The sequence below is a fragment of the Nocardia gamkensis NBRC 108242 genome, assembly GCF_001612985.1.
Taxonomy (GTDB): domain Bacteria; phylum Actinomycetota; class Actinomycetes; order Mycobacteriales; family Mycobacteriaceae; genus Nocardia; species Nocardia gamkensis.
The window spans coordinates 1-55755 of the sequence record NZ_BDBM01000047.1 but is presented as its reverse complement, the minus strand read 5'-3'; the positions used below and the strand labels follow the sequence as shown (position 1 = coordinate 55755).

At 67.0% G+C, this 55755-nt stretch carries 60 protein-coding genes (1 of these 60 only partly in view); 32 read left to right on the top strand and 28 right to left on the bottom strand.

Annotated elements, in window-relative coordinates:
* From NG1_RS28325 to NG1_RS28310, 4 genes are all read left to right on the top strand, one after another.
* On the top strand, positions 1-160 hold the final stretch of the coding sequence (locus tag NG1_RS28325; protein WP_245660093.1) for a DUF1707 SHOCT-like domain-containing protein. The gene continues 932 nt to the left of window position 1, outside the view; 160 of the gene's 1092 nt are visible here — the last part of the coding sequence; its start codon lies off the left edge, out of view; its stop codon occupies positions 158-160.
* 3 nt (positions 161-163) lie between these two features.
* Positions 164-961 (top strand): DUF1707 SHOCT-like domain-containing protein, encoded by a 798-nt coding sequence (locus NG1_RS28320; RefSeq protein WP_062975812.1) that lies wholly within the window; start codon positions 164-166, stop codon positions 959-961.
* Positions 962-1074: 113 nt separating this feature from the next.
* On the top strand, positions 1075-1632 hold the full coding sequence (locus tag NG1_RS28315) for a PadR family transcriptional regulator (protein ID WP_040871180.1): 558 nt from the start codon (positions 1075-1077) through the stop codon (positions 1630-1632).
* Positions 1625-2725, top strand: a complete 1101-nt coding sequence (locus NG1_RS28310) for an inositol-3-phosphate synthase (RefSeq protein ID WP_040871179.1) — start codon at positions 1625-1627, stop codon at positions 2723-2725. The genes NG1_RS28315 and NG1_RS28310 overlap by 8 nt, the downstream gene beginning before the upstream one ends.
* Positions 2726-2793: 68 nt before the next feature.
* Here NG1_RS28310 and NG1_RS28305 read toward each other — a convergent pair whose 3' ends face one another.
* From NG1_RS28305 to NG1_RS28280, 6 genes are all read right to left on the bottom strand, one after another.
* On the bottom strand, positions 2794-3219 hold the full coding sequence (locus NG1_RS28305) for a GyrI-like domain-containing protein (RefSeq protein ID WP_040871177.1): 426 nt from the start codon (positions 3217-3219) through the stop codon (positions 2794-2796).
* A 9-nt stretch (positions 3220-3228) separates the two neighbouring features.
* Entirely contained in the window at positions 3229-3687 is a 459-nt protein-coding gene (locus tag NG1_RS28300; RefSeq protein ID WP_040871176.1) for a GyrI-like domain-containing protein, read from the bottom strand.
* 250 nt (positions 3688-3937) lie between these two features.
* Positions 3938-6214 carry a transglycosylase domain-containing protein gene (locus tag NG1_RS28295; RefSeq protein ID WP_062975810.1) on the bottom strand — a complete coding sequence of 759 codons (2277 nt, stop codon included), beginning with the start codon at positions 6212-6214 and terminating at the stop codon, positions 3938-3940.
* A gap of 427 nt (positions 6215-6641) precedes the next feature.
* Positions 6642-7535, bottom strand: coding sequence for a carbohydrate ABC transporter permease (locus NG1_RS28290; RefSeq protein WP_174315517.1), 894 nt, complete (start codon positions 7533-7535; stop codon positions 6642-6644).
* Positions 7535-8563, bottom strand: coding sequence for a carbohydrate ABC transporter permease (locus NG1_RS28285; protein ID WP_083864128.1), 1029 nt, complete (start codon positions 8561-8563; stop codon positions 7535-7537). Before NG1_RS28285 ends, NG1_RS28290 begins: the two co-directional genes overlap by 1 nt.
* 44 nt (positions 8564-8607) lie before the next feature.
* Positions 8608-9909 (bottom strand): ABC transporter substrate-binding protein, encoded by a 1302-nt coding sequence (locus NG1_RS28280; protein ID WP_062975824.1) that lies wholly within the window; start codon positions 9907-9909, stop codon positions 8608-8610.
* 122 nt (positions 9910-10031) lie between these two features.
* Between NG1_RS28280 and NG1_RS28275 the strand changes: the two genes are divergently transcribed.
* Together NG1_RS28275 and NG1_RS28270 are read left to right on the top strand one after the other, a co-directional pair.
* Positions 10032-10877, top strand: coding sequence for a DUF2786 domain-containing protein (locus tag NG1_RS28275; RefSeq protein WP_245660092.1), 846 nt, complete (start codon positions 10032-10034; stop codon positions 10875-10877).
* A gap of 115 nt (positions 10878-10992) precedes the next feature.
* Positions 10993-11505 carry a TIGR04338 family metallohydrolase gene (locus NG1_RS28270; RefSeq protein ID WP_062975808.1) on the top strand — a complete coding sequence of 171 codons (513 nt, stop codon included), beginning with the start codon at positions 10993-10995 and terminating at the stop codon, positions 11503-11505.
* 86 nt (positions 11506-11591) lie between these two features.
* Here NG1_RS28270 and NG1_RS28265 read toward each other — a convergent pair whose 3' ends face one another.
* On the bottom strand, positions 11592-12575 hold the full coding sequence (locus NG1_RS28265; RefSeq protein WP_062975806.1) for an o-succinylbenzoate synthase: 984 nt from the start codon (positions 12573-12575) through the stop codon (positions 11592-11594).
* A 105-nt stretch (positions 12576-12680) separates the two neighbouring features.
* On the opposite strand from NG1_RS28265, the gene NG1_RS28260 reads away from it, so the two are divergent.
* Together NG1_RS28260 and NG1_RS28255 are read left to right on the top strand one after the other, a co-directional pair.
* Entirely contained in the window at positions 12681-13091 is a 411-nt protein-coding gene (locus NG1_RS28260; RefSeq protein WP_062975804.1) for a hypothetical protein, read from the top strand.
* Positions 13092-13135: 44 nt separating this feature from the next.
* Positions 13136-13474, top strand: a complete 339-nt coding sequence (locus NG1_RS28255) for a hypothetical protein (RefSeq protein ID WP_062975802.1) — start codon at positions 13136-13138, stop codon at positions 13472-13474.
* A 74-nt stretch (positions 13475-13548) separates the two neighbouring features.
* On the opposite strand, the gene NG1_RS28250 is transcribed toward NG1_RS28255, so the two are convergent.
* Entirely contained in the window at positions 13549-14718 is a 1170-nt protein-coding gene (locus tag NG1_RS28250) for a thiolase family protein (RefSeq protein WP_062975800.1), read from the bottom strand.
* Positions 14719-14817: 99 nt separating this feature from the next.
* Here NG1_RS28250 and NG1_RS28245 point away from each other — a divergent pair, with 99 nt between their 5' ends.
* The gene (locus NG1_RS28245) at positions 14818-15348 is read left to right on the top strand and encodes a winged helix-turn-helix transcriptional regulator (protein WP_174315516.1); all 531 of its coding nucleotides are present in this window, start codon (positions 14818-14820) and stop codon (positions 15346-15348) included.
* 119 nt (positions 15349-15467) lie between these two features.
* On the opposite strand, the gene NG1_RS28240 is transcribed toward NG1_RS28245, so the two are convergent.
* The 3 genes from NG1_RS28240 to NG1_RS28230 all read right to left on the bottom strand — a co-directional run bounded on the left by NG1_RS28240 (position 15468) and on the right by NG1_RS28230 (position 19015).
* Entirely contained in the window at positions 15468-16550 is a 1083-nt protein-coding gene (locus tag NG1_RS28240; protein ID WP_062975818.1) for an ABC transporter ATP-binding protein, read from the bottom strand.
* 91 nt (positions 16551-16641) lie between these two features.
* On the bottom strand, positions 16642-17628 hold the full coding sequence (locus NG1_RS28235; protein WP_062975798.1) for a phosphotriesterase family protein: 987 nt from the start codon (positions 17626-17628) through the stop codon (positions 16642-16644).
* A 127-nt stretch (positions 17629-17755) separates the two neighbouring features.
* On the bottom strand, positions 17756-19015 hold the full coding sequence (locus tag NG1_RS28230; RefSeq protein WP_063910461.1) for a PucR family transcriptional regulator: 1260 nt from the start codon (positions 19013-19015) through the stop codon (positions 17756-17758).
* Between the two features lie 152 nt (positions 19016-19167).
* Here NG1_RS28230 and NG1_RS28225 point away from each other — a divergent pair, with 152 nt between their 5' ends.
* The 6 genes from NG1_RS28225 (at position 19168) to NG1_RS28200 (ending at position 24414) form a co-directional block, all read left to right on the top strand.
* A complete protein-coding gene (locus tag NG1_RS28225; RefSeq protein ID WP_062975794.1) occupies positions 19168-19962 on the top strand; it encodes an LLM class F420-dependent oxidoreductase in 795 nt (264 codons plus the stop codon).
* Positions 19963-20112: 150 nt separating this feature from the next.
* The gene (locus NG1_RS28220) at positions 20113-21909 is read left to right on the top strand and encodes an ABC transporter substrate-binding protein/permease (RefSeq protein ID WP_062975792.1); all 1797 of its coding nucleotides are present in this window, start codon (positions 20113-20115) and stop codon (positions 21907-21909) included.
* Positions 21910-22635, top strand: coding sequence for an amino acid ABC transporter ATP-binding protein (locus NG1_RS28215; RefSeq protein WP_062975790.1), 726 nt, complete (start codon positions 21910-21912; stop codon positions 22633-22635).
* 108 nt (positions 22636-22743) lie between these two features.
* Positions 22744-23040, top strand: a complete 297-nt coding sequence (locus tag NG1_RS28210) for a hypothetical protein (RefSeq protein ID WP_040871160.1) — start codon at positions 22744-22746, stop codon at positions 23038-23040.
* A 32-nt stretch (positions 23041-23072) separates the two neighbouring features.
* Positions 23073-23912: an alpha/beta fold hydrolase gene (locus tag NG1_RS28205; protein WP_062975788.1), complete on the top strand. Its 840-nt coding sequence runs from the start codon at positions 23073-23075 to the stop codon at positions 23910-23912.
* A 97-nt stretch (positions 23913-24009) separates the two neighbouring features.
* Positions 24010-24414 carry a nitroreductase family deazaflavin-dependent oxidoreductase gene (locus NG1_RS28200; protein WP_040871157.1) on the top strand — a complete coding sequence of 135 codons (405 nt, stop codon included), beginning with the start codon at positions 24010-24012 and terminating at the stop codon, positions 24412-24414.
* 24 nt (positions 24415-24438) lie between these two features.
* On the opposite strand, the gene NG1_RS28195 is transcribed toward NG1_RS28200, so the two are convergent.
* The 5 genes from NG1_RS28195 to NG1_RS28175 all read right to left on the bottom strand — a co-directional run bounded on the left by NG1_RS28195 (position 24439) and on the right by NG1_RS28175 (position 30050).
* Positions 24439-24681 (bottom strand): hypothetical protein, encoded by a 243-nt coding sequence (locus NG1_RS28195; RefSeq protein WP_062975786.1) that lies wholly within the window; start codon positions 24679-24681, stop codon positions 24439-24441.
* Positions 24682-24900: 219 nt separating this feature from the next.
* Positions 24901-26157, bottom strand: a complete 1257-nt coding sequence (locus NG1_RS28190; protein ID WP_062975784.1) for a CHAT domain-containing protein — start codon at positions 26155-26157, stop codon at positions 24901-24903.
* Complete coding sequence (locus NG1_RS28185; RefSeq protein WP_062975782.1) at positions 26154-27680, bottom strand: tetratricopeptide repeat protein; 1527 nt, start codon at positions 27678-27680, stop codon at positions 26154-26156. Before NG1_RS28185 ends, NG1_RS28190 begins: the two co-directional genes overlap by 4 nt.
* Before the next feature lies 1 nt (position 27681).
* Positions 27682-28701, bottom strand: a complete 1020-nt coding sequence (locus tag NG1_RS28180) for a hypothetical protein (RefSeq protein ID WP_062975780.1) — start codon at positions 28699-28701, stop codon at positions 27682-27684.
* Positions 28701-30050, bottom strand: a complete 1350-nt coding sequence (locus NG1_RS28175; protein WP_062975778.1) for a hypothetical protein — start codon at positions 30048-30050, stop codon at positions 28701-28703. The genes NG1_RS28180 and NG1_RS28175 overlap by 1 nt, the downstream gene beginning before the upstream one ends.
* A 483-nt stretch (positions 30051-30533) precedes the next feature.
* Here NG1_RS28175 and NG1_RS28170 point away from each other — a divergent pair, with 483 nt between their 5' ends.
* From NG1_RS28170 to NG1_RS28135, 7 genes are all read left to right on the top strand, one after another.
* Positions 30534-31307, top strand: coding sequence for an SGNH/GDSL hydrolase family protein (locus NG1_RS28170; protein ID WP_245660095.1), 774 nt, complete (start codon positions 30534-30536; stop codon positions 31305-31307).
* Between the two features lie 275 nt (positions 31308-31582).
* A complete protein-coding gene (locus tag NG1_RS28165) occupies positions 31583-32056 on the top strand; it encodes a Het-E N-terminal domain-containing protein (protein WP_063910460.1) in 474 nt (157 codons plus the stop codon).
* 50 nt (positions 32057-32106) lie between these two features.
* Entirely contained in the window at positions 32107-34407 is a 2301-nt protein-coding gene (locus tag NG1_RS37050; protein WP_157114274.1) for a tetratricopeptide repeat protein, read from the top strand.
* 260 nt (positions 34408-34667) lie between these two features.
* Positions 34668-35327, top strand: coding sequence for a LuxR C-terminal-related transcriptional regulator (locus NG1_RS28150; RefSeq protein ID WP_062975772.1), 660 nt, complete (start codon positions 34668-34670; stop codon positions 35325-35327).
* Between the two features lie 174 nt (positions 35328-35501).
* Positions 35502-36509 (top strand): sensor histidine kinase, encoded by a 1008-nt coding sequence (locus NG1_RS28145; RefSeq protein WP_062975769.1) that lies wholly within the window; start codon positions 35502-35504, stop codon positions 36507-36509.
* The gene (locus NG1_RS28140; protein ID WP_062975767.1) at positions 36506-37558 is read left to right on the top strand and encodes a DUF8320 family protein; all 1053 of its coding nucleotides are present in this window, start codon (positions 36506-36508) and stop codon (positions 37556-37558) included. The genes NG1_RS28145 and NG1_RS28140 overlap by 4 nt, the downstream gene beginning before the upstream one ends.
* A gap of 165 nt (positions 37559-37723) precedes the next feature.
* The gene (locus tag NG1_RS28135) at positions 37724-38329 is read left to right on the top strand and encodes a DUF8020 domain-containing protein (protein ID WP_062975765.1); all 606 of its coding nucleotides are present in this window, start codon (positions 37724-37726) and stop codon (positions 38327-38329) included.
* 48 nt (positions 38330-38377) lie between these two features.
* On the opposite strand, the gene NG1_RS28130 is transcribed toward NG1_RS28135, so the two are convergent.
* From NG1_RS28130 to NG1_RS28120, 3 genes are all read right to left on the bottom strand, one after another.
* The gene (locus tag NG1_RS28130) at positions 38378-38779 is read right to left on the bottom strand and encodes a pentapeptide repeat-containing protein (protein ID WP_062975764.1); all 402 of its coding nucleotides are present in this window, start codon (positions 38777-38779) and stop codon (positions 38378-38380) included.
* A gap of 110 nt (positions 38780-38889) precedes the next feature.
* The gene (locus tag NG1_RS28125; protein WP_062975762.1) at positions 38890-39621 is read right to left on the bottom strand and encodes a MerR family transcriptional regulator; all 732 of its coding nucleotides are present in this window, start codon (positions 39619-39621) and stop codon (positions 38890-38892) included.
* Between the two features lie 40 nt (positions 39622-39661).
* Positions 39662-41041, bottom strand: a complete 1380-nt coding sequence (locus NG1_RS28120) for a serine hydrolase domain-containing protein (protein ID WP_062975760.1) — start codon at positions 41039-41041, stop codon at positions 39662-39664.
* A gap of 151 nt (positions 41042-41192) precedes the next feature.
* Here NG1_RS28120 and NG1_RS28115 point away from each other — a divergent pair, with 151 nt between their 5' ends.
* Positions 41193-41702, top strand: coding sequence for a VOC family protein (locus NG1_RS28115; protein ID WP_245660094.1), 510 nt, complete (start codon positions 41193-41195; stop codon positions 41700-41702).
* A complete protein-coding gene (locus NG1_RS28110) occupies positions 41695-42501 on the top strand; it encodes a MerR family transcriptional regulator (RefSeq protein WP_157114273.1) in 807 nt (268 codons plus the stop codon). Before NG1_RS28115 ends, NG1_RS28110 begins: the two co-directional genes overlap by 8 nt.
* 31 nt (positions 42502-42532) lie before the next feature.
* Here NG1_RS28110 and NG1_RS28105 read toward each other — a convergent pair whose 3' ends face one another.
* Positions 42533-42820, bottom strand: a complete 288-nt coding sequence (locus NG1_RS28105) for a putative quinol monooxygenase (RefSeq protein WP_062975753.1) — start codon at positions 42818-42820, stop codon at positions 42533-42535.
* 163 nt (positions 42821-42983) lie between these two features.
* A complete protein-coding gene (locus NG1_RS37045; protein WP_157114272.1) occupies positions 42984-43154 on the bottom strand; it encodes a hypothetical protein in 171 nt (56 codons plus the stop codon).
* On the opposite strand from NG1_RS37045, the gene NG1_RS39115 reads away from it, so the two are divergent.
* Both NG1_RS39115 and NG1_RS28100 read left to right on the top strand, forming a co-directional pair.
* Positions 43154-43492, top strand: coding sequence for a DUF3658 domain-containing protein (locus tag NG1_RS39115; protein ID WP_168434282.1), 339 nt, complete (start codon positions 43154-43156; stop codon positions 43490-43492). The two genes, NG1_RS37045 and NG1_RS39115, sit on opposite strands and share 1 nt — an antisense overlap.
* Positions 43465-44259, top strand: a complete 795-nt coding sequence (locus NG1_RS28100; protein WP_245660091.1) for an AAA family ATPase — start codon at positions 43465-43467, stop codon at positions 44257-44259. The genes NG1_RS39115 and NG1_RS28100 overlap by 28 nt, the downstream gene beginning before the upstream one ends.
* Positions 44260-44395: 136 nt before the next feature.
* Here the strand turns inward: NG1_RS28100 and NG1_RS28095 are convergent, their stop codons facing one another.
* The 3 genes from NG1_RS28095 to NG1_RS28085 all read right to left on the bottom strand — a co-directional run bounded on the left by NG1_RS28095 (position 44396) and on the right by NG1_RS28085 (position 45672).
* Positions 44396-44944 carry a hypothetical protein gene (locus NG1_RS28095; RefSeq protein WP_157114271.1) on the bottom strand — a complete coding sequence of 183 codons (549 nt, stop codon included), beginning with the start codon at positions 44942-44944 and terminating at the stop codon, positions 44396-44398.
* A gap of 88 nt (positions 44945-45032) precedes the next feature.
* Positions 45033-45269 carry a hypothetical protein gene (locus tag NG1_RS28090; protein ID WP_062975749.1) on the bottom strand — a complete coding sequence of 79 codons (237 nt, stop codon included), beginning with the start codon at positions 45267-45269 and terminating at the stop codon, positions 45033-45035.
* Positions 45259-45672, bottom strand: coding sequence for a DNA-directed RNA polymerase subunit beta (locus NG1_RS28085; protein ID WP_245660090.1), 414 nt, complete (start codon positions 45670-45672; stop codon positions 45259-45261). Before NG1_RS28085 ends, NG1_RS28090 begins: the two co-directional genes overlap by 11 nt.
* A gap of 326 nt (positions 45673-45998) precedes the next feature.
* Here NG1_RS28085 and NG1_RS28080 point away from each other — a divergent pair, with 326 nt between their 5' ends.
* The 3 genes from NG1_RS28080 to NG1_RS28070 all read left to right on the top strand — a co-directional run bounded on the left by NG1_RS28080 (position 45999) and on the right by NG1_RS28070 (position 47363).
* Positions 45999-46883, top strand: a complete 885-nt coding sequence (locus NG1_RS28080; protein ID WP_063910459.1) for a DUF5753 domain-containing protein — start codon at positions 45999-46001, stop codon at positions 46881-46883.
* Positions 46880-47083, top strand: coding sequence for a DUF397 domain-containing protein (locus NG1_RS28075; protein WP_062975745.1), 204 nt, complete (start codon positions 46880-46882; stop codon positions 47081-47083). Before NG1_RS28080 ends, NG1_RS28075 begins: the two co-directional genes overlap by 4 nt.
* 76 nt (positions 47084-47159) lie before the next feature.
* Complete coding sequence (locus NG1_RS28070) at positions 47160-47363, top strand: DUF397 domain-containing protein (RefSeq protein ID WP_062975743.1); 204 nt, start codon at positions 47160-47162, stop codon at positions 47361-47363.
* A gap of 108 nt (positions 47364-47471) precedes the next feature.
* Here NG1_RS28070 and NG1_RS28065 read toward each other — a convergent pair whose 3' ends face one another.
* Both NG1_RS28065 and NG1_RS28060 read right to left on the bottom strand, forming a co-directional pair.
* Positions 47472-48377, bottom strand: a complete 906-nt coding sequence (locus NG1_RS28065) for a nucleotidyl transferase AbiEii/AbiGii toxin family protein (RefSeq protein WP_062975742.1) — start codon at positions 48375-48377, stop codon at positions 47472-47474.
* 17 nt (positions 48378-48394) lie between these two features.
* Positions 48395-49306, bottom strand: coding sequence for a type IV toxin-antitoxin system AbiEi family antitoxin domain-containing protein (locus tag NG1_RS28060; RefSeq protein WP_084499249.1), 912 nt, complete (start codon positions 49304-49306; stop codon positions 48395-48397).
* A gap of 303 nt (positions 49307-49609) precedes the next feature.
* Here NG1_RS28060 and NG1_RS28055 point away from each other — a divergent pair, with 303 nt between their 5' ends.
* The 3 genes from NG1_RS28055 (at position 49610) to NG1_RS28045 (ending at position 53336) form a co-directional block, all read left to right on the top strand.
* Positions 49610-50137, top strand: coding sequence for a lipoprotein LpqH (locus NG1_RS28055; RefSeq protein ID WP_062975740.1), 528 nt, complete (start codon positions 49610-49612; stop codon positions 50135-50137).
* A gap of 99 nt (positions 50138-50236) precedes the next feature.
* On the top strand, positions 50237-51037 hold the full coding sequence (locus NG1_RS28050; protein ID WP_062975738.1) for a hypothetical protein: 801 nt from the start codon (positions 50237-50239) through the stop codon (positions 51035-51037).
* A gap of 232 nt (positions 51038-51269) precedes the next feature.
* Complete coding sequence (locus NG1_RS28045; RefSeq protein ID WP_062975736.1) at positions 51270-53336, top strand: PhoX family protein; 2067 nt, start codon at positions 51270-51272, stop codon at positions 53334-53336.
* A 105-nt stretch (positions 53337-53441) separates the two neighbouring features.
* Here NG1_RS28045 and NG1_RS28040 read toward each other — a convergent pair whose 3' ends face one another.
* Positions 53442-54179 carry a glycoside hydrolase family 25 protein gene (locus NG1_RS28040; RefSeq protein WP_040871128.1) on the bottom strand — a complete coding sequence of 246 codons (738 nt, stop codon included), beginning with the start codon at positions 54177-54179 and terminating at the stop codon, positions 53442-53444.
* 74 nt (positions 54180-54253) lie between these two features.
* On the bottom strand, positions 54254-55591 hold the full coding sequence (gene ggh / locus NG1_RS28035; RefSeq protein WP_040871126.1) for a glucosylglycerate hydrolase: 1338 nt from the start codon (positions 55589-55591) through the stop codon (positions 54254-54256).
* Between the last annotated feature and the right edge of the window lie 164 nt (positions 55592-55755).

Genomic DNA, 55755 nt, shown 5'->3' with positions numbered 1-55755 from the left:
CGGCGGCGCTGTGTCGCATTTCATGGTGCAAGCGAACGGCAACCGGGGCTCCGCCGAACCAACCGTCACTGTTCATGTGAACAACCCGGCCAGGGAGAACGGCTACTTCACGCTGACCCCGGCGGGCGAGATCCGCCTCGTCCGGCCGTTCGAGGGATAGGCGATGGCGACGACCCGATACAGCGGCATCCGCGCCCGCGACACCGACCGCGCCGATGTCTGCGGCCTGCTCGACGCCGCGCTGGCCGATGGCCAGCTCACCGCGAGCGAGCACGCCGCGCGGACCGCGGAGGCGATGCGAGCCAAATCCTTCGGCGAACTCGACGCGCTGATCGGGGATCTACAGATTCCGGGAGAACTCGCGAACGCCCCGGTGGTCCGCGTCGACCGCAGGCGGCCGCGGCGCTGGCTGGCGCCGGTCTACACCATCGCTGCCGCCCTGGTCGCCGGTGCGATGGTGGGAGCGATCAGTCGTTGCGGCATCGATCTGCCCGGGTCGTCGGAGAAGGTCCCCGATATGACCACCGGTGCAGGCCTGGCCTACTTTCTCGCGGAGTACCGGACCGAATTCGGCGACCTGATCGCCGACGAGGTCACGCTGTACCCGAAGTACGCCATCGTGGACCGGCAGCAGCCCGGCAACGAAGCCCAGACCGGCGACTACCGCTACGACGGCGACTTCGGCACCTCGCGGACCTCCGAGCGCAGGACGGGGACGCGCACCTTCGACCTCGCCGCCATCGACGTGCCCGCCATCGCCCGGCTGCTGGCCGGCGCGCGGCAGACGGTGCGGTGCCCGGACGGCGAGATCAGCCACGTCGGCTTGGGGTTCGACACACCCGACGCGGCCGATCGCGGTCCCGTGGCGAATATCTACGTGAAGTGCAAGGGCGGCGCGACCGGGTACGCGAAGGTCACCTTCGCGGGCGAGCCGATCACGATCTTCCCCGGCTCTCGCTGAAGCAACGCAACGCCCGTACCTGGTGGCGGTCTGTGCACAGATGTATCGCTCCGATATAGTGGAAAGTCGCATCCATCGGTTAGGTCTGTACAACAGTCAGGGGGTGAAGCCCGGTGCTCGAGCTGGCAATCCTCGGGCTGCTCCTCGAAGCGCCCATGCACGGCTACGAACTGCGCAAGCGGTTGACCGGCCTGCTCGGGGCGTTTCGTGCCTTCTCCTACGGATCCCTTTACCCGACGCTGCGCCGCATGCAGGCCGACGGGTTGATCGCCGAGGAGATCCCCGCGGGCGCGACGACTCGCCGTGCGCGACGGGTCTACCAACTGACTCCGGCCGGGCGGGAGCGGTTCAGCGAGTTGCTCGCCGACACCGGACCGCAGAACTACACCGACGACGGCTTCGGCGTTCATCTGGCCTTCTTCAGCCGCACCCCCGCGGAAGCGCGGATGCGGATCCTGGAGGGCAGGCGGCGTCAGGTCGAGGAGCGCCGAGAGGGGCTCCGGGAGGCGATCAAGAAGGCCAGCGGTTCGCTGGATCGCTACACCCGGCAGCTCCATCAACTCGGACTCGAATCAAGCGAGCGCGAAGTGCGCTGGCTCAACGAGTTGATTGCGGCGGAGCAATCGACGAAGGCGGCACCACAGAAAGAGGGAAATACCGGCCATGAGTGACATCGAGAAGGCTGACAACGCCACAGAGGTTCGCGTCGCCATCGTAGGTGTGGGAAACTGCGCCTCTTCGCTGGTCCAGGGCGTGCAGTACTACCGGGACGCGGACGAGTCCGCGACCGTTCCCGGTCTGATGCACGTGCGGTTCGGGCCCTACCACGTCCGCGACGTCAAGTTCGTCGCCGCGTTCGACGTGGACGCGAAGAAGGTCGGCTTCGACCTGGCCGAGGCCATCTTCGCCAGCGAGAACAACACCATCAAGATCTCCGACGTGCCGCCCAGCGACGTCGTCGTGCAGCGCGGCCCGACCCTCGACGGCATCGGCAAGTACTACGCGGAGACCATCGAGCTGTCCGAGGCCGAGCCGGTCGACGTGGTGCGGGTGCTGAAGGACAACAACGTCGACGTGCTGGTGTCCTACCTGCCGGTGGGTTCGGAGGAAGCCGACAAGTTCTACGCGCAGTGCGCGATCGACGCGGGTGTCGCGTTCGTCAACGCGCTGCCGGTGTTCATCGCCTCCGACCCGGTCTGGGCGGAGAAGTTCACGAAGGCCGGTGTCCCGATCGTCGGTGACGACATCAAGAGCCAGGTCGGCGCGACCATCACCCACCGCGTGATGGCCAAGCTGTTCGAGGACCGCGGCGTGCAGCTCGACCGCACCATGCAGCTCAACGTCGGCGGCAACATGGACTTCAAGAACATGCTCGAGCGTGAGCGCCTGGAGTCGAAGAAGATCTCCAAGACCCAGGCCGTCACCAGCAACCTCAAGAAGGAGCTCGGCGCCAACGACGTGCACATCGGCCCGTCCGATCACGTGGGCTGGCTCGACGACCGCAAGTGGGCCTACGTCCGCCTGGAGGGCCGCGCCTTCGGTGACGTGCCGCTGAACCTGGAGTACAAGCTCGAGGTGTGGGACTCGCCGAACTCCGCAGGCATCATCATCGACGCGGTGCGCGCGGCGAAGATCGCCAAGGACCGCGGCATCGGCGGACCGGTCATCCCGGCCTCGGCCTACCTGATGAAGTCCCCGCCGCAGCAGCTGGCCGACGACATCGCGCGCACCCAGCTGGAAGCCTTCATCATCGGCGCGGAGTAATTCGGCGGACCGACGCAAGCCGGCCGGAGGCAATGCCTCCGGCCGGCTGCGTTGGTACGACGTCCGCGCTAGTCCAGGGAGACGTAGACCTCCACCGACGCCGGGCCGGTGTAGCGCTCCACCTCGGCGGTGTGCGAGCGCGTGATGGTTCCCGCGTTCTCGGCCTTGGCCACCTGCGCCCAGGCGGTGCGCAGCAGGTCGTAGGGCTTGTCGGCGACGACGAATTTGGCGTAGCGGCCCTGCGGGACGATGGTGAGCACATCGCCGGGGTCCAACTCGTCCATCCCGCCGATCTCGTAGCCGAGCACCGCGACGGCGTGATCGTTCTGGCCGATGTAGGCGGCCACCCGCGGCACGGTCTTCTCCCGCGCCAGATACCGGTCCCACGTGAAGTTCACCAGGTCGAGGTCACGTGCGGTCACCTCACGGCCGGCCAGCGGCACGGTCAGGCCGGCGACCATGCTCTGCGGCAAAGTGACGATCTCGAAGTCCACTGTCTGTTCCTACCCGTTGCCCTGATCGTCTGCCAATGCCACGAAGACTTCCACCGTTCGCGCGTCCGGATAGTGTTCCCAGTCGCCGGTATAGGCGCGTAGGAGCCGCCCCGCGGCCTCCGCGTCCCAGACCGCTCGCCAGATGCTCACAATGGTGTCGCCGAGATTGTCGCCGCTGGCGATGAACCGGGCGAAGCGCCCGGCGGGCACCCGGGCGAGCACGTCGCCGGGCTGCAGGTCGGCCAAGCTGTGGCAGCGGTAGCCGACGATATGGGTCAGGTACGAATTGATCTCCGGCGCGTGGTCGACGTACGCCGTGGTGGGCGGTCCGGGCAGCTTGCGGGCCAGGTTGCGCTTCCACGCCTCTTCGACTTTCGCGCGGCGCGGCCCCTCGACCGCGAGCGCGGGGCTGCGAAGCACTGTTCCCGCCACCAGCGTCTCGGGTTGGTCAACGACATTGAAATCCACCGGCGTAGCCCCTATGTCTCGTCTGTCTTCAATTGGCGTCGCTCCCGGTGCCCTCCATGGTGCGCAGGCTACCGCCTCCGGGCCCGCCGCTCGCGCCGCGCTGTCGTCGCTCGAGCGCATATCCTTCCGCATCGTTTCCGCGGTTTCGGCGTCGGCCCGTTCCGACGCACTCGCTGTTCGCTCTCACTCTGGCAAACGATGCTGCCATGTCATGCGTTCCGCCGGGCCACGGAAGGTCACAGCATCATCGCTATCCAGGAACCGGAATGCTCAGGCCCGGGAAAATCTCCACCTCCCTGGGCGGTTGCGGGCTGGACGGGATGATCACGGCGGGTTCGCGCTGCGGTGACTGCTGCGGCGGATTGAGGATGTCGTAGGGGCCGCCCGAGGGAGGCTTGTTCTGATTCGGCCGGTCCGGGGCCTGCGTCCCCGGGAACTGTTCGATGGGCGTGCCGTCGAGCGCGTCGTCCATCACCTGTTTCCAGATGTCGGCTGGTAGGCCGGAGCCGTAGATATCGGCGCCGCGCGCGGTGCGGATCGGCTGGGACTGCTCGGTTCCGATCCATACCGCCGTGGACAGCGACGGGGTGAACCCGATCATCCACGCGTCCTTGTTCAGATCGCTCGTACCGAGTTGCGTGGTACCGGTTTTGGCGGCCGAGGGACGGTTGTTCTTCAGCGCGTGCCCATTGGAGTAGGCCGCGATCGGGAGCATCGCCGCGGTGGTGTTCTCCGCGATCTTGCGGGGGATGCTCTGCTTGCCCTCCGGCAGTTGTTCACCGACCTGCTGGTCCGGGCCGCGATCCAGGAGCACCCGCCCGTCACCGCTCACCACGCGCTGTACGAAATAGGGCCGGTGATAGACGCCCGACGCGCCGATCGTGGCGTAGGCCGAGGCCATGTCGATGGGCCGGACCGAATACTGCCCGAGGACGATCCCGTTCAGCGGTCGCCCGCCGTCCTCGGTGAGGGTCTTGCCCGGCACGCCCGGCAGTTCCTCGGGGATGCCTGCCGCGTGCGCCGCGTCCGCGATCGCCTGCGGGCCGTCGAACATCGACATGGTCAACCGGTAGAAGCTGGTGTTCAGCGAGCGCTTCAGCGCCTCCGCCATGGTGCACTTGCCGCATGATTCGCCGTCCACGTTCGTGATCCGGGTACCGCGGTCGGTCACGGGGGAGCTGTCCAGCACGCGGGAAAGCGGGATGCTCTGCTGCTGCGCGGCGATCGCCGCGAAGACCTTGAACGCCGACCCGGTCTGCAACGGCGCCTGGGCGAAATCGAAGCCGATACCGTCGTAGCCGCCGAAGTACGCGCGCACCGCGCCGGAGCGCGGATCGATCGACACCACCGCGGCGCGCAGTTCCGGTGGCTGCGCACCGAGCCGGTCGCGCACCGCGCCCAGCACCGCCTGCTGCGCCCTGGTGTCGATGGTGGTGGTGATCTGCAACGCGCCCTTGTTCAAGTCGCGCTCACTGATGCCGGAGTCGCGCAGTTCGCGCACCACCTGGTTGCGGATCAGGCCCTCGGGGCCGCGGGTCACATTGTCGTCCGGGATCTGGGTGAGCGGGATGATCGGCGGAAAGACGGTCGCGTCGCGATCGCCCGGCGCCAGCGCGCCCATCTCCACCATTCCGTCGAGCACGTAGCGCCAGCGCGCTTTGAGGTCCGCGAGGTGGGTTTCCGGGTCGAGGATCGATGGCGTCCGGATCAGCGCCGCGACTACCGCGCCCTCCGCGAGGGTCAGCTGGTCGACCTGTTTGTCGAAGTAGACTTTGGCCGCCGCGGCGATGCCGTAGGACCCGCGGCCGTAGTAGATGGTGTTGAGGTACGCGGCGAGGATGTCGTCTTTACTCCACTGCCGCGCCATCTTCGCCGCGATGATCAGTTCGCGCATCTTGCGGGTGACGGTGCGCTCTGAGCCGAGGAACGCGTTCTTGACGTACTGCTGGGTGATCGTGGAGCCGCCACCCGCGTTGTCCTTGCCGAGCAGGTTGTCCCGTGCGGCACGCAGGAAACCGGAAGTCGAATAACCGGGATTGGTGTAGAAATTGCGGTCCTCCGCCGACAGCACCGCGTCGCGTACCGGCCGCGGCACATCGGACAACGGAACTGGCGTCCGGTTTCCGTCCGGCGGAACGATTTTCGCGAGCACGGTGCTGCTGTCGGAGGCGAAGATGGTCGCGATCTGATTCGACTGCACCGCATTCGGATCCGGGATCTCGGCGCTCCAGTACGCCAGGACCGACAGCAGCGCGGGCACCACGCCGAAGAGGATGAACAAGGCCAGCAGCAGGCGACGGATACGTTCGGCTCTGCTGCGCGGCGGCCGATCCGGCTGCGCCGGACGCGGGGTGGGCGGCCGTGATTTCCGGCGGGCCGCCGCGCGTTCGCGACGCTCGCGTGCGTTCCGCTTCGCCGCATCCGGCCGCTGCGTCCAGCCCGCGATCGAGGCATACGGTGCGGCCGGGGGAGCCCCCTTGGCGCCGCGTCCACGTCCTCGCGGTTTGCGGAACGAGCTCACGATCATCTCCTCCCGGAGCGCCGGACGAACTCACCTACACGAACGAACGGAAAAGAGCGTCGAAAGCCAGAGTTTACCGTGTTCCCGCACAAGCGGCTTTCCACTTTCCGTTCGACCGGAACGCCCCGAACTCGACCCCATTCTCCGTCCGCGGAGTCCGGTGGCCGCCGACTTCCGGCAGCATGGTGCTCGCTCGAGGCAACCGAACCCGGGCGACTCCCTGTTGTCGAGCGTGGCGCGACTGCGGATTGTTCGGCAACAGAATCAGCACAACTCCCGGTTCCGAGCGAAGCGAGACCGAGCATGTTCCGTTCGCGGCCCGGCTCGTGTTCGAGCGGCCGCCGCGTCCGCGACGAAGTCGCCAGCGGCGGTCGCTCGAACACGAGCCATAAAGGGGCCGCGAACACGCAGCGACGAAGTCGCTGCCAAAGATTCAGCTCTTCACGCCGCCCGCGGTCAGGCCGGAGATGATGCGGCGCTGGAAGAGCAGGACCATGACGACCAGCGGGATGGTGACGATGGTGCCTGCCGCCATGATCGCCGCGTACGGCTGGACCAGCGGGTTGTTGCCGGAGAAGCGGGCGATCGCGACGGTGACCGGTTCGGTCTTGTCGCTGGAAAGCAAACGCGCGAGCAGGTATTCGTTGACCGCGGCGATGAACGCGAGGATCGCGGTGGTGAACACGGCGGGAGCGGCCAAGGGCAGCATCACCAGGCGGAACGCCTGCAACTTGGTGGCGCCATCGATCCGGGCGGCTTCTTCGAGTTCCCACGGCAGTTCGGCGAAGAAGGACGCGAGGATGTAGACCGTCATCGGCAGCACGAACGAGATGTTCGGGATGATCATCGCCTGGTATTCGCCGATCCAACCGAGGTTGGTGAACAGCTGGAACAGCGGGGTCACCAGCACGACCACCGGGAACATCGAGGCGCTGAGGATCAGGCCGGACACCACGTACTTGCCGTGGAAGGTGAGCCGCGCCAGCGCGTACGCGGCGAGCACGCCGATCACCAGCGCGATCGCCGTCGTGATGGAGCCGATCACGATGCTGTTGACCAGCGCCTTGCCGAAATTGTTGCCGCGGCTGGTGTCGAACGCGTTGCGGAAGTTCTCCAGCGTGACGTGCGTCGGCCACGGAGTGTTGTCGAAGGTGTAGTCGGGGTCGCGGAACGCGGTGACCGCCATCCAGTAGAACGGCGCGAGACCCCAGACCAGCACGATCAGCGCGCCGAGGTACAGGCGTACCGAACCGAGTCGTCGGGTCCACGGAACCGGCCGCGCGGCGGACTTGTCGGTCGCCGGTTTTTGCGCCGTCTGCACGGACATCAGTGCGCCTCCCGCTGTTCTTCCTGGGTGCGAACCGCGTTCGCGCCGAGGATCTTCACCAGCACGAACGCCACGGCGAAGATCAAAAGGAAGGTGATCGTGGACAACGCGGCCGCGCTGTTGGGGCCTTGCCGGACCTGATCGACCACCAGGATCGACACCGTGCGGGTGGACGGGTTGCCCAGCGTCATGATCGCGGGCAGGTCGTACATCCGCAGGGCGTCCATGGTCCGGAACAGCACCGCGACCAGCAGGGCGGGCTTCAGCAGGGGCAGGGTGATCTGGGTGAACCGCTGCCAGGCCGAGGCGCCGTCGACGCGAGCCGCCTCGTATACGTCGGCCGGAATCACTTGCAGTCCGGCCAGCAGCAGCAGCGCCATGAACGGCGTGGTCTTCCAGACGTCGGCCGCGATCACCGCGAACCGGGCGGGCCATGCGTCGGAGGTCCACAGGATGTGCGTGCCGAGCACGCGGTTCACCACGCCGTCGTACTGGAACATGAACTCCCACAACCGCGCGGTGACGGCGGTGGGGATGGCCCACGGAATCAGCACGGCCGCGCGCAGCAGCGCCCTGCCGCGGAAGGTCTTGCCCATCACCATGGCCATGCCGAGGCCGAGCGTCGCTTCCAGCGCGACGGTGACGACCGTGAAGAACAGGGTGACCCCGATGGCCACCCAGAATTGCGAGCCGAGGTTGCCGGTCGGGCAGGCCACCGTCTCGCCGGTGGCGACCTGGCACTGCTGCAGCAGCCAGTGCGTGTAGTTCGCGAACCCGGCGTTGCCGCCCTCGACGAACATGCCGGTCGCCGGGTCGAGGCCGGGGTCCTTCTGGAAGGACATCCACAGCGCCCGGATCACGGGATACCCGATGACGACCGCCAGCGCGATCAGCACGGGCGTGACGAACACCCAGGCTTTCCCGGATCGTCGCAATTCCAGGGCCGTCCTGGCGGCGAAGCCGCGCCCGGCCGGAACGACCTCGTCGTCTTTCGGCACGCTAGTCGCCGTTCCCGAAGGATCCGACACCGTTTCTCTCCTGCGGGTTCGTCGGGTCCGTTGCGCTCAACCGCTCACGATCCGGCGGTTTCGATGCCCTTTTGCATCCCGGTGATCGCGTCGTCGACGGACTTGGTTCCGTTCAACGCAGCATAAGCGTTGTCCTGGATGGCCTTGCTCACCGCGGGATAAAAGGGTGTCACCGGGCGCGGCACCGCGCTGGAGATGGAGTCCTTGAGCGCGGGCAGGTACGGCATCTTCGCGATCAGCGCCGGGTCGTCGTACATGGACGCGCGCACCGAGGGCAGCGCACCCGCGGCGACGATGTGCTGCGCGTCCTCGCTGATCAGGAAGCGCAGGAAGTCCAGCGCGGTGGCCTTGTTCTTGGAGTACGCGCTGATCGCCGCGTTGTAGCCGCCGAGGGTGGAGGCGCCGACGCCGTTCTCTCCGGGCAGCGGGGCCACCGCGAACTTGTCCTTCACGGCGGAGGCCTCGCCACCGACATCACCGAAGGTGGACGGCCACGAACGCAGGAACATCAGCTTGCCCTGCGCGAAGGCGTTGCTGGACTCGGGCTCCTTGAAGGTGATGGCCTCTTTGGGGATGTCACCGTTGTTGTACGCGTCGACCAGGACCTTCAGTCCGGCGCGGGACTGCGCGCTGTTCACCGTGGGGGTCTTGCCGTCGGCGCCGACGAAGCTGCCGCCATAGGCGTTGATCACCTCGGCCGCGTTCACGGTCAGGCCCTCGTAGGGCGCGAACTGGCCCGCGTAGCAACCGATGTTCTGCTGGCGCGCGATGGGGCACTGGGCGAGCAGTTCGTTCCAGGTCTTGGGCGGGTTCGCCACCAGGTCCTTGCGGTAGAACAGCAGGCCGCCGTTGGTGTTGCGGGGCGCGGCGTAGAGCGTGTTGTTGTAGGTGGCGCTGGCGACCGGCGGGGAGAGCAGCGCGCTGGTGTCGATAGTGAAGGAGTCCTTCAGCGGCTGGATCCAGCCCTTGGCGGCGAACTCGGCGGTCCACGGCACGTCCAAGGCGACCACGTCGTAGTTGGACTGCTTGGACCGCATGTGCTCGACCAGGTCGTCGTACTGCTGCGAGGCGTCGTTCGACTGTTCCTTGAACGTCACCGGCTCGTCCGGGTGCGCGGCGTTCCAGCGCTCGATCAGCTGCTTGACCGCGCCGGTCTCGGTGGTGTCCTTGCCCTCGACGTAGGTGATAGGACCGCGACCGGTGAGGTTCTGGCTGGTCGGACTGCCGCCGCTGTCGCTGGAGCAGGCGCTGGTGAACGTCGCGGTCAGCAGCCCGACCGAGGCGACCGCCACCGCGGCTCGCGGCACCAGCGACGAACGTAGGGACGACACCTTCTTCACAGCCATCGCAAACACTCCAGGATCATTCGTGAGCGGCAGCACACCCTGCCGGTGCACAAGGCAAGATACATGGTGTCGATCCGGAGTGCGGGACAGTGGCGGTAAGTCTCTCGCTAGGCTGGGGCGCGATGACTTCGCCGAACGCGGTTCCCGATCGGATGCTCACGCGCATCGGTGGGCTGCTGCGCAAGGCCGAGGCCACCGACAACGAGCACGAGGCCGAAGCGTTTCTCGCTGCGGCTCAGCGCCTGGCCACGAAGTCGTCCATCGACCTCGCGGTGGCGCGGGCGCACATCGCGGGACGCGAGCGCAGGCCCACGCCGGTGCAGCGGGTCATCCCGATCGGTGAGCCGGGCAAGCGCGGGTTGCGGACCTATGTCCAGTTGTTCGTCGCGATCGCGGCGGCGAACGACGTGCGCTGCGATGTCGCCCGTACCTCGACGCAGGTCTACGCGTATGGATTCGACTCCGACATCGATACCTGCGAGGCGCTCTACGCCAGCCTGCTCGTGCAGATGGTGCGCGCGTCCGATCAGTACATCAAGTCGGGCGCCTACAAATCGGCCACCGTCGAGAAGATCGTGGTGGAGAAGCGATGGGGTCGTCCGGTCCGGCGCCGGGTGCAGGCGCCGGTCGCGGGTGTGACAGCACGGCTGAACTTCCAGATGGCGTTCGCCGCGCGGATCGGGCGGCGGCTGACGGAGGTGAAGGCCGAGGTCGAAGCGGAGGTGTTGCCACGGGAAGCCGAGGCCACCGGCACGGCGCTGGCATTGCGCGCCAAAGAGATCGAGCTCACGGACTTCTACGCCAAGACGTCGGAGGCGCGCGGCACCTGGCGCGGGCCGCAGGCGTCGGCGGGGCATTCGGCGGCGGCGCGGGCGGCGGGGGATCGCGCGGGCCGCGCCGCGCGGCTCGGTACCTCGCCCGAACTCCCGGCTGCCCGGCGGAAGTTGAGCTCCCCCGAGGGCGGTTGACCAGCGTGCACGACATCGGGCGTGCGGGCGGGCGTGGCCACGCGCGATCGTCGGAGGCATCGGCGGGTTTCGGCAACCGGCTGGTGCCCGCTGTCGCGCGATCGGCTGAGCGACCATGACGGTGCGCGACAGCCAGCGCGCCAAGGTATACGACGCCGAGCAGTTGGTACGCGGGGTGTTCGATCGCGCCGACGAGCACGGTGCGCGCACCGTCGAACTCTACGGTTCGCAGCTCACCTTGCCGATCGAGCGACGCTTCGCCTCGGTGGAATCCGTGCAGAGCTATGCGGACAAGGTGCTGGCCCTCGATTGGATACGGGCGCGGTGGGACCGGGCCGCCGTGGCGGTGCGCGTCCGCTCGCGGGCCGGGACCACCGCCGCGCATTACGAGGCGGCCGGGAACGTGTTAGCGGTTCCGCTGCACACCGGCGGCACCGCCTGGGCGCTGCGGGAACTGGTGATCCTGCACGAACTGGCGCATCACCTGGAGTCGGCCCCGGCGTCGGTGGCCGCGCACGGTCCGGAGTTCTGTGATCGCTATGTGGAACTGGTCGACGGCGTTATCGGTCCTGAGGCGGCGTTGCTCCTGCGGACGACAATGCTCGGCTGCGGGGTACGGATCGGGTAAGGCCACCGTTCAGCGGAAGACCACTCGGCGGGTGTGTCGCGGTGCTCGAAGGCGCGACGCGCGAAGTGGCAGTGGTTTTCGCGCGGTCATGTGGGCGGGGCCTGCTGGACCAGGGCGCTGACGCGGGCCAGCCGCTCCTGCCACCACGCGGTGCGGTCGGCATCGGGATGGCGATGGCTTTCCATCAGATGCGGGTCCGGCTCGGGTGGGGTGCGCAGGACGGGGAGATAACCGTCCGAGGCGCGCAGCGCGCCAGGCGTCACATCGCCGGTGAGCAGGCTCAAAGTGCCGAGACCACAGGCGAAGTCGAGTTCCGGCAGCGCGCCGGCCAGCGCCAGTTGCGCGGCCAGGCCGACGCTGGTCTCGAGCGCGGAGGAGACCACACACGGCAGTCCCGCGGCCTCCGCCACTTGCAGGGCGCGCCGGACGCCGCCGAGCGGCGTGCATTTGAGGACGGCGATGTCGGCGGCCCCGGCGACCGCGACCCGCAGCGGGTCTTCGGCGCGGCGGATGGATTCGTCGGCGGCGATGCGGACGTCGACGCGGCGTCGCACCGCGGCGAGTTCCTCGATCGTCCGGCAGGGCTGTTCGACATATTCCAAGCCCCCCGCGGCCTTATCGATCCGCTGGATGTGGCGCACGGCGGTGTCGACATCCCAGACCGCGTTCGCGTCGACCCGGATCGCGCCGTTGCGGCCGAGCGCGTCGCGTACCGCCTCCACCCTCGCCAGATCCTCGGCGAGCGAGTCGGGGTGGTCGGCGACCTTCACCTTGGCGGTGCGGCAGCCGGACCGGCCCACGATCGCGTGCGCCTGCTCCGGGGCCACGGCGGGCACGGTGCAATTGATCGGAATGCGATCGCGCACCGGCTCGGGCCAGCCCGTCGTGACCTGTTCCAGTGCGGTGGCCAGCCAGGCGGCGGCCTCGCGGTCGTCGTATTCGGGGAACGGACAGAACTCGCCCCACCCGCGCGGTCCGTGGATCAGCATTCCCTCGCGCACCGTGATGCCACGGAAACGGGTGCGCATCGGAATGGCGTAGACGATGTTCTGCGCTGCGGAGTCGATCATCGCCGCCCAGCTTATTCGGCCGCCGGCGCGGACCGGGGATTGCGCACGCGGACTCGAGTAGTTTCCCGGAGTCGCCCGGACGACCGACGCGGGATCGTTGGCGTCATGATCCAGACCGGTATCCCGCAGCCCTGGCCGCCCTACGGCATGCCGCAGGGGCCCGCACGTCCGCCCGCCGAGCAGCGGGCGGTGCGGACCTGGGACGTCGTGCTCGCCGTCGTGCTGTACTGCGTCGCGGCGGTCCTCGGCCTCGCCGCGGCCTACTTCACCGTCTTCTTCGCCTTCGCCACCGATCCGTGCGGGCCGGACAACTGCCGCACCGACTACCTGGGCTGGGCCTTCGTGGTGTCCTGGGGCGGTACCGCGTTCGCGATCGTCGGCGTGACCGGGATGCTCATTCTGGCCGCGGTGAAGCGCTGGTACATGTGGTACTGGCCGGTGCTGGCGATCGTGCTGATCGTCGCTTCGTTCGGCGGCGGCCTCGCCCTGGCGTCGCAGGTCTACCCGGGAAACTGAACCGCCGAGATGCCGGGTGGCGGTGCGCCGGTCATGCTGAAGGCATGGCGTGGCATTTCCGGCGGCGAACGGCCGATGCGCTGCGCGTCGCGCTGGGCTCGGTGATCGTGCTCGGATTCGGCTGGCTGATGGCGTCTTTCGTCCCGCTCTACGATGTGCTCGCGCGCGACGGCGAGGCCGGGAGTGGAGCGGGGTATCTCCCGTGGGCGCAAGTGATCGCCTGGACAGGCATCGTGGCATCGGTGCTCGCGGCGGTGTTCTCGGCGCTGGAGAGAGTGCGCGACGGCAGGCCGATCGCGTGGACGCCGCTCATCGCGATCCCGTTGATTCTCGAGTCCTGGTTGGTCGGTTTCCTGATCGCGGCAGTACTCGTTTCGTACTGATCGGCCGCGGCCGAACGCCCGCCACCGGCGTGCGTGTTCGCGCGACGAACACGCACCGCCGGCGGCGCGGCTGATTACAACCTTTCGACGATGGTGGCGTTGGCCAAACCGCCCGCCTCACACATGGTTTGCAGGCCGTAGCGGGCGCCGCGGTCCTGCATGGCGTGCACCAGCGTGGTCATCAGGCGCGTGCCGGACGCGCCGAGCGGATGGCCGATGGCGATCGCGCCGCCGTTGACGTTGACCTTCGCCAGGTCCGCGCCGGTGTCGTGCGCCCAGGCCAGCACCACCGGCGAGAAGGCCTCGTTGATCTCGACCAGATCGATGTCCGACAGCTGCAAACCGGCGCGCTGCAACACTTTCCGGGTCGCCGGGATCACCGCGGTGAGCATCAGCAGCGGGTCGTCACCGGCCACCGCGAAGCTGTGCAGCCGGGCGAGCGGTTTCAACCCGAGCTCTTTCGCGCGCTCGCTGGTCATGATGAGCACCGCCGCGCTGCCGTCGCTGACCTGGCTCGCGGACGCCGCCGTGATGGCCCAGCCGATCTGCGGGAAACGGGCGGCCATGGCCGGGTCGTAGTAGGCGGGCCGGAGTGCGCCCAGCGTCTCCAACGTGCTGCCGACCCGGATGCCCTCGTCGGTGGTGAGGCCGTTGATCGGCGCCAGTTCCCGGGCGAACAGGCCGTTCTTCGTGGCGAGCGCGGCCTTGTCGTGACTGGCGAGCGCGAACTCGTCCAGCTGCGTGCGGGTGAGTCCCCACTTCGCCGCGATCAGCTCGGCGCTGATGCCCTGCGACACCAGGCCGTCGGGGTAGCGCTCGGCGAAGCCGACGCCGGAGATATCGTCCGAACCGACCAGATTGGCGCCCATGGGGATTCGCCCCATCGACTCCACGCCCGCGGCGACCACGATGTCGTAGGCGCCCGCGATCACGCCTTGCGCGGCGAAGTGGATCGCCTGCTGGCTGCTGCCGCACTGCCGGTCGACGGTGGTCGCGGGGACGGATTCGGGATATCCGGCGGCCAGCGCTGCGCGCCTGGTCATGTTCGCGCCCTGCTCGCCGAACTGGGTGACGACGCCGCCGATCACGTCGTCGATGAGTGCGGGATCGATGCCGCTGCGGTCCACCACCTCGCGCAGGCTGTGGGCCAGCAGGTCCACCGCGTTGACATTGTGCAGTGCGCCGTTCGGCTTGCCTTTGCCGATCGGGGTGCGTACCGCTTCGACAATCACCGCGTCTCTCATGGTGCTTCCTTCCGGACCGAGAGCCGGGCCGCCATGCCTGGCTCTATCAACACATAGTCAGAGTACCTCTGGCGATAGTTGAGGCAAGTCAGCTTCGGTATGATGTTCGTCATGGCAGCAGTGATGGAAGGACCGTTGGCCGATCTCAGCGCGTGGAAGGCCGACGAATGCTCGATCGCGAAGGCGATGGACCTCATCGGCACCCGCTCGGCGGTGCTCATCCTGCGCGAGGCGTACTACGGGACGCGGCGGTTCGACGGGTTCGCCAGCCGGGTCGGCATCACCGACGCGGCGGCCGCCGCCCAGTTGCGCAAGCTCACCGAGGCGGGCTTGCTGGCGAAACGGCCGTATCGAGAGGAAGGCAAGCGCACCCGGCACGAATACGTGCTCACCCGGATGGGCCGGGATCTGCTGCCCGCCGTGCTGGCGCTCATGCAGTGGGGGGACGCCTACTTACAACCGGGACCGGCCCCGCTGCTCCTGGTCGAGGAGGCCACCGGCGATCCGGTGCGGGTACAGGTGCGCAGCGAATCCGGCCGCGAGATCGAACTCGAGGAACTGGGCGTGCGGCTCAACGACGAATACGCCCGGCGGCGGCGCGAACGCCGTCGATCGGACGCGACGGACTGACCGCGCCGGGCCCGCTCCCGGCGACCGTATTCCGCGGCGCGCCTGGATCGCTGCCCGCCTGACGCGGGCTGCCGGTCCTATTGGGCGCAGCGCTCGGTCGGACCTTCTGGGCGCAGTGCTCAGTTGAGCCTGCGCCCGTCGATGTCGAAAAAGTAGATGTGCTCGGCATCGGTGGCCAGCCGCAGGCGGGTGCCCTTCGCGGGCGGGTTGCGCCAATCCGCGCGCGCCACAATGGTTTCCCCGGCGCCGTCGGTCGCGCCCTCGGCGCTGGTGCGGCCGTAGATGTAGGCGTCGGAGCCGAGTTCCTCCACCACGTCCACTTCCATCTCGATGCCGGAGCCGTCGCCCAGCTCGAAGTGCTCCGGCCGGATGCCGACGGTCACGGTGGCCCCGGCAGCGTCCGCCACCGAGCGCGGCAACGCGAGCGTGTGCCCGCCCAGTTGGACCCGGCCGTCGGCGACCGGAAGCGTGAACAGGTTCATGGCCGGTGAACCCATGAATCCCGCGACGAACACGTTGGCCGGATCGCGGTAGAGGTCGCGCGGCGTGGCGCACTGTTGCAGCAGGCCGTCCTTCAGCACGGCGACCCGGTCGCCCATGGTCATCGCCTCGACCTGGTCGTGCGTGACGTACACCGTGGTGGTGGCGAGCCTGCGCTGCAACTGCGCGATCTGGGTGCGGGTCTGCACCCGCAGCTTTGCGTCCAGGTTGGACAGCGGCTCGTCCATCAGGAATACCTGCGGCTGGCGCACGATCGCGCGGCCCATCGCGACCCGCTGGCGCTGGCCGCCGGACAGCGCTTTCGGCTTGCGATCCAGGAAGGGCTCCAGGTCCAGCAGCTTGGCCGCCTCCAGCACCCGCTTCTGCTTCTCCGCCTTGGCGACCTTGGCCAGTTTCAGCGCGAAGCCCATGTTCTCGGCCACGGTCATGTGCGGGTAGAGCGCGTAGTTCTGGAACACCATGGCGATATCGCGTTCCTTCGGCTCGGCGTGCGTCACGTCGTTGTCGCCGATCAGGATGCGGCCGCCGTTGACGTCCTCCAGCCCGGCGAGCATGCGCAGCGAGGTCGACTTCCCGCAGCCGGAGGGGCCGACCAGGACCAAGAACTCACCGTCCTCGATCTCCAGATTCAGCCGATCCACCGCTGGTGTGGTGGACCCGGGGTAGAGCCGCGTCGCGTTGTCGAAGGTCACCGTGGCCATGACGAATTCACATCCCATCCCGGCAGGAACGTGCCGGACGATCCGAGTAAGGGTGCGGCGATCCTATCGGGCCGGTCGGCGATGAGCCATGTCAGCGTGTGCGTGCCTCGAAGAACGCGCGCGGAACGTCGACGAGCATCGCGCCGATCTGCTCCTTGGTGACGCCGCGATCGAGCACGTAGGGGAAGACGTCCTCGAACAGGTGGGTGTAGTGCCACTGCGGCAGGGCGGCCATGGCGGCCGGCTCGATCCAGTCGAGGTAACAGCTGGCGTCCTGGGACAGCACCATCCGGTCGGTGTAGCCGCGGCGCACCATTTCGATCAGCGTGTCCGCGCGGGCTTCGAAGGTGGTGTCGAGGTTGATGCCGAAGCGGTCCATGCCGAGGACGAAGCCGGAGTCGGCCAGGTAGGCGAGGTGATCGCAGTCGGTGGTGTCGCCGCTGTGGCCGAGCACGATGCGGCGGGGGTCGACGCCTTCCTCGTCGCACATCACGCGCTTCACGTCCAGCCCGCTGCGTGACTCGGGATGGGTGTGCACCGTGATCGGGACGCCGGTCGCGAGATGGGCCCGGGCGACCGCGCGCATCACCCGCTCCACACCCGGGGTGAGACCTTGCCGGTCGATCGCGCACTTGAGCATGCCCGCCTTCACCCCGGTGCCCGCGATGCCGTCGCGGATGTCGCCGATGAACATGTCGACCATCGGGTCGGGGACCTGCGCGCCGACGATGTCGTTCAACGCGGGCCCGCGGTAGTGGAAGAAGAACGGGAGATCGCCGTAGGTGTAGATACCGGTGGCGACCACCAGGTTCAGCGGCACTTGCTCGGCGATCCGCTGGATGCGCGGGATGTAGCGGCCCAGCCCGACCACCGTGGGATCGACGATCGTGCGCACACCGGCGTCGTAGGCGACTCGCAGCCTGCGCACCGCGTCGGCGATGCGTTCGTCCTCGGAGCCCCATTCGGCCGGATAGTTCTGCTGCATGTCCCCGGTGAGCACGAAGACGTGCTCGTGCATCAATGTCACTCCGATATCGGCGGTATCGATCGTCCCGCACACCGTTTCCAGCGTTGACATGGCGGTTTCTCCTCAGCTCAGCTGCGCATCCGGGGGAATGCTACGAACCGGGATGTGAGACGGGCCATATTCGCCGACACCGAAACTTCGTACAACTTTCGTGCGGTGCGCACATAGAGCGGCCGGCTCAGAGCGCCGGGTTCGGTCGCAGCACCGCCGGTCCGAGCCAGCGCGCGGCCTGCAACGCCAGGTGCAGGTGCAGCGTGCGGTCGGGATCGTCGAAGACGTGGCCGATCAGCTCGACGGCCTGCCCCACCCGGTACTGGACGGTGTTGCGATGGACCGCCAACTCCTGTGCGGCCGCGGCGTAACTGCGGTTGTTGGCGAGGAAGACGCGCAGCGTTTCGCGCAGCCAGAGATTGCGCTGGTTGTCGGTGGCGAGCTCACCGAGGCAGTCGGCCACGTATCGGCGAAGTTCCTCGATGTCACCACTCAGCAGGGCGATGGCCGCCACCTGTTCGTGCGACACCGCCCGGGGCGCGCCGTCTCCGGCGAGCAGCACGAGTTCGCGTACCCGGTCGGCTCGGCGCAGGCTGCGACGGAATCCCTCGACTCCGCCGCCGCGCCCCCCGATCGCCACCCGCACCGGCAACGACAGGGCCGACAGCGCGCGCTGGATGGCGTCGATATCGATCGTCAGGTCGCGGGAGACGGAGAACCACATCCGGATCTCGCGTTCGTCGGTCGGCACCAGCAACGCCCGCCGCGGGTTGCCCAACAGCGGCACCAGCGCCGCGCGAACGGCGTCGAGGACGTCCATCGCGGCCCGCGCCGAGAGCTGCGGCTCGGTCCAGGCGTTCACCGCGACGTGGTGGCCGGTCAGGGGATAGCGCAGCACTTGTTCGGCTCGGCCGATGTCGTCTGCCGAGCCGTCCAGTACCCGGGCCACCCACTCCTGACGCAGGCCGCCGCGGCTGCCCACCCACCGGTCGCGTTCCTGTTCGTAGGCGACGCCGACGTGCTCGCACACCCGGTCGATGTACACGGCGGTGCGATTGACGATCCGGATGATGGCCGCCGCACTGTCCGGACCGCCCAGTTCCACGGCGTAGCGCATCGCGACATCGAGGAACCCGGCATGTCCCACCCGGTAGGCGCGGATCAGCGCGGACAGCGGGACGTCGCGCTGGGCGAGCGTGCGCGCGTACACGAGCGCCCGCGCCGGGGCGTGCACCTCGTGCTCGGCGGCGTCGTTCTGCACGAAGTCCAGCACCGACATCAGGTTGTCGGTGGTGCCCGCTTCGAACAGGCCGCGCAGCCTGGTGTCCGAGTCGAGCGCCGCGACCTGCGCGCGCATGGACGCCGACAGCTCGGCGATCAACCGGTCACGATCACGCAGGATCGTCGAGACGACCGAGCGGACCACATCGTCGTCGCCGTCGGTCACACCCGGCACCTCCTCCGCCCGCTCGCCATCGCGTCCCCAACCTAGCTCGCGCCGGGCGTGTCGGCGCGCGCCGTGGACCGGTGGCTGCCTGCGGGACGGCGACCGCGCCGGTAGCCTCGGGCGGGGGCCTGCCGAGCGACGAGGAGAGTGCCATGAGTCGTCCAGTTCGTATCGGAGTGCAGCTACAGCCGCAGCACGCGCCGGAGTACCGACTCATCCGCGATGCCGTGTTGCGCTGCGAGGACGCGGGTGTCGACATCGTGTTCAACTGGGACCACTTCTATCCCCTCACCGGCGATCCCGACGGCGCGCACTTCGAGTGCTGGACGATGCTGGGCGCGTTCGCCGAGCAGACCGAGCGGGTGGAGATCGGCGCGCTGGTCACCGGCGGCGGCTACCGCAATCCGGACCTGCTGGCCGATATGGCGCGCACCGTCGACCACATCAGCGGTGGCCGGCTCATTCTCGGCCTCGGCGCGGGCTGGTTCCAGAAGGACTACGACGAGTACGGCTACGAGTTCGGCACCCCGGGCAGCAGGCTGGAGCTGCTGAAGGAGACCCTGGCCCGGATCAGCGCCCGGCTGCCGAAACTGAATCCGCGCCCGACCCGCGACCTGCCGATCCTGATCGGCGGCGGTGGCGAGAAGAAGACCTTGCGGCTGGTCGCGCAGTACGCCGACATGTGGCACACCTTCGCCGACCTGGACGTGCTCGCACCCAAGAACAAGGTGCTCGCCGAGCATTGCGCCGCCGTCGGCACCGACCAGGCGCGCATCGAGCGCTCGGTGCAGTGGCCGGGGCTGGAGAAGGCGGCCGCCTTCGTCGACGCGGGCGTGACGACCTTCACCATCGGGGTCAGCGGCCCGGACTACGATCTGGGCGCGGTCGCCGCCGCCGTCCGATGGCGTGACGAGGTCAATCCGGAACCGGTCAGCGGCCTGGCCTGAGGACGGATTGCCTGCCGGCTGTCGGGTCGCCGCGCGGCGTTCGGATCAGCGTGATCGAAATCTCGGCGGCTACCCCGGCATCGGCTTCCCATGCCGGCGACCCTGGGGTAGCTGTGGAATAGCAGATTTTCGCGGCTAGGGTTGTCCGTCATGGCTGTTGTGCCCGCTGTGCGGTCTCGTGCGTTGATCGCCGTGTTATTGCTTGCCGTCGGTCTCAGTGCGACGGCGTGCGGTTCCGGCTCCGACGACGCGGCCACGGAGCGCAATCTCTGCGCGCCGCCCGGCGTGGCCGCGGCCTCCGCCGCGCCGACCAACCTGGCCTCCTCGGCCGCCGCGGGCAGTGACCGCTACACCACCGCGAACACCGTGCCGCTGAACTCCATCGACGTCTCGAAGCTCGGTTTGATCACGCCCGGCAAGCTCAGCGTGGGCACGCTCTCGGACGCACCGCCGAGCATCTGCGTCGACCGGCAGGGCACGTTCACCGGCTTCGACAACGAACTGTTGAAGGCGATCGGCGCCAAGCTCGGCCTCCAGGTGGAGTTCTCCGGCACCGAGTTCGCCGGGTTGCTCGCCCAGGTGTCCGGCGGCCGTTTCGACGTGGGCTCGTCCAACATCACCACCACCGACGCGCGCCGCCGGCTGGTCGGCTTCACCAACGGCTACGACTTCGGCTACTTCTCCCTGGTGGCGCCGAACGGCGGTGCCATCAAAGGGTTTTCCGACCTGAACCGGAGCACTCGGATCGCCGTGGTGCAGGGCACCGTGCAGGACGAGTTCGTGGTGAACCAGCTGCACCTGGACCCGGTGAAGTTCCCCGACTACAACACCGCCTACGCCAACCTGAAATCCGGCCAGGTGGACGCATGGGTCGCTCCGTCCGCGCAAGCGGAGGGCGCGATCGCGCCGGGTGATGGAATATCGGTCTCGCAGAACACCTTCAGCCTGGACAACTTCGTCGGGTACGCGGTCGCCAAGAACAACCAGCCGCTGATCGACGCGCTCAACAGCGGCTTGGACGCCGTGATCGCGGACGGCACCTATGCCGAGCTCTACACCGACTGGGTGCCCAGGCAGCTGCCCCCCGGTTGGAAGCCCGGCTCCAAAGCCGCGCCCGCGCCGCAGCTGCCGGACTTCGCCGCGTTGGCCGCGGGTAAGCAAACGAATGAGACGCAGCAGAGCACGCCGAAATCCACCGTGCAGCAGTTGAAGGACACGTTCTTCGACTGGTCGCTGTACCGCAAGGCCTTCCCCGACCTGCTCGAGACGGGTCTGCCCAATACCCTGATCCTCGCGGTGGTCTCGGGTGCGCTCGGCACTGTCCTCGGCATGCTGCTCGCGGTCGCCGGGATCTCGCGGACCCGCTGGCTGCGCTGGCCCGCCCGGGTGTACACCGACATCTTCCGTGGTCTGCCCGCCGTGGTGATCATCCTGCTGATCGGGCTCGGCGTCGGCCCGGTGGCGCGCAACCTCACCGGCAACAACCCCTACTGGCTCGGCGCCGTCGCGCTGGCGTTGCTCGCCTCGGCCTACATCGGCGAGATCTTCCGCTCCGGTATCCAGTCGGTCGAGGCCGGGCAGCTGGAGGCGGCCCGCGCGATCGGGTTCGGCTACCGCCAAGCGATGACGCTGGTGGTGATCCCGCAAGGCGTGCGCCGGGTGCTGCCCGCGCTGATGAACCAGTTCATCGCCCTGATCAAGGACTCGTCGCTGATCTACTTCCTCGGCCTGCTCGCCACTCAACGCGAGTTGTTCGCGGTCGGCCGCGACCTCAACGCGCAGACCGGGAACCTCTCGCCGCTGGTGGCCGCGGGCCTGGTCTATCTGATCCTCACCATCCCGCTCACCCACCTGGTCAACTACATCGACCGCCGGATGCGGACCGGCAGGCCCGACCGGCCGATCGACCAAGTCGAGGCGGCCACGATCACGGAAGGGCGCGGATAGATGAGTGCCTCCCTCACCGGTACCGGACTGCATCTGACGCTCGGGCACAACCATGTGCTGCGCGGGATCGACATCCACGTGGACGCGGGTAAGACCGCCACCGTCATCGGGCCGTCCGGGTCGGGCAAGTCGACGCTGCTGCGGGTGCTGAACCGGCTCTACGAGCCGGATCAGGGCGACGTGCTGCTGGACGGCAAGTCCGTGCTCACCGAGAACCCCGATCGCTTGCGCCAGCGCATCGGCATGGTGTTCCAGCAGTTCAACCTCTTCCCGCACAAGACGGTCGCGGAGAACGTCGCGCTCGGGCCGCGCAAGCTGCGCGGCCTGTCCAAGGACCAGGCGCGGGCGCTGGCCATCGAACAGCTGGAGATCGTCGGCCTCGCCGACAAGGCCGATACCCGCCCCGCCAACCTGTCCGGCGGGCAACAGCAGCGCGTCGCCATCGCGCGGGCGCTGGCGATGCGACCGGAACTCATGTTCTTCGACGAGGCCACCTCGGCGCTGGACCCCGAACTGGTGAAGGGCGTGCTCGCCCTGATGGCCGACCTCGCCTCCGGCGGCATGTCGATGGTCGTGGTGACCCACGAGATGGGCTTCGCCCGCAGCGTGTCCGACACCGTGGTGTTCATGGACCAAGGGCAGGTCGTGGAGACCGGCACGCCCGACGCCTTGTTCGACGACGCGCAGACGCCGCGATTGCAGAGATTCCTCGCGCAGGTGCTCTGAGTCGGCACGCCGTGCCAGCACACGCGAGGCAATCTCTATTGATGCGCACCTGCTAATGTATTGGTCATCACGATTCCAGCTATCCGTGCCAGGAAAGAGGGAAATTCGATGACCACAGCACACGCGCAGCACACCGGCCACGACCATGTGCACGGCCCGGACTGCGGGCACACCGCGTTCCAGCACGGCGATCACATCGACTACGCCCACGATGGTCATCTGCATCGCGAACACCAGGGGCACTACGACGAATGCGAGCGGTCCGGGCACACCGAGTGTGGCGATCATCCGCATCAGCACGGTCCCAACTGCGGCCACGAGGCCGTCCAGCACGGGGACCACGTCGACTACGTGCACGACGGCCACCGCCACGCCGTCCACGACGGTCACTTCGACGAGCACTGACCGCGTCGGTGCCCGGTTCTAGAGTCGGGCAGGTGATCGAAGAACTCGAGATTCGCACCGCAGCGGGAACCTTCGACGTACTGGCCGCCGGCTCTCCCGGCGACCGGGAGGTGCTGCTGCTGCACGGATTTCCGCAGGGCGCGCGCGAGTGGGAGTTCCAGCTCGGGGTGCTGGGCGGAGGCGGGTGCCACGCCGTAGCACCCGACCAGCGCGGATATTCGCCGGGTGTGCGGCCGGAGCGAGCCGCCGAATACCGGCTCGAGGAGTTGGTCGGCGACGTGGTGGCCATCGCCGACGCGCTGGGCTGGGAGCGCTTCGACCTGATCGGGCACGACTGCGGCGCGCTGGTCGGGTGGGCGGTGGCGGCGGAGCTGCCGCAGCGGGTTCGCACGTTCGGCGCGGTGTCGCAGCCGCATCCCGCCGCGCTCCAGCAGGCGATGGCCGAGGACGAGGACCAAGCGCAGCGATCGCACCACCTGATCACGCTGCGACAGCCGCGCACCGCGGAGCGGACCTTGCTCGCCGACGACTGCGCCGCACTGCGCCGGATCTTCGAGTGGAAGATCCCGGAGGAACGTGTGGAGGAGTACGTGCGCAGGCTGGCGCAGCCGGGCGCGCTCACCGCAGCGCTGAACTGGTATCGCGCCATGGATTCGGCGGGTCCGATCGGCCCTGCGAGCGTGCCCACCCTGTACGTGTGGGGCACCGAGGACGCCACCATCGGGTCCACGGCGGCGCTGGCCACCCGGAAATACGTCTCCGGGCCGTACCGATTCGAGATGCTCGAGGATGTCTCGCACTGGATTCCGGAGGAGGCGCCCGAGGCGCTGACCCGGCTGCTGATCCAGCACCTGCTCGCCCATCGCGCCTGAATGCGTTGGCGACGCGGCCGATCCCGGCGTTTCCCGGACAGGGCGCGCGACCAGACGGAAAGCTGAGTTCGTCGACCGCAATCAAGGGAGGTGAACCGTGGACGTCAAGGAAATCAATCGGCGAACCATCGCCGCGTTCCGAGCGGGCGGCGAGATCGACGGCATGCAGCGCGACCGTCTGATCTTGCTGACCACCACCGGCCGCAGGACCGGCGCCCCGTACACCACCCCGTTGATGTACCACCGCGACGGTGACCGCCTGCTGATCGTCGCGTCCAATGTCGGTGCGCCGAAGCATCCCGACTGGTATTCCAACCTGCGGAAGGACCCGCACGTCACCGTCGAGGTGGGCCAGGAGAGCTATCCGGCGCTGGCCACCCCGCTGACCGGTGACGATCGCGCGCGCACCTGGGCGATGCTGAAGAACACCTATCCGTTCTTCGCCGAACACGAAATGGGCACGTCCCGGGTCATCCCCGTGGTCGCACTCACGCGGATGTGACGACGCGGCGAAGCGCTGTGCTGCTCAGCGATGGGCGGGCGCGTCGGCATGGGAAGAGGTCGCATCGGCTCGACGGGCCGCGACCAGGTCCAGCAGAGCGGTCAGGTTGTCCGGGTCGGCGGGATCGACGACGCCCTCCGGTAGGGCCAGTTCGGTGAGCCGTTGTCCCCGATGGAAGGCGGCGGTGCGCAGCGGCGGTGCGTCGTCGGGTTGTCCGAGGATGGTGGCGATGTTCCCGTCGTTGTCGTAGACGGCGTAGTAGCGCATTGGTGGGCTCCTCAGAGGCCGGTCGAGGCGGTCATCCGACTGGTGTTGCGACTTCTCCTGATCAGGAATCGTGATGGCTGACGGCGTTGAAGCTTATCCACACGTTCGGTGCTGGGTGTCGGTTTGCGCAGGAGTAGCGTTACCCGTTTTCGTTCGAATCTCACGGCATCGCCGCACGTAGACCGGTATATGGAGACCGGTGGGCATGGTTTGCCCGAATCAGGCGCACACGGTGGCGAAGGCTGCCCAGAGCACCGGGGAATGCTCGATCCGGCCGGTGTCGCGCCAAGCGGTCGAGCGGTCGCGCTGCCAGGCGGCGAGGGCGGTCACCGGGTCGGGTTGTTCGTGCGCCTCGTCGATGGCGCAGATGGCCTCCTGGAGCGGGAGGGCTTGCGCCGGTGCGCCCGCGACGCGCTGGAAGGCGAAATCGGTGGGCAGCGGCCACCGGCTCGCGGTGACCAGTTCCGCGCCGCCGGTGACCATCGCGGCGGTCAAGCCGAGCGCCTCGCTGAACCGCAGGTCGCCGCCGCTCTCACAGGCGATCAGCGCGACCCGGCTCGGCATCGGCCACAGCTGCGGTCCGGCAACGGGTTCCGGGTGGATGGTGTGCGTGCCGAGCAGCAGGTCCTTGGCCGAGAGCGGCCGGTGCGTGCGCGATGGTTCGGCGAAGCCGACGGCGTCGGCGGTGCAGGCGAGGTGCAATTCGGCGTCCTCGCTGCGGCCGGATTCGGGCGCGGCGGCGGTGACATGCCCGACGTAGATCAAGCGGCTCGCGCCGGCGCGCAGGGCGGCGCCGAGCCAGTCGCGATCGACGTCGGTGCGCCGGAAAACGTCCACCGGGCCTGCTACCTCGGGCCGCAAGCGGTCCTCCGCGAGGTAACGCGCCATCCGCCGCGCGAGCGGAGCTTCGGGGGTCATCCGGCCCAGCACCGAACCGAGCGTCGAATCGGCGCGGAAGCCGGGGATGCGCGGGTCCAGCACCGCGACGATCGGATGCGCGGCGGTATCGGTCCAGGCGCGTGCGAACCGCCCGGGTGCCTGCACGACGCTCGCCGGGGCGAGCAGGCTGACGTCGGCGATGTCGATCAACCGGACGTCGCGGTCCGGCGCGATGACTTCCCACGGCACTTGGGCGACCCGTGGTGAGGGTTGCAGCCGGATATGTGGGCGCACGCCGCGCTGCCACAGCTCGTAGAGCTGTGCGGCCAGGCCGTAGGGCAGCAGTGCTCGCGAGAGCGCCTGTGCCACGGCGTATTCCCGCTCGTAGTCGGCGAACGCGCCGGTGGTGAGGGCCTGCTCGAGACCGCCGGGTTCGGCGGGCCGGGGGAGCGCGTCGGCGAGCAGTCCGACCGCTCGCATCGCCGCGTCTTCCGGAAGCACCCCCGCGCCGCGGGGTGCGCTGTCATCGACCCACCGCCACGACACGTAGATGTCTCCCGCGTCGGCCATCCGGACGAGCACCGTCGGTCGCGTCATACCGTGAGCACCCGATCGTCGCGGATCACCCGGCCATAGCGCTGCTCGGCGGCGGCGATGAAGGGCGCGAGTGCGATCCTTCCTTCGGCGGCCAGTGCCAGGCGCGGCGGCGGCGCGACCGGCAGGCCCGCTCCGGCCGCGACTTCGGCCAGGGCGGCGCCCAGTTGCAGGGCGGCGCTGCCGGGATGATCGGTGAATTCCTCCGGCGGATCGAGCAATTCGAGCGGCAGCCTGGTGGGAGCTTCCCGCTCGGCCCGATCGAGCGCCAACGTCGTCCCCGCGCATTGTGTTTCGACCAGATCGGCGACGAGGACGCCATTGCCGGAAAGGTAGGCGAAGCGGAATGCCAACCGCATCGCCGGGTCGGCGATCTGCCGGTTCCATTGCTCGCGCTGCGTGCCGTTCGGCAAGGTGTGGCGCACGGCGTCGATGGCCAGTGCGGCGGGAACGGCGATTCCGACGGCACGCGCGAGCATCTCCGCCTGCGGCGATTCGGTCGCGCCGATCGCGCCTTCCAGGAGCGTCGCATGCCAGAAATCGAGCTGGGCGCAGTGCAGGCCGAGGCCGCGCTCGGCATAGATCGCGAACGCCGTGGCGAGCAACTCCTCGCACTCGCCAACCCGCCCGGACCGGAATGCCAAGGTGGCCGAGCGAATACGCACGTCCGCGGCGTCGAGCACGGCTTCGGACGCGACGAAGTACGCCAGGCTCCGCTCGTAGAACTCCCGCGCGCTCGCCAGATCACCGCGGCCCTCGGCGAGAAATCCCATGGTCTCGAGACCGATCCCGGCTCGGTGCCCGAGCCCGGCCTGCTCGAAATACTCCTGGCTGGATCGCAGCGGCGCCTCCGCCTCGTCGTACCGCTCCACGCGGACGAGCATGGTGGCGAGGTTCTGTTCGGTCTCGGCGACGGCGTTGCGATCACCCGCCGACTCGAACGCGGCGAGCGCCTGCCGCGCGAAATCGACGGCCAAGTCGCGGCGGCCGGTCTCGAAGTAGGTGGCGGCGAGATTCATCAGCGGGTGGCCGGCCAGCTGCGGCGCGAAACGCCGGGCCGCCTCCAGCGATTCGGTGGCCAGTTCGGCGGCGTAGGCCCAGTTCTGCCGGTGCAGAGCGACGGCGGTCAGGGAGAGCAGGCAGGCCACGCGCAGCACACCCAGGTCGGTGTCGGTGTTGTCGGCGAGCAATGCCCGCGCCTGTTCCAGCGCCTCCTGCGCCGCGTCCAGCTCACCGAGGTGCTGGAGCGCCTGCGACATGTTGACCAGGGCATTCGGGCGCAATCGCGGTGCGTGCTCCGGCATCTCGGCCAGCGCCGAGCGGTACAGGGTGAGCGAGGCGGCGTGGTCGCCGAGTTCGTCGGCCATGCTCGCGGCGTTGATGATCGCGCCGAGCCTGATGTCTCCGGTGGTTCGTTCGGCGGCGTCCTCGAAGAGTCGCTTGGCCTCGGCCGGGTCCCCGCGGGTATACGCCGCCGCGCCCGCGGCGAGCAGTTCGCGGCCGTCGTCGGGAGTCGGCTCGGCCATGTCAGAAGTCCGAATCCGGTGCGGCGGCCGCGATTTCCGCCAGCAAGAGGGAATCGACGGGATTGCCGGACGCGTCGTCCGCGCGGTGCAGCCGCGCCGTGACCAGGTCGCGAATCCGCGCGCGTCGGGTCGCCGGGTCCGGCTCCTGTTCGTCCACGCCGACGGCGGGAACGTAGACATGCACGGTCACGCCTGCTTCCGCACCGGCCGGGGCCGCGGTCTCGGCCCGCCACAGGTCGCCCTCGCGCAGCAACGGCACGTCGGCGGCGTCGGTCGCGGTGCGAATCCCGGCGCGGGGATGCAGATGCGCAGGCACGTCCGCGGGCGAGAGCGGGGCGGCGACCACGCTCACCCGCACGATCGTGGACCCGGCCTCGCGCACCACTGCCCAGGACACGGCGCGTTCGGAAGCGTCGAGCAGGCCCGGTGGGCAGCGTTGCCAGTCCCAGCCCGCGGTGCCCCTGGCCAAGACGAGAGCGCCGGGCGCGACGGTCGCGGCCGGTCCGGCGGCCAGCGCGTAGTCCTCCGCGCGGCCGAGCGCCGGGGTTGCCGTGCGCTGTTCGGTTACCGTGTCGGCTCCGTCGACGATCAGGTCGCATTCCTCGCTCAGAGCGGTTATCTCGTCCGCGAGCAGGCCCTCGTCCAGCGGGGCGATGCCGTCCAGGATCGACGCGGGCCACCAGCGTGCCGCCCAGCGCGCGTAGCCGAGCCGCCAGGCGCGCGCGGCGAGGTCCGGTAGCGCGGGCTCGGCGGGGTATTCCTCTTCGCCGCCGGTCTCCGCGAGGGCGAGGGACACCTCCGGGCCGTACACCGCCCAGATCCACTCCTGCGCGAGGTCGAGGTCGTCGAGGACCGCCGCCGGGGTCACCTGCCCGCTGAGCAGGCTCCAGGTCAGGTGCCCGCCCGCCACCTCGAGCACGAGCACGTCCACCCCGGCCCGGTCGTCCACGACGGTCGGGGCGTCGTCCGGCGCGATGATCCACAGGTCGTCGCGACGGCGGATGCGTACGGTCGTGCTCATCAGCTCGCCTTCGATTCCGCCGCGTCCGGCTCATCCGCGTTCACCCGCACACTCAGCGCCCGCTTGACCCGCGTGCGATGGTCCAGGATGACCGAACGCGCCACGCCGTCGAGCAGATCCCACAGCTCGTCCGGTTCGTGGATCGGGAACTCCCGAACATCCCTGCCGTGCAGGCGGACCCACAATCGCCGCAGATAAGGCTGCCACGGCGTGATCAGTTCGGCGGCGATGGCGGCCAACGGGCCGGTGGGCGGCTCGGCGGACACCACCAGCCGCCGAGCCTGCAACACATACGCTTCGCGCTGCCAGCGGCTGTTGACCACCTGATGCGCCGTGGATCGCGTTGTCTCCGGCGCGGTTTCGGCCAGACGCAGACGCGGTCGGCCCGTCGACGGTTCGCGGCGGTGCTCGATGGGCGCCAATCCGGTCGCCAGCGCGGTTCCCGCGGTCGCCGCCACACGCAGCGACTCGTCCAGCAGCGCCCACGGTGCGCAACTCCGAGCGATCTCGGCGTCGACCAGCTCGGGGATCGGCGGCAGCTCCGCGCGTTCGGTGGACGCTTGCAGCACGGTGAACACCCGCTCGTACACGGTGCGATCGAACGGACGCCCCAGGGTCGATTTCGAGGCCGAAGCGCCTATCGCGGGGCGCAGCGGCACCGGATGCGCGGTCAGTCCCAGTTCCTGAGCGGACGCGTCCTGCCACAGCCGGATGCCGGTGTGCGTACCGGCATGGGCCGCGACCAGCCGGTCCAGGGTCCGCTGCCCGTCGGCGTCTTCGCCGAGCCGTGCCGCCGCACAGGCTTCCAGCAGCTCGTCCACCTCCGCGTCGTGCTCACCGCCCGCCGGGCCGGTGAGCGGACGCCGCCGCCAGGCCAGCTCGAGCAGCCCGGCCAGCTCCCGTTCCCGGGTGTGGTCGGTGAGGTACTCCTTCAGCGCCTGCGTGGTGCGTCCCGCGGTGTACTCGTGGATCTCGCGCAGCGCGTCCTCCGCGACCGCGCGCGCCCGTGCCGGATCCGGCATGCCCGTGGTGGTCGCCAGCTCGAAACAGCGCTGGAAGTACAGGTCCTGCGGGTGCCCCTCGGTGATCCGCAGCGTCCGCCGCACCTGCTTGAGCACCGTGAACCACGCCGCCGTCGCACGAAGCGCATCGGCCGCCGCCTGAATGCGTGCCTCCAGCAGCACCGCTCCGTCGGCCGTCAGGATCGGCCCCGCGCACAACGGATGCTGCACGGGCCGGATCACCAACGGGTCGAGTACGAGCTTCACCGTCCGGCGCAGCGGACCCCCGTGCGGACCGCTCAGCGGTTCGACCCCATCGAGCCTGCGCCACACCTCGTCGAGCACCATGGCGCGCGGTCGTCGCATGCGAGCAGGTTAGCCGGGTCTGTTCAGCTCTGTACTATGCATGCTCGGTGCCGGTTCCGTCGAATCCCGAGTCGGGGTGTGCGGGTGCGTCGCAATTTCGCAGCGGCATGCACAGCCTCGTCCACAATCGCGGTACCGCCTTCGCTGATCGCCCCACCTGTGCCGCAGGCATCGGGGGACCTGCCGATCCGTCGGATCCGCGCATTCTCGAGCATGAGTGCCTCGGCTGCTTCAGACTGAGATGCCGGCCCGTGCTGGATCAGGAGTTTCCCCGGCCGGCCCTCGCTCCGTAAGCCCGATCGAATGCAAGTTCTCAGATATCAAAGTGGATCAAATATGTCAGTAACCAGACTCCTGGGCTCCCGTAGTGCCGCCGCGCTCGGTGCTTGCCTGGCGACCATTTTGGGATTTCCGGCCGCCACCCACGCCGCCCCAGCCGGTGACGTGCGATCGGTGTATGTCGCTATGGGCGACTCGTTCTCCGCAGGTGTCGGCATCGCGCCGATGAGCAGTTCCTCGGCGGTGCCTGGGTTCTGCCTCCGTTCGGAGGTCAACTATCCCACCCTGGTCGCCCGTGCGCTCGCCGTGACCGAATTCCGCGACGTCACTTGCGGCGGCGCCACCACCGATCACCTCGGCGGATCTCAGCGCGGTCTCGCGGGAGACGCCGCCGCCCCGCAATATGACGCGCTGACCCCCGACACCACGCTGGTGAGCCTCGGTATCGGCGGCAACGACATCGGACTGGTCCAGCTTGCGGCCAGCTGCATCAATCCACTACCGCAGCCGTTCGGTCAGGCATGCGCGGCAAACAACACGTTCGGCGGTCGGGATCTCATCGGCGAACGGATCGACACCTTCGCTCCCACCTACGCGACCGTGATCGGGGAAATTCGCCGACGCGCCCCACACGCGCGAATCGTCCTGGTCGGCTACCCGACCGGGATCCGCGACGGCGGTTGTCCGGGCGTGCAACCAGCCTGGGCTGATGACGCGAACTACCTGCAGGCGAAAATCGATCGACTCAACACTGTCATGGCCGAACAGGCCGACCGGCAGAATGCGATCTTCGTCGATTTGGCGCCCTCTACCCGGGGCCACGATGCCTGCGCGCCACCCGCCGCGAGTTGGATGGTCGGCGTGATACCGACCTCTGCCGACGCACTGGTCCCTTTGCATCCCAATGCCGCCGGTCACGAGAACACTGCTCGACAAGTGCTGGCCGCTTTGGGCGACTGAGCCCTCGTGATTTCACGGTGTTCCGATCCCCTGCGCCGCGGTCGAGTATGGCTCCGGCGTCGGGATGGATCAGAAGTGAGGCAGATATCGCTGCCATGCAAGTATTTGCCGCGCGGATTCGCACATCGGCTACTTCTTGCTCGGCATCGCTTCCGCCGCCCAAGAATTCTCTCGGGAATCGAAATAGCCTACGGGACACCATCTCCGGGGATAGGTTGTCGGTGCGCTGCCCGCCTGGCAGCGCGAGAAGTATTCGCGAGTGGGAGGTCCGGCGGGTGGATCCGGTGACATTGGTAGCGGCCGCGGTCGCTGCGGGTGCGGCAGCAGGTCTGACCGATACCGCGAAACAAGCGGTTGTCGATGCGTATCAGGGGCTGAAGGGTTTGATCTCCGGCCGGTACCACTCAGTGGATATGGCAGTCGTGGAGTCGCGGCCGGAAGCTGCGTCGCGGCGTGTGGTGCTCGCCGAGGAACTCGCCGAAGCCGGTGCTGGAGACGACCAGGAGCTGTTGACCGCGGCACAACATCTGCTGCAGGTGATCCAGGAGCAGGCGCCGCAGGCGGCCGAGACAGTGGGAGTGAGACTCACGAGGGTGCAAGCCGGTGAAATAGAGATCACCGACATCGCCTCGGAAGGTAGCGCATTCATAGCCGAGGACACCTCTGTCGCTGGAACGCTGAAAGTCAGCGGGATTCAGGCGGGGGCGGGGGCGGAGCCGCGGCCTCACCCTCCGGCGCCGCGGCGGTAACCGGGCACACCGCCGCGACTGCGCCCGCATCCGGATCCACCTACAAGAGGGTGAAAGTCGGTGGGAATCTCACCAACATCAACTATTGCTCGAATGATCCGTCGACACGACCAGTCGAGCTGGCTGAGCTGGTCGAGTTGCTCGACAAGAGTGGCGGGCTCCCCACCGTATCGGAGTTGGACCCATATCGGCTGGGCGCTACCCCCTCCGAATTCGGCGGAGCGGGCCGCTCCGGTCGTGACGACCCGTACGTACCGCGCACCCACAAAGATGTCGACAGCCGCCTAGCTGCGGCATTGCCGGGTGATCGACTCCTGTTGCTGGTCGGACAGTCGAAGGCAGGAAAGACACGCAGCCTGTTCGAAGCCGTCCGGTGCCGGCTGCCGAACGCGAAAGTTCTGGTACCGACTCCGGAATCACTGAGCAGAGTACCCGCCTGTCCAGAGTTCGTGGGCAGTGACGACACGATCGTGGTGTGGTTGGAGAACTTGGATCGGTTCCTCATCACCGGCAAACCGCTCACCCCGGGTCTGCTTACCCGCCTGACCGCGCGTTCGGCTCCCACTGTCGTGGTGGCGACCCTACGCCGAGAGGCTCGGGATCGGTTGCGTGGCAGCGGCGAAGAACTGGCCTATGACACGCGCACAGTGCTGGAGCACGCTACGCAAGTAGAGTTGGCACCGACCAGCGATGACCCCCGCGAGCATGCTGCCGCCGCAGCGGCCTACCCTACTCTGAATCTCGGCGGGCACGGACTCGCCGAAATCCTCGCCGGCGCACCTGAGTTGCTGAGGCGTTACGACGACGCTCGATACGGAAATCCCGTACTGCACATCGTGATCCAAGTGGCTATCGACTGGGCGCGGATAGGGCATCCCAGCCCAATTCCGGAGCCGACCCTGGCCGGCCTGGCGCTGAGAACTATCGAAGACCAACGTCCCGAACTCGACATCAGCCCAGAAGAAGTCGGCACTGCGATCATCACCGCTCGCACTCCTCCACATGGTGTCGGGAGGGTTGCCGCGCTGATCACCCATCGGCTGCCCGATCGATCCCGCGCCTACCGGCCGTTCGACTACCTTGTCGCCGCGGACGACGGTGCGGCGCAACACCACTCCTCTCGACCCATTCCGGACGACTTCTGGGATGCCGCAACGAGGAACGCCGACGCCACTGCTCTGATCTCTGTCGGTATCGCCGCACGTTTTCGCGGCCGGGTCGGTGATGCCGAATGTCTAGTGCGCCGCGCCGCCGACGCCGGCGCCACGGACGCCATGGCCTTACTCGCAATTCTGCTGCATGAGCGGGGTGAGGAAGCCGAGGCCGGAATTTGGTACCGCCGCGCCGCCGACGCCGGCGACACCGATGCCATGGGCTCGCTCGGGAGTCTCCTCCAGAAGCGCGGCGCGGAAGCCGAGGCAGAGATCTGGTACCGCCGTGCAGCCGACACGGGTAATGCTCGTGCCATGTCGTTCCTCGGGATCCTGCTGCAAGGCCGTGGCGAGGAGGTCGAGGCGGAGGCCTGGTACCGCCGTGCGGCCGATGCCGGGAATACTCGCGCCATGTCCCTGCTCGGGATTCTCCTGCAGGGACGGGATGAGGAGGTCGAGGCGGAGGCGTGGTACCGCCGTGCGGTCGATACCGGCGACACGGGCGCGATGCGCTTGCTCGGGATTCTGCTGCGAGAGCGTGGTGAAGAAGCCGAGGCGATGGTTTGGTATCGGCGCGCGGCGGATGCCGGCGATACCCATGCCATGGGCTTGCTCGGGATCCTGCTGCAAGGCCGTGGCGAGGAGGTCGAGGCGGAGGCCTGGTACCGCCGTGCGGCCGATGCCGGGAATACTCGCGCCATGTCCCTGCTCGGGATTCTCCTGCAGGGACGGGATGAGGAGGTCGAGGCGGAGGCGTGGTACCGCCGCGCCGCGGATACCGGTGACGCTCGCGCCATGTCCCTGCTCGGGAGCCTGCTGCAGGGACGGGATGAGGAGGTCGAGGCGGAGGCTTGGTACCGCCGTGCCGTCGATACGGGTGATACCAATGCCATGGCCTTGCTAGGAAGCCTGTTGCAGGAGCGGGGTGACGAAGCCGAGGCGGAGGTCTGGTACCGCCGTGCCGTCGATGCCGGCGATACGGATGCCATGCGCTGGCTGGGAATCCTGCTGCAGCGGGGGAGTTCGCGCGCCGAGGCGGAGTTCTGGTACCGCCGCGCCGCCGCCGCTGGTGATACAGATGCCATGGCTCTACTCGGAAGTTTGTTGCAGGAGAGCGGAGAGGAAGCGGAGGCCGAAGTCTGGTATCACCGTGCTACCGACGCGAAGCCGACTGGTTTCTATTTCGAGTCGAGGTCTTAGCGGACCGAGCCCGAGCCCGCGGCGGTACGGGTACCAAAAATTGGGCTATGCAACCGAGTCGTCCGATTCTTACTGTTGATCTCGAAACGTGCGGGGTTGACGGGTACCGCGAATGTGGCCTCGGTGTCCGGCGAAGCGAATTAGTATGCCCGGTAGGGGAAACCGCTGAGCTTCGCGGGTCTGTCGGGGCTGCAATCCCGAATCCTACTCAAATCCGACCGGTCGTTACGAAGAAGTCGGTCACCATGTGAGGGGTTACGATGACGGCAGTGGAAACCGAGTCGGCACCATACCGAATCGGTCTGGTCGAGGACCACCTGGATGTGATGTCCAGTGCATTGAGTGGCTTTTTCCAGCCCTATCCCGAGCTGGAGCTGGTTGCCGCCGGCCGTACTGTGGCCGAGTTGCTGGCCATTACCGACCAACTTGACCTGGTAATTCTGGATCTGCAGGGACTTCCCGATAAATCCACTCCCAAAAAGAATGTTCGCGCCCTGAAGACCGCTGGAATCTCCAATATCCTGGTCTACACCTCCCGTGACAGCCGATACCTCGTACAGGAGGCGGGCAGGGCGGGCGTCCTCGGCGTGATCACCAAGACCGATCCACGGGCCACTCTCATCGAGGCGGTGCGCCTCGCTGTCAACGGTCAGCTCGCGCCCTCGGTGGACTGGGCTGCGGCTCTGGACGCCGACGAGGGCTTGATCCCGCAGCTCACACCCCGTGAACGTGAAGTGCTCGCCATGTATGCCTCGGGTGACACCGCGAAGGACATCGCGGCCCAGTTGTACCTGTCTCCCGAAACCATTCGGAAGCATGTCATGAAGATAAAAGACAAGTACACCGAAGCGGGTTTCGAGATACATAAGAAAAGTGAAATGCGCAGAGTTGCGCAGCGCGACGGATATATTCACGACTAGTAATCGCGAGCGAAGTAGATGAAATTCAGGAATCCATTCAAGTCGGGGCAGGCTGGCGATCGGGACCGGCTCATACGACTGTTCGCAATATTTATATCAACGGGATACCTGATCTATTTCCTCTTGCTATACCCTCGCCTGGCCACTGAAGCGAGCCATCTCGCTGATTGGTGGATGCCGCTCGGACTCACCGCGGTATACGGCCCGCCCCTGGTCCTCTGCGCGACAGCCTTTCTCACCGAACTGCCCACTCTGGAGAAAACCGCAGGCGCAGTGGCGATCTGTTACTTCGTCGCGGCCTTCACCTGGCCTCTGGCCTGGCAAGGAGAACTGTTCGGGGAGTGGCCCTTCATCGCGAATATCCCTGGCCTCGCCGCCATGGCGGCCGCGCTGACCTGGCGACCGTCGTGGGTGATCATCTACACCTTCGCCGTGGTAGCAGAGGTACAGGTACTGGGCCAGACCCGCGCACCAGACGTCATCGAACCATTCTGGATGAGCTGGGTCTTCGCGACCAGTTTCTGTCTGGCCTACGTCGCCGCGGCCTTGCGAGCAGTGCGCACCGGACACATCCTCGACACCGCCCGTGACGAAGCGGCCAGGTTGAGCGCCGAGGCGGCGGCCGTTCTGGCCTACAACGACGACCGCGAAAAATTCGCCAACGTCGTGCACGACAACGTCATGCATTGCCTGCGTATCGGAATCGCCGGAAAGTCCAGCCCGAAAGACGCCGACGAAGCCCTCCGAGCACTCGACGAGATCGGTACCACGAGCGGCGACGAGCCGTTTTCCGGCAAAGAGGCGATCGCGTACCTGCAAGAGAAGCTGGAAGCCATCGATGAAAGCGTGCCCTTGACCATCGAATCCTCGCTCGACGGCTCTGATTTCAGCTTCGATGCCGCCGTCGTCCGCACGGCCGGCATCGTCCTGCGAGAAGCGGTGAAAAATAGCGTTCGGCATGCCGGACCGGACGCGCAACAGAGGGTCACACTGCACATCGGGCCGGGCCTGCTGGGCTTGATCGTCGCCGATGACGGCAGAGGATTCGATCCGTCTCGCCCCAGTCGCCGTTGGGGCCTGCGGAGGCTGCCACGCCAGGTGGAGCGGGTCGGAGGCGAGTTGCGCATCGATTCACGCAAAGGCCACGGAACTACTATCGAAATGCTGTGGGTGGACCAATGAACAAGCCTGTGGAAGAACCCGCCGACGTTCGATCCCTCCTCGGGATGAACACCCCCGCCGCGGTCGCCATTCTGCTTTTCTACTGCGCCGGCATCGCGGCGCCTGCCTTCATCGCCGTCCATGTGACGCACAGTCATGTCTGGCAGTGCGCTATCACGGTCGTCGCGTACTGGTGTGTGGGTATCGCTCTGCTTGTGGTGCACGGCGACCCGTTGCCACTGCGGACCACCGTTTTGATCACCGCCGCTTCCCCCGTCATGACCGCGCTCGTCATCCTGACGCCGCCGTGGACCACGTATGTGCATGCGATCTGGCCCTCGAACGTGTACATGGTGCTGCTGACATTCCTCTGTGTCCGCGGCCGCACCGGCTTCGCCCTGATCGCGATGGCGACAACCGTGCCGGTGATCGCGATCTGGACGACAGTAACCGGTCAAGGTGGACCGATCACCGGAGTGATGCTGTCGCTTCCCAACTTCGGCCCGCTGGCGATGTCCACCATGTTCGCCTATACGATTCGGCCGGCCGCCGCGAAGATCTACGCCGCCAGGGCGGAGCAGGATTCCGCGTTACAGCGAATCGAGAAAGAAGCGGAAAAAAGAAAGGTACTCGACCAGCGTCTACGCGATCTCGCGGAAGCCGCTCGTCCCCTGGTCGAACAAGTCGGGGACGGCCGAGGACTCACCCCGGATCACCCTAAGGCATGCGAGGCCCTGGAGTCCCAACTGTCGGCCATCCTCCGCGGCAGCGGCCTGGTACATGCGGTCGTCAACCCTTCCGCCGACGCGGCACGGGATCGCGGTGTCGCGGTGAAACTGTTCGATGACGGAGACCTCGATGAACTCGACGACGAGGTAAGAGAACGGTTGCTACGCGGTATCGCCGCCGAACTCGACGAAGTCCAGAACGGTGAGATCATCATCCGAACGGTCCCGCCCGGACGTGCCGAACTGGCCACAGTCCGCGCGCAGAGCGACAGCACGGTGCGGCGAGTCGGCTTCGGCCTCTCGGGAGAACTCACAAGGTCGAGCGTCCGTAGCGTCGCCTGAGCCTCGATGCGAAACCGTGCGGCGAACTGCTCTCCAGCCGGTCACATGGGAAACAGGAGTGCACTTGCTTCGAACTGTGTGTGGCGTACCACACACCGTTCAATTCGACGCCTAAGGTCTGACTCGGTCCGCCCATCAGGGGCAGCTGAGTGGAGGGATTCGAAGATGAAGTTCGAGAAGATCACCGCTGCCGTTTTCCTGGCCGTCTCGGCCTTGGGCATCAGCGCGGCGACCGCCCATGCGGAACCGGCCGGGACGGAGCGGCCGACCGCGGAGGTCACGACCTCCGGTGTCGATCACGGGATCGACTACCAGATCACCGTTTCGCCACTCGACCGAATCGTTACCGCCACCGTCGAGAACGGCAGGTTCGAGGTCGCGCAGAACGGTGCGGTGGTGCTCGAGTCCGGTGACGGAGCAGTGGTGACCGAAGTGCCGCAACGGTTCGCGCTCGACGGCCGTTCGATCGCGGCCGCGCAGCACATCGGTGCGGACGGCCGCACCCTGACGCTGACCCCGACGGCGGAAGATATCGCGCAACTGGAGGACATCAGCTCCTACGACCGGCTCGAGGAGCAGATCAACAAGAACCTGCCCGGCGTCGTCACCGGCGCCATCGTAGGCGGTCTCCTCGGGGCGTGTGTGATTCTGGTATGGGGTGTCAGCATCCCCGTGGGTGCGTTGATCGGTGCAACCGTCGGCGGCTACGCCATGGGCGGCCCGGAGTTCCTCGACGCCGTACAGGCGTTCGTCGCCAACCAGGGCAGGTGAGAGAGCTTTGACGGTGCTTCGGCGGAGTACGTCCGGGGCGGGTGCTGGCTACGGCGGCGTGAAGCCGTCCGGCCACTGTGTAGTGAGGTCATAGGTGATGCGGGTGAGGTTCGCGCCCCTGAGATCCGCGCCGGTGAGATCGGCCCCGATGAGTTTCGCGCCAGTGAGGTTCGCAGCACCGATGTAGGTATCGACCAGGCTCGCGCCGGTGAGGTCGGCATCGGTGAGATTCGCGTACGGGATAAAGGCGCCGGTGAGGTTCACCGTTCTGAGGTTCGCGCGGGTGAAGTCCGCGTGGGAGAGCATCACGTCGGAGAAGTCGCCCTCCGCCAGGCAGGTCAGGCGTAGGTCCAGCTCGTCGGCGAGGGGTTCGGGACCGAGGACGCGACGTGTGATGACAGTCAGTACAGCCGAGACCCCCGACGCCCCGATCAGGATCCGGTTACTCACTCGGTTCCGCCGTCTCGAGCTACCTCTGGCTACTACTGTCCGAACCCGACGACAATCCAGACCGGCGATCGATGGATATCAGGGCGGGATCCGGCGCGGAAACGAGAGTGTTACCGGATGGTCGCCTCCTGTGCGATCCGCGCCAGTCGTTCCCAGGCGGGCGAGGTGATTCCGACTGATTCGTTCACCAGGCGGATCAATTTCGGGTCCAGTCTCGGGGTTGTCCGGCCCGCTCCGGTGCGTCTGCCGGTCAACCATCGTCGGGTGCGGTCGGCGAGGTCCACCAGGCGCGGGTCGTCGGGAGACCAGTCGAATGCGGCGTCATAGTCGAGATAGATCGCCTGGAATTGGGGGTCGTCGATGGCGTCGAGTTTGTCGGTGACCCAGGCCGACGCCTGTTCCGGGGCGGCCGATCGCATCAGAATCCAGATGTCGCGCTCCATCCGGACTGCCCGGTCGCTGACCCCGAGTTGCTGCAGGCGGTCGAGGTACTCGGCGACTTCGGTGGACACGAACAGGCGGTGGCCGGAGCCCAATTCGGCGATCTGCTCGCGGGTCCGGCGGATCTCCTCAGCGCGTTCAGCGAGTGTGCGGTCGATCTGGGCGATCGCTGCCGCGAACTCGTCGGAGTTCGCGGTGAGCAGTTCCTTGACACGTGCCAAGGGCACACCGGCTTGCGCCAGTGTCTTTATCCTGACCAGATTGATGGCGTCTTCGGCGCGGTAGCGGCGATAGCCGGAGGAGTCGCGCGCCGGTTCGGGAAGCAGACCGCGCTCGTGGTAGACGCGCACGGCCTTGATCGTCACGCCCGCATACCGTGCGAGCTGTCCGATCGTGATCATGCGCGTCTCCCTTCGGTGATGTGTCATCCGCCCGTGGTCGTCATCGCGCCCGGGCGAACAACCGACCGGCGAGGTCGATTCCGGTCACGGCGCCGGATTCGTCACGGGTGAAGAACCCGCGTTGTCCTTGCAGACCGCCCTCGGTGACGATGTACTCGTCCGCCGCGCCGGGCAGCAGGCCGAGGGTAGCCGGTGGCAGGTCGGGCGGAAGTTCGGTGTCTCCGGCGGCCCGGACCTCCGGTTTGATCGCGCATCCGATCGTCATCCCGGCCCCGTCGGTGTCGAGCGTGAGCCGCATCATCTCGTTCTCGTAATACCCGACGATCTCCGCTGCCCGCGCCTCGTCGTAGGGCATCGGTTCCGGGTCACGTTCGACCACACCGAGGTAGTGCTCGAGCACCCGATTCACCACGGCGCGGTTGAAGGCGAGGCCTGCGTCCGGGCCCGCGTTCGACGTCACGGCGACGGCGAAATTCCGCTCCGGCACGATGAGCAGGTCCGCGAACTGGCCATTGCCCGATCCGCCGTGTCCGATGGTCGCGACACCGTCCACCTCGCGCAGGAACCAACAGATGCCGAAGGCGTCACCCAGTGTGCTCCCGCGTAGTTCCACCGTCGGCTGCCGCATCCGGTGCAGCAGTTCGGTGGGCAGGAGGCGTTCACCGCCGTCGGTCCGGCCGTCGCCGAGATGAAACCGCGCCCAGCGCAGCAGGTCACTCACCGACGTCGCCACGCCGCCGCCGGGGTTGTTGGAGCGGTTGTCCTTCCACTGCCGGGCAACCTCGAGCACACCGTCGGCATCGACGTTGTGTCCCACCGCGAACCGCCGGGTCATGACGTCGTTGACCGCGTAGCGGCTGTGTGCCAGTCCGAGCGGTTCGAACAACAGTGACGCGACGGCCCTTTCGAAGGTCGATCCGGTGACGTGCTCGATGATCCGGCCGGCCAGATTGAATCCCGCCTGGCTGTAGGAGGCCCGCGCTCCCGGTGCCGCGATCAGCGGCGATTCGGCGAGTGTCACCGCGTGCCGCGCCAAGGCGTCGTCTCCTTCACCGGGGTCGACGCCGAGCTTCCACTCCAGCCCAGCCGTGTGGTTGAGCAGCCGTAACACGGTGATTTCGTCCGCCGCCGCATCGGTGCGGACGAATTCCGGAACGTACCGACGCACCGGCGCGTCCAACTCCACCCGGCCCTCGGCGACCAGCCGCATGAGCGCGGTCGCGGTGAAGGTCTTGCTCACGGATCCGACTACGAACATCGTGTCCCGGTCCACCGGAAGCGGATTGTCCACGCTCGTCACCCCAAGGCATGCGAAATCTTCTCGACCACCGGCCAACACCCCGACGGCCACACCCGGCACACCCAACTTCTCAGCCGAGGCCGCTACAAAGTCCGACAATTCCTGTGCTGTCTCGTTCATGCCACCATGCTCGAACCCTGCCCCAGGGGCAAGGTCAAGTCGGCGGCCAGAAGTCGAAGGCTCGGGCTGGTCCAGCCGGCCCAGGCTTGACCCTCACATCGCGTGAGGCTGGAGGGTGGAGCGCATGAGTGACTACTACAACGCGTTCGAGATGAGTCCCGTGCCCGATCCCGGCCCGGATGCGGTCGCGCCGGAGCTGTTCCGTGGCATCTATGGAATGCCCGCGTTCGTGACGATCCCCACGAGCGATTCGGCGGCGTCGGTGGATTTCTGGACTCGTGGGCTCGGATTCTTCGAGCTGTTCAGTATCCCCGGCAGGGTTGTGCATCTGCGCCGGTGGGCTTTTCAGGACGTACTCCTCGTCCCGGCGGGGAGCGTTCCGGAGCAGGCACCGGCAATGAGCTTCAGTTTCGCCTGCGTGCTCAGCCAGGTCGATTCGCTGGTCGAGGCCTGTCGCGCGTTGCGCCCGAACTCGGTCGACGGCCCACGGGATACGCCCTGGAACACCCGCGATGTGGAGGTGATCACCCCAGAGAACGCACGGATCGTTTTCACTGCGGCGAAGCCCTTCGATCCGGCCAGTGAGGAGGCGCGGAACCTCGCGGCCGTCGGGATCACCCCACCGGGCGTCGGTCGTGGCGACAATGGTGAGCATGCCTGATGCCCCTGACGCCGATGGCTTGACCGTCGGTCAGGTCTCGACGCGTCTGGGCGTGACAGTTCGCGCGCTGCATCACTGGGATGGGATCGGTCTGGCGCGACCGTCGCTGCGCACGGTTGCCGGATACCGGCTCTACACCGCTGGTGATCTGGAACGCCTGAACCGCATCGTCGTCTACCGGGAGCTCGGACTCGGCCTGGACGATATCCGGGCCATCTTGGACGGCTCGGCCGCAGACGTGCCCGGCGCACTGCGCGCGCAGCGCACCCAGATCGCCGAACGGATCGACCGCCTCCAGCGGCTCAGCGCCGGTCTGGATCGGATGATCGACGCCCACGATCGCGGGCTGCTGCTGACCGCCGAGCAGCAGGCCGCGATCTTCGGCCCCCAGTGGAACCCGGATTGGCCCGCCCAAGACCGTCAGCGCTACGGAGACACGGAGCAATGGCAGCAGTACGCCGAACGCTCGGCCTCTCGCGGTCCGGAGGAATGGCAGACCATCGCCGACGCCATCGCCGACCTCGACCGCGCCTTCGAGGATGCGATGGACGCGGGCGTCACACCCGGGAGCCCAGAAGCGAATCGACTCGTCGAGTGGCACCGCGAAATATTTTCTGCTTCGTACTTTCCTCTCACCAGGCAGATGCAGGTCTGTCTCGGCCGCAGGTACGAGGCCGATCCGGGATTCGCGGCCCACTACGACGGCATCCGCACCGGCCTCGCCACGTGGTTGCGTCGAATCATCGATGCCAGCGCGCGCGCCCACGGCATCGACCCCGACACCGCGACTTGGCAGTAGAGCGGGGTGAGGAAGCTCGTAGGCATGGTGTTCAGGTCAGCGAACGCCTGTCGGCGACGTCGTACTCGGCCACCGAGGCGGCGCGGATCACAGCATTCTGCGCGTCGGTCGGGCCACTGCCACGGAAGGCGTCGACGGCCGCCCGCGACTCCCATCGCTCGAAGATGATGATGCGACTGGCATCGACCAGGTCCGCCGAGATCGAGAAGTCAAGGCAACCGGCCGCGCGACGAGCCTGTTCAACTACGCCGACACAGTCGGCGAGGTAGGCCTCCCGGTGTTGCGGGTCGACCTCGAGATGCCCTGCGACGATCACCATTCGCTACCCCTTTCCGAGTTCGAATCGGCCGGTCACAAGGTATGACGACCGGACGCGGCAGAACTCATCGGTCGACGCCGCGCAAACTGCTCGACGCGGCGAGCAACCTACCCCTACTGGTCGGAACCTCGCACATACCGAGTTGCGGACGCGCTGCGCCGGCTCAGAGCCCGAATGCCCGACCGACCGAGTCGGTCAGATCAGCCTCGGCCATCGAGGTGTCTATCTCGATAGCAGGCAAGTGCAGGCGTGTGGTCTCGTTGCGAATGCGGTCGGTGAACAACCGGTCGCGATCGAGCAGGTTCTGCGCGGCACCATGCGGGTGACCTGTCATTGGATTCCGGACGAGCTGTAGGCAAGCTGGAGCGCGACGAACTCGCTGAACGATGGCGCACCTTGCAGGCGGAGAACGCTCCATTACGAGTGGTGACAGACGCTGGATTGTCATCCGTGCCCGGAGACTACTTCGATCAATCGCTGCTGGAGCACATACCCGCAACACCGACACCGATGGCTCGGGTGATCGCGGATACCATGGGTGCGCAGCGGTTTCCGGTAGCGGATTATATTTTGCATCTAAGGCTCATGGACATGATCGATGACGGCCGGATCACGGCAGAGGGAGATCCCGAGGTCATGGGAGAATGCCGAATCTCTTCCACACGGCGATGAGCTACAGCGCCGGCCGACCGCGCGAGGCCGTGTACCCGGCCACGAACGGCTACATTCGTGAAATCTGGATGGCACCCGGCCCGCATCCCAACGATTATCCGTTCTGTCTGCCCGCGGTAACTTACCTGGCGCAGAATGGAAGCCTGTCCTTGGCGGGTGGCGTGACGTTCCTGGTCGGGGAGAACGGTAGTGGCAAATCGACACTTCTCGAGGCAATCGCTGTTGCTTCCGGTATGAACCCGGAAGGGGGCAGCCAAAATTATCGCTTCAGCACCCGATCCAGCGAATCACCGCTGGGCGAGCATCTCCGGATCAAATGGGGTACCAGCAAGCCGCGGAGCCAGTTCTTTCTGCGTGCCGAGACGTACTACAACGTCGCCACTGAGACCGAACGGCTCGGGCCAGACCAGGTGGCGGCACTCGGCGGGGTGTCGCCGCACCAGCGGTCTCATGGTGAGTCGTTCATTGATCTGATGGTGCATCGCTTTCGCCCCAACGGGCTGTACCTGTTGGACGAGCCCGAGGCCGCGTTATCCCCGCAAGGATGCATGGCTGTATTGAGGCGACTGGCGGAGTTGGTCGAGCAGCGGTGCCAGATCGTCATGGCGACCCATTCGCCGATCTTGTTGGCATTGCCTGGCGCTAGTATTTACGAGATCGCCGAAGACGGCACGACCAGCATCGTCTCCTACGACGATGCCCTTCCAGTTCGGTTGACCAGGGATTTTCTTTCAGACCCAGATCGATATTTGCGCCACTTGATCTGAACGGCGTCAACGCGGCGATTCTGCACCCGGGATCAGCATTCGGAGCCCGGCCCGCTGTTCGCGCCGCTTGAAGGTGTGCTGCTGGGTGTACTTCACTCCAGAGCATCCTGGCGATGCTTGTGGTCCCGCTACTCGTTCACGGTCCGTCGTACAGTCTTTCGTTCGGCAACCGGCGTAAGCCGCTCGTGTCGCCTGGGATTATCTCCACGGAGTCGACGAACCGTCGCCGGTGCTGTTCTTGGAGGAACCACAAGGCGGATGTGAGGCAGGCGGCGAAGTCCAGTCGGTGGCCGTCGATCACCACCGCCAGGCGCACGTCCGGCTGCTCCGGGTGCGGTGACAGTTGCTCTCGGGTGTGGTCGAGGGCGGGTTGGTGCTTGCCCCGCACGGCAGATCGCGTACGCGCGGCTTGCGTGACCCCTCGCTGATGAAGGACTTCGGAATCATATGCGGCAACCCCCGATTTCCGGATTTTGTAAAGCGCCGCTATGTAGGTGGCGCATGTCATGGGCGGGCAATCTTGGTGGTGGTGGTAGGCCGTGCGTGCTGCCTCGTAGCTCTGCATCGGCCAGTGCGGGTTGTTGTGGTCCAACCATGAAAGAGTCCGGGCCAGGACGTTGGTGTCGTAGCACGGCCCGCTCGACTCTGCCTCGACATCGCCATTGGCGACCAATTGTTCGAACACCTCCCACGAAAAGGGCGGCGCGGAGCCGCGACAGCACTTCGGAGTTATGGGTGTATTGCCGCCACGCGTCATGCGGAGCGGTATCGGGTTACGCCGGAACCGGTTCCGCGCGCACCCACGGATCGCGGCGCGGTTCGGTGAGGTCACACAGGCGCTCGATATCGGCGTCGGAGGGGAGTGATCGGCTCGCGGCCGGCTCCAGATAGAGCTTTTCGGCACGGCTGACGCGGTACTCGAGGATCGCCGTGCTCGCGAAGAAACAGATTGCGAGCCATGAGACGACCCCGAAAGCCATGAGCACGGGCACCATCTCGTTACCGGCCATAGCGCGGAGCCGTAGCAGTTTGCGCCGCCACTTCGGACCATGCCCGTACGGCATCGACCACCACGAGGCCGGACGGAAGGAAGTCGCTCCGAGCCGGGACAATCCATTGCCGGATGGAGCCGTTCGGGCTAGGGGAGGGCAGTGCGATGACGGCTCCCTCCCGCGCGATGCTCACGTCCTTGCGGAACATCTCAGCGAACAGCTTGACGTCGTCGTCTTCGATGTCGGGACGGACGAGAAAAGTCCACCGGCCCGAACGCGGATGTCCGACAACGGGTCCGAGTGCGATGCCTGTGCACTGCATGTGCGCTTTCACCGCCTGGCCCAACCTGCTCGGCATCGTCACCGCCCACACCGATCCGGCGCGCATCACGATCCGGCCGAGTTCCGGAGGGTCGATCACGGCATTGAATCCGCAACTCCTGCGATAGAACATGCAGCGGGACCTGGGTGTGTCCCCGAACGCTCCTTCATCCATCGGTGAACCTCAACTCACATCGAAGGTGGTGGGTGCGCCCGGCCCGGCCACCCGTGCTGGGAGGTGAACCGGCGTCGGGAACATGAGCGGAAGATCGCCGTCACCCGCTCACGCCGCCGGGCGCACTCCAAGGAGACACCCAAAACCCGCTTCGGCGCGACGATTTCAACGCAAACGTTCGCAAAAATATGGTGATGTTTTAGTTGTTGCTGCATCCTTGTTCGAGTTGCAACACACTCCGAAAGGTCGAGATGGCAACAGATTCCACAATCGCCCGGCGCATCCTGGGCATGCAGCTGGAGACCCTGCGCGAGCGCGCCGATATCACGAGAGAGGCCGCAGCTGCCGCGATCGCCTCGGCTCGATCAACGATCTGGAAGATGGAGACCGGTCAACCGGTCCGCTTCAACCCGGTCCTGATCGAGCGACTGTGTCAGCTCTACAACGCCACCGAGAAGGAAACCCAGGTCGTCCTAGAACTGGTCAAGGAAACCAAGGGCGCAAAAGGCTGGTGGCAGGCATTTGCCGACGACACGATCCCGAAAGACTTCAACTTGTTCGTTGGTCTGGAAGATGCCGCCGACCGGATCACGTCATATCAGACGGCCGTCTTGCCGGGCTTGCTTCAAACCGAGGACTACCGGCGAGCGCTGATCTGGGCAGAATTCCCCAACAAGCCCGCCGAGGATATCGAACGTATGTTGCAGGTCGGCATGAAACGCCGATCGCGCCTTACCGCCGAGACGAACCCACTCGCCGCGGATATGTTCGTTGACGAGTCCGCCCTCCGGCGCACCGCCGGAAGCGCCTCGGTCATGACTACGCAGCTTCAGCACCTCGCCGAGGTCGGCCAACTGCCGAACGTCTCGTTACGTGTCGTGCCAGCATCGGCTGGCATCCACCGCGCGCTCTTGGTCGGCCCATTCGTCTTGCTGGAGTTCCCACGTCACTCCACCGCAGATCTGACCATGCCTCCGGTGGTCTATATCCAAGGCTTCCTTGGTGACCTGTACCTTGAGAAACCAGACGAGGTGCGGCAGTACCGTCAAGCCTCCGCCGAGCTGGACCGCCTGGCACTGGACAACGCCGCTAGCCAGAACCTCGTCCTTCAGGTTGCAAAGGAGTATGAACAGTGAGCGTTGATCTGTCCGGCGCGGTGTGGTTCAAGAGCACCCGTAGCGGCTCAAAGGATTGTGTCGAGGTCGCGCACCTCGAAGGCGGCATGGTCGGCGTCCGCGACTCGAAGAATTCGACCGGCCCCGCGCTGGTGTTCACCCCCGGCGAGTGGGACGCGTTCACCGCTGGCGTGAACGACGGTGAGTTCAACCGCCCGTAGCAGTAAGCGATCACTGCGGCCCGGCCCGCTGTCCTCGGCCGGATCTCGTCCTCCAGATTGCAAAGGAGCATGAACAGTGAACATTGATCTATCCGGGGCGGCGTGGTTCAAGAGCGCACGTAGCGGGACTAAGGATTGTGTCGAGGTCGCGCACCTCGAAGGCGGCATGGTCGGCGTCCGCGACTCGAAGAATCCGAGCGGTCCCGCGCTGGTGTTCACCCCCGGCGAGTGGGACGCGTTCACCGCTGGCGCGAACGACGGCGAGGTCAAGCGGCCGTAGCACTAGCCAATCACTGCGGCCCGGCCCGCTGTCCTGGAAGGGACAGGGACCGGGCCGTTCTCGTTGTAATAGCGCTAGGTGGCGGTGTTTCGACTGTGCCGACCGTCGTCATTCCCAGGTGTTTCGTTCGTGGCTCCATGTCGCTTCATGATCAGCAGCGGGAAGCGAACTGAGGATTCGGCTGTAGCAACGGCTTGCCGCGGCGAGTGCTACGTCGAAGTCGTGGTAGTCGGCAGGGAGGGGACTTTCGCGCGCGGTTGCCGACCACCTGACCGGCCAAGTGGAACCTGGACTTTCGAGGGTCGTGGGCAGTGCGGGGATGTTGCGAAGGGCTTTCTCGCGTTCGAGGGCGGTGACAGTGGAGGAAAGATCGATCGCGAGAAAGCCGCTGATCAACAGGAGATCCACCAGGTCGCGGTAGCGTCCTGACTCCGTACCGACGGCGCCGTGGATCTCATACATCGCGCAGATCTTGTCGGCGATCTGGTCGGCGAGCGGATAGAGCTGGACGGTGGTCTCCTGCGGGAAGTCGGCGGTATCGACCAACCGGGGGATGGGCCGGCGCTCGACTTGCCCGACGAGTTCACGGCGGGCGGAGGAGAGGTCGATCGAGAAAGCGTCGAAGACTTTTCCGCCGAGCAACGCCTCGACACGTACAGCCACTCCCTTGCCGTTGCTCAACTGGACCGGCGGCCCGACTTCGAAAAGGAAGTGGTCGATGGTGTGGTTGCGGCCGGTGTGACGCAGAGCTTCTACTGCCTCTGACATGTTCATGGCTACGAGTAGGTCGATGTCCTTGCTGTAGCGCGCGTCGGGCAGGCGCACCATCATGCCGACTCCGCCTTTGAGGATCCATCCATCAGGGTCCATGTCGAAGACACGCGCCAGGAATCTGGCCATGACGAAGCGGCGGCGCACAAGGTTCAGGCTTTGTTTGTTCGCTTTCGCGTAGTTGTTCAGCCGGGTCGTGATGCTCGTCCGAACGGCCTGGGGTGAACGCGCTGACGAGCTCATCGGTCCGGACTACTCCTCTATTGTGTTGTGCGCCTGAGAGCTTCCAGGATATGTGGATCGATCTTGCTCAGGATTTCGGCTGCCTGCCGCATGGATCTCAGGGTGTCGGGATCGACCTTCCGCAGTTGTGCGGCGGCCTGCAGGGTGGATTCGAACGCGGGATTCGTCAGTTCAGACGCCGCTGCCCTGAGTGCGGACTCGTCCGGCGAGTGGCTGTCCCGGAAGGCGGCGGCTTCTGAGTGGCGCCTCGCGATGTCCGCCATGGCCAGGGTGTTGACCGGTACTCCCGCCTGCACGATGAGCGCTTCGAGGAAGCCGTGCCCGTCCAGCGCTCGATACCCATAGCCGAAGGCATGGGGCGCGAGTACCGCTACGGCATCTTCGGCAGTGGTCAGGTTGCGTGTGAGCGCGTCACGAACAACCGAAGCGAGATGGCCGGAATCGAGACCTGCTGCGGCGAGGTCGCTGATAGTGCGGTTGGGGGTGGTCACCGGTAGCTCATCGACGATCTGCCAGTCATCGCGGGTGATGTGGCCCCGATGGATTTCGATGTCGGGCAGCGACAGCCGGATCCGCCGGGTCGTGGTCAGTTCCACGACGTCAGCGTCCAGATCTCCTAGTTGGTGCAGTTCGGCGGCGGTTCGATGGGATAGCACCCCAGTGGGCACTTCCTGCTCCAAGCGTTGCCACGCGACGAGGTCCGGATTCAGCGCGAACCACGCCACTCGCATCTCCAGATGCTCGTCGTGCGGGACGCGAGCGAGCCGATAGAGGCCATGATGAAGCCGCTCCAGCACACCGGAGTCGCTCAGGCGCTTGAGCTGTTGCGGTGTCACGGATGCGACCTCCCGCGCCTGTCGGCTGGTGACCAGGCCTCTCTGCTCAGCTGCCAGAGAAATCAGCTCAGCGACGTGACTATCTGTAGCCATGTCACGAAAATACCTGGTTCAGGTTACTAATGAAGCACGATATGTAATTTTCACGCCAGTTCTAGAGCATTCGGCGTTGATTCCCTTGCTCCATCCCGAGCGAGGTGTCGGGCGGGTTTCCGGAGGAAAGATCCGGTTCCCCGGAATTCGTTGGGCGCAGTCGCACGTCATCTACCTGCGCAAATGCGGAAAACCTGGGATCGGTAGGGCGCGAATCGTTCCTACCTTTTACTCAACGGCCCCACAGGAGGGCCGGAGAACAGGACCAGGGGCCCCGCCCCTCGAACGACAAGGACACAGACCATGAACGCCACTTCCCTCCGCATCGCCGCCGCCGCTTTCGCCGCCACCGCCGCCGTCGCGGTTCTCACCGGATGCGGTGACAGCAAGGGCAGCTCCCCGGCCGCGCCCGCGCCGTCCTCGGCGCAGCCCGCCCCCGGGGGTAAGTCGGTCGCTTCGGTCGACGGCAAGGCCTTCGACGCCAAGTTCACCACCACCTGCGCGAAGCAGGGCGGCACCCTGGCGCTGGCGCTGACCGACACGGAGAACTCCGCTTACGGCAACCTCTCGGTGAGCGCGACCATCACCGACGCGAACACCGTGCAGGCGGTCGGGATCGCGGGCAGCAAGGGCGGCGACAACGGCCTGCCCTACGCGGTGGGCTTCGGCAACGGCATGCCGGGCGGCTCCGCCACGGTCGTGAAGGACGGCAACACCTACAAGGTCACCGGCGAGGGCGTCGGCACCCCCGACCTGACCAACCCGCTGGCCGCGCCGAAGACCTCGAAGTTCGACATCACCTTCGCCTGCTCGTCCATCGTCGGCGCCTGATCGCCGCATGCCCCCGATCCGCCCCCGTCATCCCGGCCGACCCGCCGGGATGACGGGGCGCGGCGAACCCCGAAACTTCGCACACTCAAAGGAAATGTCATGAAGAAGATCCGTCTGATCGCCCTCGCCCTCGCCGCCGCCGCGATCGGTTACTACGTCTACCACGCCGTCACCTACGTCCCCGCCAGCGAATGGGAGCCCTCCGGAATGGGCTGGCTCGGTTTCGAGATGGCGCTGCCGATCATCGCGCTCACCTTGGTCCCCATGGTCTTCGCGTTCACCGGCGAAGGCATCATGAGCGCGCTGACCGGCCGTAACAGCGCGGAGTTCCGCGACGGGCTCACCGGCCTCGGCACCGTCCGTTCGGTGCGGCAGACCGGCGTCACCGTCAACGACCAACCGCAGGTCCACGTCGAGTTCAGCGTCGAAGGCGCGGACGGCAAGACCTTCCATTCCTCCGCGAAGATGATCGTGCCGTTCACCGAACTGGCGCTGCTGCGCGCCGGTGTGGTGCTGCCGGTGCGCTACCTGCCCGGCCGGACCGACAAGGTCGAGGTGGACCTGTCCGGCGACGCGTCCGCCGCGCAGCGGGCCATGAACGAGTCCCTGATCCGCAAGGGCGTCACCACGCGGCACAAGCTCGACATCGCCGAGCGTGGCATCGCCACCCAGGCGGTGGTGCAGTCGCTGTCGGTCACCGGCGCGATCCGCGACGGTCACTCCGAGGTCGAGCTCGGCCTGGTGGTCACCCGGCCGGACGGGTCGAGTTTCACCACCCGGGTGACGAAGTTCCTCGCACCCGCCAGCGTCGCCCAAGTGCAGGTGGGGCGCATCCTGAGGGCGCACTACCTGCCCGAGAACGAGAGCGAGGTCGTCATCGCCCTGCCGGTCAACGCGTGATGGGCGAGCGGGACGAACTTCGCGCCGGGCCGGCCGGGAACGAGGCAACCGCTCGCAGAGACGAATGCCGCGTCGATTCGAGATCATCGAGTCGGCGCGGCATTCGTTGTTCCCAGGTCTGGCGGTCGCGCAATCTCAGGGGTACGTAATTGGGCGGCTGTTCACTTTGTCGTCCCTTCCGGATTGTCCGCGTGGTCTACCGTGCGGCCATCGGCCCAACCCAGGAGTCACCGTGAGTCTTCAGCCACTCGCCCTTTTCGTTCAGCACGACGGCCAGTCGTCGCGCGCCGCCGTGACCTGTGCATACAAGTGCGCGAACGCGTGCTTCCACGAGGCGCCGAACACCTCCGCGGGCGCCTACTTCGGTGACATCGTCAGCTCGCTGAACCGGCGCGGGCTGATCAAGGGCGGTGCGGCCGCCGTGCTCGCGGTCGGCGCGAGCAGCGTCCTCGCGGCCTGCGGTGACGACAGCGAGCCCGCATCCGTGGCGTCGACCTCGCCCGCGGGCCCGCCGGGAACCGGTGTCGACTTCACCGCCGTGGCGCCGAACAAGGAAGACGCCGTGGTGATCCCGGACGGCTACGAGCAGTCCGTCGTGATCCGCTGGGGCGATCCGCTGTTCCCCGACGCGCCCGCCTTCGACTTCGACAAGCAGACCGCCGCCGCGCAGGCGAAGCAGTTCGGCTACAACAACGACTTCGCCGCTCTGCTGCCGATCGAGGGCCAGGCCAACGGCTATCTGCTCGTGGTCAACCACGAGTACACCACCAGCCCGCACATGTTCCGCGGCTACAACAAGGACGCGCCGACCGACGAGCAGATCGCGGTCACCATGGCCGCCCACGGACTGACCGTGGTCGAGGTGCACGGCGAATCCGGTTCGGGCAAGCTGGTTCCCGCCTTCGGCAAATACAACCGCAGGATCACCGCGACCACCGAGTTCAAGCTGACCGGTCCCGCCGCGGGCAGCGACTTCGTGAAGACTTCGGCCGATCCGACCGGCACCAAGGTGCTCGGCACGTTCGCCAACTGCTCCGGCGGCCTGACCCCGTGGGGCACCGTGCTGTCGGGCGAGGAGAACTTCCACGGCTACTTCGCCAACGCGGACAAGGTGACCGAGCCGGCCGCCGCCGCGCGGCTGAAGCGCTACGGTTTCGCCGCGGGCAAGACCGCCAACCTGTGGGAGCGCGCGGACAAGCGCTTCGATCTGGCGCAGGAACCCAACGAGGCCAACCGATTCGGGTACGTCGTCGAGGTCGACCCGTGGGATCCGAACTCGACGCCGATCAAGCACACCGCCATGGGCCGGGTGAAGCACGAGGCCGCCACCATCTACGTCACGAAGAACGGCGACGTCGTCTCCTACACCGGTGACGACGAGAAGTTCGAGTACATGTACAAGTTCGTGTCCTCGCGCAAGATCCAGCCGGGCACCGGTGCGGCGAGCGTGCGGCACAACCTGACCATCCTGGACGCGGGCACGCTGTACGTCGCGAAGCTCACCGGCGACCACGCGGACAAGATCGACGGCACCGGCGCCGAGCCGTCGGACAAGGGCTTCACCGGCACCGGCAAGTGGATCCCGCTGCTGGAAACCGGTGCGGACGGCAAGGGCAAGTCGCTGGTCGACGGCATGAGCGCGGAAGAGGTGGCGGTGTTCACCCGCCTGGCCGCCGACAAAGTGGGCGCCACCAAGATGGACCGCCCGGAGGACTTCGAGGCCAACCCGTACACCGGCAAGGTGTACGTGGCGCTGACCAACAACGACAACCGCGGTGCGGAGGGCAAGCAGGGGCCGGACGAGGCGAACCCGCGCAAGCTCAACAAGAACGGTCAGATCCTGGAGATCGACGACAACCACACCGGCACCGATTTCACCTGGTCGCTGCTGCTGGTCTGCGGCGATCCCGCGGCGGCGGACACCTACTTCGCCGGTTACGACAAGTCGAAGGTCAGTCCGATCTCCTGCCCGGACAACCTGGCGTTCGACCCGTACGGCAACCTGTGGATCGCCACCGACGGCAACGCCATGAGGTCGAACGACGGCTTGTTCGCCGTGGTGCTCGACGGCCCGAATCGCGGCCAGACCAAACAGTTCCTGACCGTCCCGCGCGGCGCGGAGACCTGCGGCCCGGTGGTCGGCGAGGCACGGGTGATGGTGTGTGTGCAGCACCCCGGCGAGGCCGACGACGCCACGCCCGACAACCCGTTGTCGCACTGGCCCGACGGCGGAACCTCCCAGCCTCGCCCCTCGGTCGTGGCGGTCTGGAAGAAGGCCGGCGGCCGCATCGGCGCCTGAGACCACAGCCGCGGCCACCGGCCCCTGCGACCACGGCCGACCACCATCCGCGGCTCTCCCCACGGGTGGAGCCGCTATCCGACTGGGCGGGTAGCGGCTCCGCTCTCAGCTACTGCCGGTGCCGCTGATGTTGGCGTAGCCGGCGAAATCACCCTGGGCTCCGCTGTAGACGTTGAGGTCGACGCGGCCCGCGATGCCGGGGATGGCTCCGCTGTCGGTGGTCTGCCAAAACGTCCAGGTGGACCAGCCGCCGGGCACCTCGGGTTGGGCGTTGCCGCGATAGTCGGCGATCCACAGCGGGTAATCGGCGAACTCGGCGGTGTCGGCCATCGCGGTACGCCAGAAGTTGGGATAGGTGTAGACGATGGGGACGCGGCCGGTGAGCGTTTCCACGGTGTTCAGGTAGCGGCGGGTCCAGTCGATCAAAGCCGCCGGGCCGAGACCGCCGGAGTCCTCCAAGTCCAGCACGGGCGGCAGGTCGAGCGGTCCGTTCTGTCCGAGCACCACCGCCGCGTACAGCGCGGCCTGCGGTTCGGGCGGCAGGTTGGGGCGGGCGTAGTGGTAGGTGCCCCGAGCCATTCCGGCCGCGCGCATCAGCAGACTGTCGGGCACGAAGTACGGGTTGATGTAGCTGAGCCCCTCGGTGGCCTTGACCATGGCGAAGTTGTGGCCGGCGCGTCTGACCGCGAACCAGTCGATCGGACTACCGCCGGTGTGCTGCCACGAGGAGACATCCGGACCGGTCGGCGCCGCGGTCGCGGGGAGCGTGGCGACGAGGATGCCGGACAGTGCGAACAGCGACAGCGCCGTGCCGCGGCGAGTGGTCGACCTCCAGATACCCATGCCGCACGACGATAGCCATTCGCTCTGGCTGTTACCAGTGTGACGAATGGGGTGTCAGAACTGTTCTGTGGCTTTCACCCCAGCCAATCCAGGACCGACGCCGCCGTCCACGACTGCTGCATGCTGCCGAGCGGTTCACCGGTGAACGGTTCGTAGTACTCGGCGAAGCTGCCGTCGCTGGCCTGCCGCAAGCCCTCGGCGCGCAACATGAACGAGCGCTCGGCCCAGCCCCGCCTGGCGAAGACCCAGGAGAACAGCCAGCTCATCACCGGCCACACCGGGCCGCGCCAGTACTCGCGGGAACGGAAGTCCTTGGACACCGGCGAGGTCGAGGGCGGCAGCGCGTAGCGCAGATCCGGGTGGCCGCAGAAGCGCGGACCCTCGAACACGCGCAGCAAGCTGCGCTCGGTGTCGCGGGGGAGGCCGCCACACAGCAGCGGCGCGAACATCGAGAGCGTCTCGGTGTTGATCCACCGCTGCAATCGCACGTCGAAATCGCGGGCCGCGCCGGTGCGGGCATCGGCCGTCGCGACGACGCCCGCGCGGAAACGGTCGGCCCAGGCGTAGAGATCGCGTACGTCGGCGTGCGGCTGCTTGTACTCCTCGCCGATATTGGCCAGCACCTCGCAGGCCAGCGCGAAGATCCCGGTGACGAACACATCCTCGACGGCGAAGCTCATGGTCGAGGCGAGCTGGTAGTCGTCGTAACCCGCGCGGCGCATCTGCTCCACCAGCCACAGGTAGCGGTCGTACTCGCGGTCGGTGGGCCGCTGGGTCGGATCGGACACCACCAGCACGTCCTCGCGGCGGTAGGGCGGCAGGTCGCCGGGGACCACGTGCTCGTAGGCGCGATCCCAGCGCGGCGAGTTGTCCATCCCGGACTCCCAGCCGTGATACAGCGTGATGCGGCCGGTCTCCTTGGGGTCGCGGGCGTGCGCCAGCCAGCGGTGCCAGCGCACCAGATCCGGCCAGCGCCGGTTGAGGAACTCCTCGGCCACCGACCTGGTACTGCGGCCGTGCCTGCGCGAATGATCCAGGATCCGCTGCACCGCGATGGCGTGCACGGGCGGTTGGGTGATCCCGGAGGTGTCCAGGTCGTCCGGCGCGTTGGCCGCCAGTTTGCGGCACTCCCAGCGGGCCGGGCCGGGAAAATAGCCGTCCACGCCGTTGGCGAAGACGATGTGCGGGATCATGCCGTTCTTCCACTGCGCCGAGAGCAGGGTGTCCAGCTCGATCACCGCCCGCTCCACGCTCAGCGGCGCGAGGCCGACCGCGACGAATGCCGCGTCCCAGCTCCACATGTGCGGGTACAGGCGTGGCGCCGCGCTGGTCATCGTGCCCAGATCGTTGCCGCGCAGCAGGTAGGCAGCACGGGCCGCGAGCTGGGTGGGGGTGAAGCCCGGATGTGCCATCCCCCTATTCTGCGATGTCACCCGCAGATATGCCCGCTCAGCGGTGTCCGTTTCGTCACCGGCCCCTCGGCCCGTGGCCGGTTCGTGTTCGGCGGTTCTCACTTTCGCATGCCCCGTCCGTGATTCGCTGCTCGAGATTGTCCCCTCGATTCGGTGTGCAGCGC

Bases quoted from the DNA above. Each gene is read 5' to 3' on its own strand.
- NG1_RS28065 (WP_062975742.1), bottom strand. From the start codon at position 48,377: ATGAGCTCGTCAGCGCGTTCACCCCAGGCCGTTCGGACGAGCATCACG.
- NG1_RS28240 (WP_062975818.1), bottom strand. From the start codon at position 16,550: ATGGCCACGGTGACCTTCGACAACGCGACGCGGCTCTACCCCGGGTCC.
- NG1_RS28320 (WP_062975812.1), top strand. From the start codon at position 164: ATGGCGACGACCCGATACAGCGGCATCCGCGCCCGCGACACCGACCGC.
- NG1_RS28220 (WP_062975792.1), top strand. From the start codon at position 20,113: ATGGCTGTTGTGCCCGCTGTGCGGTCTCGTGCGTTGATCGCCGTGTTA.
- NG1_RS28040 (WP_040871128.1), bottom strand. From the start codon at position 54,179: ATGGGTATCTGGAGGTCGACCACTCGCCGCGGCACGGCGCTGTCGCTG.
- NG1_RS28055 (WP_062975740.1), top strand. From the start codon at position 49,610: ATGAACGCCACTTCCCTCCGCATCGCCGCCGCCGCTTTCGCCGCCACC.
- NG1_RS28135 (WP_062975765.1), top strand. From the start codon at position 37,724: ATGAAGTTCGAGAAGATCACCGCTGCCGTTTTCCTGGCCGTCTCGGCC.
- NG1_RS28265 (WP_062975806.1), bottom strand. From the start codon at position 12,575: ATGATCGACTCCGCAGCGCAGAACATCGTCTACGCCATTCCGATGCGC.
- NG1_RS28190 (WP_062975784.1), bottom strand. From the start codon at position 26,157: ATGACGCGACCGACGGTGCTCGTCCGGATGGCCGACGCGGGAGACATC.
- ggh (WP_040871126.1), bottom strand. From the start codon at position 55,591: ATGGCACATCCGGGCTTCACCCCCACCCAGCTCGCGGCCCGTGCTGCC.
- NG1_RS28275 (WP_245660092.1), top strand. From the start codon at position 10,032: ATGACTTCGCCGAACGCGGTTCCCGATCGGATGCTCACGCGCATCGGT.
- NG1_RS28100 (WP_245660091.1), top strand. From the start codon at position 43,465: ATGCCGAATCTCTTCCACACGGCGATGAGCTACAGCGCCGGCCGACCG.
- NG1_RS28115 (WP_245660094.1), top strand. From the start codon at position 41,193: ATGAGTCCCGTGCCCGATCCCGGCCCGGATGCGGTCGCGCCGGAGCTG.
- NG1_RS28090 (WP_062975749.1), bottom strand. From the start codon at position 45,269: ATGGCCGGTAACGAGATGGTGCCCGTGCTCATGGCTTTCGGGGTCGTC.
- NG1_RS28310 (WP_040871179.1), top strand. From the start codon at position 1,625: ATGAGTGACATCGAGAAGGCTGACAACGCCACAGAGGTTCGCGTCGCC.
- NG1_RS28280 (WP_062975824.1), bottom strand. From the start codon at position 9,909: ATGGCTGTGAAGAAGGTGTCGTCCCTACGTTCGTCGCTGGTGCCGCGA.
- NG1_RS28255 (WP_062975802.1), top strand. From the start codon at position 13,136: ATGGCGTGGCATTTCCGGCGGCGAACGGCCGATGCGCTGCGCGTCGCG.
- NG1_RS28295 (WP_062975810.1), bottom strand. From the start codon at position 6,214: ATGATCGTGAGCTCGTTCCGCAAACCGCGAGGACGTGGACGCGGCGCC.
- NG1_RS28080 (WP_063910459.1), top strand. From the start codon at position 45,999: ATGGCAACAGATTCCACAATCGCCCGGCGCATCCTGGGCATGCAGCTG.
- NG1_RS28245 (WP_174315516.1), top strand. From the start codon at position 14,818: ATGATGTTCGTCATGGCAGCAGTGATGGAAGGACCGTTGGCCGATCTC.
- NG1_RS28250 (WP_062975800.1), bottom strand. From the start codon at position 14,718: ATGAGAGACGCGGTGATTGTCGAAGCGGTACGCACCCCGATCGGCAAA.
- NG1_RS28105 (WP_062975753.1), bottom strand. From the start codon at position 42,820: ATGGTGATCGTCGCAGGGCATCTCGAGGTCGACCCGCAACACCGGGAG.
- NG1_RS28270 (WP_062975808.1), top strand. From the start codon at position 10,993: ATGACGGTGCGCGACAGCCAGCGCGCCAAGGTATACGACGCCGAGCAG.
- NG1_RS28185 (WP_062975782.1), bottom strand. From the start codon at position 27,680: ATGGCCGAGCCGACTCCCGACGACGGCCGCGAACTGCTCGCCGCGGGC.
- NG1_RS28150 (WP_062975772.1), top strand. From the start codon at position 34,668: ATGACGGCAGTGGAAACCGAGTCGGCACCATACCGAATCGGTCTGGTC.
- NG1_RS28125 (WP_062975762.1), bottom strand. From the start codon at position 39,621: ATGATCACGATCGGACAGCTCGCACGGTATGCGGGCGTGACGATCAAG.
- NG1_RS28145 (WP_062975769.1), top strand. From the start codon at position 35,502: ATGCCGCTCGGACTCACCGCGGTATACGGCCCGCCCCTGGTCCTCTGC.
- NG1_RS28260 (WP_062975804.1), top strand. From the start codon at position 12,681: ATGATCCAGACCGGTATCCCGCAGCCCTGGCCGCCCTACGGCATGCCG.
- NG1_RS28050 (WP_062975738.1), top strand. From the start codon at position 50,237: ATGAAGAAGATCCGTCTGATCGCCCTCGCCCTCGCCGCCGCCGCGATC.
- NG1_RS28210 (WP_040871160.1), top strand. From the start codon at position 22,744: ATGACCACAGCACACGCGCAGCACACCGGCCACGACCATGTGCACGGC.
- NG1_RS28170 (WP_245660095.1), top strand. From the start codon at position 30,534: ATGGGCGACTCGTTCTCCGCAGGTGTCGGCATCGCGCCGATGAGCAGT.
- NG1_RS28235 (WP_062975798.1), bottom strand. From the start codon at position 17,628: ATGTCAACGCTGGAAACGGTGTGCGGGACGATCGATACCGCCGATATC.
- NG1_RS28120 (WP_062975760.1), bottom strand. From the start codon at position 41,041: ATGAACGAGACAGCACAGGAATTGTCGGACTTTGTAGCGGCCTCGGCT.
- NG1_RS37045 (WP_157114272.1), bottom strand. From the start codon at position 43,154: ATGACAGGTCACCCGCATGGTGCCGCGCAGAACCTGCTCGATCGCGAC.
- NG1_RS28225 (WP_062975794.1), top strand. From the start codon at position 19,168: ATGAGTCGTCCAGTTCGTATCGGAGTGCAGCTACAGCCGCAGCACGCG.
- NG1_RS28110 (WP_157114273.1), top strand. From the start codon at position 41,695: ATGCCTGATGCCCCTGACGCCGATGGCTTGACCGTCGGTCAGGTCTCG.
- NG1_RS28215 (WP_062975790.1), top strand. From the start codon at position 21,910: ATGAGTGCCTCCCTCACCGGTACCGGACTGCATCTGACGCTCGGGCAC.
- NG1_RS28290 (WP_174315517.1), bottom strand. From the start codon at position 7,535: ATGTCCGTGCAGACGGCGCAAAAACCGGCGACCGACAAGTCCGCCGCG.
- NG1_RS28175 (WP_062975778.1), bottom strand. From the start codon at position 30,050: ATGGTGCTCGACGAGGTGTGGCGCAGGCTCGATGGGGTCGAACCGCTG.
- NG1_RS28180 (WP_062975780.1), bottom strand. From the start codon at position 28,701: ATGAGCACGACCGTACGCATCCGCCGTCGCGACGACCTGTGGATCATC.
- NG1_RS28195 (WP_062975786.1), bottom strand. From the start codon at position 24,681: ATGCGCTACTACGCCGTCTACGACAACGACGGGAACATCGCCACCATC.
- NG1_RS28140 (WP_062975767.1), top strand. From the start codon at position 36,506: ATGAACAAGCCTGTGGAAGAACCCGCCGACGTTCGATCCCTCCTCGGG.
- NG1_RS28060 (WP_084499249.1), bottom strand. From the start codon at position 49,306: ATGGCTACAGATAGTCACGTCGCTGAGCTGATTTCTCTGGCAGCTGAG.